Raw genomic sequence first — 56430 nt, forward strand, 5'->3', positions numbered from 1 at the left:
GTGAACATGTTTTCGAGGCACTCTGTGTGACAGTATTCATGAAAGATTCCTCCTTTTTCTTAATTTTCTGATAATATAACATATCTGTGTGTCAATGATAAAGTCAGATTTTATAACCGGATATTTGATGTAAGCGGAAACAACCTCTGTTTACTCTCGTTCTCTTTTTGTATTGCAGTTTTTCAAAAAAGAAGAAAATCCGCGGCTGCGGATTTCCTTAGAAGAATTTGAATTTGCCTTTTTTCAGTGTGAGTCCGATTCCGCCAACCATAAACAGCGAACGGTTGTCGATGACCTTTTTCATAATGGAGGCCGGTGTTCCTTTGAGCTTTCTGCCGTATACCACACCGACCGCATCATGCTCACCAAGCGAGGCCACGGTTCCTTTGATGTCCGGCTTGAATTCTTCAAGCTGGCCTCCGCCTTTGATCAGCCTGCCAATGTTTTTCGCAACAGTTTCTCCTTGCTGCATGGCAATTTGCGCTGTAGGCGGATACGGGCGGTCTGTTTCTTCGTTGATAAAAAGCGAGCTGTCACCGAGAATAAAAACGTTATCATGCCCCGGCGCACGAAGGTCGGTGTTCACTTTTACACGGCCGCGCATATTTTCAAAGCCGGCTTCCTCAACGATAGGATGCCCGCGGACACCGGCTGCCCAGACAACCGTCTGTGACTTGATTTGCTCCGGCTCTTCGTCTTTTTTGCCGACCGTCACCCCGTTGGGCGTACATTCTTGAACGGCTGTGCCGATTTTAAATTCGATGCCCTTCCCTTCGAGGTAATGAACCGCATAGTCAACAAGCTCGGGATCAAATCCAGGCAGCACAGTCGGAGCCGCTTCCACGCAGACAATCCGCACAAGACTGCGGTCAATATCATATTCCTTGCAAAGCTCCGGCACGCGGTTGGCCAGTTCGCCAAGAAATTCAATTCCGGTAAACCCGGCGCCGCCGACGACGATTGTTAAACGGTCGGGGCGTTTTTCCGCTTCCGTATTGTACGTCGCAAACTGCAGTTCAATGTGCTCTCTCAACTGGCGGGACGTATTGATATTCGCAATCGGAAACGCGTACTCTTTCAAGCCTTTAATGCCGAATGTTTCAGGCACAGCGCCGAGACCGATTACCAGATAATCATACGGAAGCTCTCCGCCTGCAAGCACAACCTTTCGTTCTTCTATATGAATCGCTTTTACTGTATCCTGAACAAAGTTCACACGAGACTGGTTAATAACATCCTTTATTTGATAACGGCAGCGGTCATGGTGAAGCGTTCCTGCGCTCGCTTCATGCATCCATGTTGTTTCATAGTGATAATTGTGCTTGTTCACAAGCGTAATGTCAGCATCGTTCGGGCCGACTTGCTTTGTCAGCCTTGTGACCGTCATTAATCCGCCATAACCTGCACCTAAAATTACGATTTTGGGTTTATTCAATGCCATCACATCCACCTTCTTTTTATTTTGCTGTTAAGACGCATAATAAAATATTCATTTGTGTTAGCTTCAGCTTTTTGGCGGGTTTTTATGAAATGTATTGAAATTTTTTGTGAAAGCCTGCACTTTATCGCAATGCAATGATGATTACTGGCCGCCCTCCCAAAAATTCAGAAAAAATTAACATTTGAGTTCTCCCCACTATATTAGCGGCTTACGTCCTTTTTATCAAGATCAAAAGTGCTCAGCCAAAACAGTGTCTGTTTCCTGATGAAGCCTTGAATATCCCTATTTTTCATCAAAACTTTCTTAGGCAGGACACATCATAAATCAAAGTAAATATGGTATAATTAATAACAATTTTCAATTAGGAGGCTTTATTTGTATGCAAGAGGATTCAAAGGTTTATGATATCACCATTATCGGCGGAGGACCGGTTGGCCTATTTACCGCTTTTTATGGCGGCATGAGACAGGCCAGCGTTAAAATAATTGAAAGTCTTCCTCAGCTCGGCGGACAGCTCAGCGCTTTATACCCTGAGAAATATATATATGATGTAGCCGGATTTCCTAAAATTCGCGCTCAAGAACTTGTGAACAATTTAAAAGAACAAATGGATAAATTTGATCAGACCATCTGTTTGGAACAAGCCGTTGAATCTGTTGAAAAACAAGCGGACGGTGTTTTTAAACTTGTGACGGACAAAGAAACCCATTATTCCAAAACAGTCATTATCACAGCAGGAAACGGCGCGTTCCAGCCGAGAAAACTTGAGCTTGAATCAGCAGCACAGTATGAAGGCAAGAACCTCCACTACTTTATTGATGATCTCAATCAGTTTGCCGGAAGACGCGTGGCAATTCTGGGCGGAGGCGATTCCGCGGTGGACTGGGCGCTTATGCTTGAGCCAATCGCAAAAGAAGTCAGCATTGTTCACCGCCGCGATAAATTCCGCGCGCATGAGCACAGTGTAGAAAACCTTCACAATTCAAAGGTCAATGTACTGACGCCGTTTGTTCCTTCAGAGCTTGTCGGCGAAGACCGCATTGAACAGCTTGTGCTTGAAGAAGTAAAGGGTGACCGGAAAGAGATCGTTGATATTGATGATTTGATCGTCAACTACGGCTTCGTGTCATCGCTCGGCCCCATTAAAAACTGGGGACTTGATATCGAGAAAAACTCCATTGTCGTCAAATCCACAATGGAAACCAACATTGAAGGTTTCTTCGCTGCCGGTGATATCTGCACCTACGAAGGTAAGGTCAAACTGATCGCAAGCGGATTTGGAGAAGCGCCGACAGCAGTAAATAACGCGAAGGCTTACATGGACCCGAAAGCGCGCGTCCAGCCTTTACACTCAACAAGTCTTTTTGAAAATAAAAAATAAAAAAAGGAGATGTGTCGCTGACACATCTCCTTTTTTATTTAAATATGGTGATGTAGTTCATCGCAGTCCCGACAACCAGCGCAATAACGAGTGCCGACACAACCCATATTGCCCCTAATATAATTCGGTCTTGAATCTTTTGCGACTTAGATGTTTTTTCTTGATCATGTTGATTCATTCCGTACTCTCCTTTTCATAAAGAAAGCTTGGTGCTAAAGACCAAGCTTTTTTTGAAATTATATGTTTAGCGTTCCTCATGATTCGTTTTATGCCCTTGTCCTATCAAGCCCAGACAATTCATTAAGACTATGATACCCAAACTCATCGTGTATGACAAGCATTGTCATCCGAAGCAGCTGCGATACCCATGTTAAAAATTTGACAACCTAAATAAAACAGAGTACATTATATAAGGCGAACATTTAATATAAAAATTTGAATAATATTCGTTTTTAGGAGCTGATACTATGGAAAACGTGTTTGATTACGAAGATATTCAATTAATTCCTGCAAAATGCATCGTGAATAGCCGATCTGAATGTGATACATCCGTACGTCTGGGCGGACGTACATTCAAATTGCCTGTGGTGCCTGCCAATATGCAGACGATAATAGATGAAAACCTCGCTATTTCATTAGCTGAAAATGGTTACTTTTATGTAATGCACCGTTTTGAACCTGAAAAACGTTTAGATTTTATAAAAGACATGAACTCACGCGGATTATTTTCTTCCATTAGTGTGGGAGTCAAGGATGAGGAGTATCAATTTGTCCAACAGTTAGCTGAGGAAAATCTTACACCTGAATACATGACAATCGACATCGCGCACGGACATTCAAAAGCAGTCATCGAGATGATCCAGCATATTAAGAAACATTTGCCGAACAGCTTTGTGATTGCGGGAAATGTCGGAACGCCGGAAGCTGTCAGAGAATTAGAGAATGCCGGAGCGGATGCAACAAAAGTCGGCATCGGACCCGGTAAGGTATGTATTACGAAGATCAAAACCGGATTCGGAACGGGCGGCTGGCAATTAGCGGCGCTGCGCTGGTGTGCAAAAGCCGCAAGCAAACCGATTATTGCCGACGGAGGCATCCGCACCCATGGAGACATCGCAAAATCAATCAGATTCGGCGCGTCTATGGTCATGATCGGATCACTATTTGCCGGACACGAAGAATCCCCGGGAGAAACCATTGAAAAAGACGGAAAGCTCTACAAAGAATACTTTGGATCAGCTTCTGAATTTCAAAAAGGTGAAAAGAAAAATGTAGAAGGCAAGAAAATGCATGTGGAACACAAAGGTTCTTTAAAGGATACGCTGATCGAAATGGAACAGGATCTTCAGTCCTCTATTTCATATGCTGGCGGGAACAAACTGGATGCAATCCGCAACGTGGATTATGTTGTTGTGAAGAATTCGATTTTTAATGGGGATAAGTACTAATGAATGGATAAACCGCTCTATGAAAAGAGCGGTTTAAGTTTCATATTGAGGCATTATCATATTTAAAACAGCAAAAAGCCTCCTCAATTAACTATCGAGAAGGCATTTCATTTAAATTGATATAATTCGTCAGCACTCCTCAGGCTTACCAGCATTTTGAGCAGTTCTGAAAGAAGAGCCGCAGCCGCATGATGCAATGGCGTTCGGGTTGTCGATGGTGAAGCCCCCGCCCATCATGGATTGTTTAAAATCAATAATCGTGCCGTTCATGATATCCATGCTTTCGTTGTCGACCAGAACGGTGATGCCGTGCTGTTCAAAGGCGCTGTCCTGCTCGCCTTTTTCATGTTCAAAACCCATTCCATAGGAAAGGCCGCTGCAGCCGCCTCCTTTTACTCCTACGCGTAAAAAAGCATTTTCTTCTTCATGCTCTTTCATCATATCTTTTATATGCAAAGCTGCTGCTTCAGTAATTGTTACCGGGTTGCTCATATTTGTGAACCTCCTTTTAGATACCGGATGTTGTTCTATCATTATAAACTTGATCGGCTTAATTCTCAAACAAGGCGTTTCAGAGGAAATATACACCTTCACAAACGGTCTCAGCCGGGCCTGTCATCATTACGTGGCCATTTTCTTTCCAGTTAATCACCAGATCGCCGCCCGCTAAATGAACCGTAATGTTATCATCACGTTTGGATACCCCGTTTAGCACAGATGCGACAGCCGCGGCGCATGCACCTGTTCCGCATGCCTGTGTAATCCCCGATCCCCGTTCCCATACGCGGAAATGCAGTTCTTTTTCATTGACGGTCTCTACAAATTCCACATTAATGCCTTCAGGAAATCTCGGGTCTTTTTCAATCACCGGTCCCAGTGTCGTAAGCGGGGCCTGTTCGATGTCTTCAATCGGAAAAACGATATGAGGATTTCCCATTGAGACCGCTGTTCCCTTTAGCTCAGCTTCGCCAAATGTCATCGTTTCATTGATCGCTTGCTCTTCACCGCTGCCGAGCATCGGAAGCTCTGCCTTTGTCAGGCGCGGTTCACCCATGTCAACGGTTACGACATTCACTTTGCCGTCCACTGTCTGAACTTCCGCTTTGACAAGGCCTGACAGTGTTTCGATCAAGAAAGAAGTTCCCTCTGTCAGCCTATGCTCATACGCATATTTTGCCACGCAGCGAAGGCCGTTTCCGCAGTTTTTTCCTTCTGATCCGTCATTGTTAAAAATGCGCATTTTCACCGGCGCTTTGTCAGAAGGGCAGATAAGGATCATTCCGTCTGAACCGATGCCTGTATATACGGAAGACACCTTGACAGCAATGTCCGCCAATTGTTCTTCCGGCAATTGTTCTTCAAATTGATTAACATAAATGTAGCTGTTTCCAAGACCGTGCATTTTGGTAAATCGAAATGAATTCATAGGTGCCTCCAACTTTTTCTCTTTTACTTAGTATAAAAGCTATTATAAGCGGACACAATACAATTATCCCCCGTTTTTCATACATAAAAGCTCCTTGCCAATATGCAAGGAGCTTTTATTTGTTATACGAACATGCCGGCGATTGCAGCGCTGAGAAGGTTGGCTAACGTTCCCGCAACAACAGCCTTTAATCCGAGGCGCGCGATATCCGAACGGCGGCTTGGCGCCAATCCGCCAAGGGTACCGAGCATAATCGCAATCGAAGAAAAGTTGGCAAAGCCGCAAAGCGCAAAGCTGATAATCGTAGCGGTTTTCTTAGAAAACTCGCCGATATGCGGGCCGAAGTTGGAATAAGCGACAAACTCATTCAACACAAGTTTCTGCCCGATATAGCTTCCCGCCTGCAAGGCTTCATGCCATGGCACGCCAATCACAAACGCGATTGGAGAAAACACATATCCGAGAATGTATTCTAATGTGAGGCCCTTTATTCCGAACCATCCGCCGATTCCGCCGAGAATTCCGTTCACTACAGCAATTAAGGCGACAAAAGCAAGCAGCATCGCACCGACATTCAGCGCGATTTGAAGTCCGGTAGACGCTCCTTTTGCGGCTGCATCTATTACATTCGCTGCGCCTTCTCCTTCGTCCATTTTGAAATCGCCTTTTACGGTTTGCGGAGTTTCCGTTTCCGGAATAAACATTTTGCCGATAATCAATCCGGCCGGTGCAGCCATGAAGCTTGCTGCAAGCAAGTACTCAACCGGGATACCGAGAAGAGCGTAGCCAAACAAAGTGGAGCCTGCCACGGCGGCAAGACCGCTTGTCATAACCGTAAACAGCTCTGACCGTGTGAGTCCGGCGATAAACGGTTTGATCACCAAGGGAGATTCTGATTGGCCGACAAAAATATTAGCAGCGGCAGCCAGTGATTCCGTTCTGCTTGTCCCTAGCAGTTTTGATAATCCTCCGCCGATCACGCGGAAAATAAGCTGCATGATTTTCAAGTGATACAATACGGCAATCAGCGCCGAGAAGAAAATAATAACCGGCAGCACACTTAAGGCAAACGCCGGGCTATCGCCGACTTTAAGCAGCGGGCCGAAAATAAAGCTGATGCCCTCATTCGCATAGTCAATGAGAAGCTGAACAAGACTTGAGAACCATAAAAACACGGCCCGCCCCTGCTCCCACTTTAAGACAATAAAACCGAACGCCACTTGTATACATAAACCGATTACGACTGTTCTTACATTAATTTTGCTTTTCTTTTCTGAAAACAAAAACGCAATGGCAAACACCGCCACTGCACCAAGCAGCCCCCACACTATATTCATCAATACACCTCTTACTTTTTATTTAAAAAAGACCTTTTTTAAGATAACAATATTTATTTTTGATGTCTACTGATTTTTTAGAAATCAGTTGAATTCGCCATCCTTCTTTCCTATATAAATAAACCAATAAAAAAAGGGCCCTGCTTTTAGGCCCTTTTTTTAAAACATTGGATTTTCTTCAAGAAAGGTATATATATTTTCGACAAGTTCAGCGGCATCGCTTCCCGTGACGACTTCTCCATTTACGAGTGCGAATAAGGATTCCATGCATTTTCCGCAATGGCTTAAGCATCCGTATTCAAGCACGTCCAAATTTGGATCTTTTTCCAAAATCGCCCGAGCCTCTTGAGAGCCGTGAGCCAAATTGCTGACGCAAAATTCAATCATTGGATTCATGCGGTTTCACCTCACATATGTACATTATCCTAACGAAATTGTTATAATTAGTCAAAGGAAAGACTTCCCTTCAAACATTATCGTAACATATTAATTACGTTTTAATGTTCTACTATTGATCTCTTTTTAGCTAATTCGTAGGTTATTTTGAAACTATTATTGTGATTTTAGATCAAATTCGATATAATTCTAGTTGTTATTTTACATAGTTCGTGTTTTTTTTTCGGTTTGTCTATCATACTCTTCGGGTAAAAAGGGGAATCCACATGAAAAAATTGGTCTTGATCGGCGGGGGTTACGGAAACATGCGAGTTCTTCATCGCTTGCTGCCAAATCAGCTGCCAAATGATGTTTCAATCACGTTAATTGACAGAAATCCTTATCACTGCTTAAAAACAGAATACTACGCTCTGGCTGCCGGAACAATCTCTGACCATCATATCAGAGTGTCTTTTCCTGAGCATCCGAATCTGGATGTCCAATACGGAGATATTTCATCCATCGATTTAGAGCAAAAACAAGTGCTGTTTCATGACCGTGAACCTATTTCCTACGATGACGCGGTTATCGGACTTGGCTGCGAGGATAAATATCATAATGTACCGGGGGCGCAGGAATACACATTCAGCATTCAGACGATTGATCAGTCGCGTGAAACGTATCAAAGGCTGAATAATCTAAGCGCCGGAGCGGCAGTCGCCATTGTCGGCGCAGGATTAAGCGGCGTCGAACTTGCCAGTGAGCTGCGTGAAAGCAGAGACGATTTAAAAATTATTCTGTTTGACCGCGGAGATCTTATTTTATCAAGCTTCCCGGAGCGCCTGAGCAAGTATGTGCAAAAATGGTTTGAAGAGCATGGCGTGACCATCATCAACCGGGCAAACATCACAAAAGTGGAGGACGGAATTGTATATAACCACGATGAAGCCATATCCGCCGATACGATTGTCTGGACAGCCGGCATACAGCCGAATAAGGTGGTTCGAGATTTGGACGTGGAAAAAGACGCCCAAGGGCGGGTTGTCTTAACGCCATATCATAACCTCCCTGACAATGAACATGTTTATGTTGTCGGAGATTGCGCCAGCCTTCCTCATGCTCCAAGTGCACAGCTCGCAGAAGCACAAGCCGAACAAATCGTTCAAATCATGCAAAAACGCTGGAGCGGAGAAACGCTCCCTGAATCATTACCGCAATTCAAATTAAAAGGTGTGCTTGGTTCACTCGGCAAAAAAGCAGGATTCGGCCTGGTGGCGGACCGTCCGCTGATCGGCAGGGTCCCGCGTCTGTTAAAATCCGGTTTGCTGTGGATGTATAAGCACCATAACGGATAGGCTTTCACTGCTTGAAGATACGCTGATTTTAAATCAGCGTATTTTTTTATGTCGAATGGCCCTCTCTCCGGCCTCAAGTCTCTTAATTGACATAGAGAATTTATAGATTTATAATTATATATGTAAATAACAACATGTTCATATTTACTTAATATTGCCGGCAATATGTTGACTCATGTGTGATCTGAAATGAAATCGTTAAAAAAGGAGCAGATTGAGATGACAAATCAACCTAGAGAAAATGTAAAAGACTTTGTAGGAAGCCATATGATTTATACGTATGAAAACGGCTGGGAATATGAAATCTATATTAAAAATGACAAAACAATTGATTACCGCATTCACAGCGGAATGGTTGCCGGCCGCTGGGTGCGCGACCAGGAAGTAGATCTTGTGAAGCTGACAGAAGGCGTTTATAAGGTTTCATGGACTGAGCCGACCGGAACCGACGTTTCTTTAAACTTTATGCCAAATGAAAAACGAATGCATGGTATCATCTTTTTCCCGAAATGGGTTCACGAGCATCCGGAGATTACAGTTTGCTATCAAAATGATTATATTGACGTAATGGAAGAATCACGGGAGAAATACGAAACGTATCCTAAATACGTTGTGCCGGAATTTGCCGATATCACATTTATAGAGAATGCCGGCATCGACAACCAAGAAACCATTTCCAAAGCGCCGTATGAGGGAATGACAGACGATATCCGCGCCGGGAAATTAAAATAATAGAAAAAAACCGCTGATTTCGTTTCAGCGGTTTTTTTTATTTGACTGCCGTATAGCCGTGCTTTTCCATTTCTTTATATATGTCTTGTAATCTTGGGTTTCCTTCTCCGACAATTTTATCTTCCACGAGCACAAGCGGATAAAAGTATTCATCATCACGTATTTTCTGTACAAGGTTTTTGATGTGTTCATCATTGGGCGGCTCTTCAATATCGATATAAGCCATCTTGAAGGGCTGTCCGGGATATTTCCTTTTCAGCGCAGCCTCCAGCCATTCATATGTATCTTTTGCGGCGGGCATATTGACACAGCTCGCACACATTGTTTCAGCTCCGTAAACACTGAGCATAACCGGTTTTGTCATGATAAGCGCTCCTTTTCCCTCTTGTCTTTTCGGAACTTCCCCTTGCCAATAGTATACAGAGACGGGCAGCTTTTTTGTATAAAAATCGGTTTTTGTGTTCAAGTGTAGATATGCTATAATAATGTAAGCAACTTTGCAAACTAAACAATAGATTTTTATTGTTACTGTGAATATAATGGTTTTATGACGACGAAAGGAGCGAATGTCATGACTGAGGTTGAAATGAAAGAACAGGTGCAGGAAGTACTGGACAAACTTCGTCCATTTTTACTTCGCGACGGCGGTGACTGTGAGCTTGTTGATGTGGATGAAGGTATTGTCAAACTTCGCCTTCTTGGCGCATGCGGAAGCTGCCCAAGTTCAACAATTACGCTGAAAGCCGGAATTGAACGCGCTCTTCTTGAAGAAGTGCCGGGTGTAGTTGAAGTAGAACAAGTATTTTAATAAGACAAAACAGGCTGATGTAACGTCAGCCTGTTTTTTTAGTTAGAGATGCTTATCAAACCATGAGCCGATATAACCCAGACGCTTGATCCGCTGCTTCGGATGGCCGCTGCGTGACAAATTATGCGACGCGCCCGGAAAACGGACGAAAACTGTTTCCTTGTTCATTTTTTTCAGTGCTGTAAACAGCTGCTCCGCCTGTTCTACAGGACAGCGGTCATCACGCTCTCCATGCAGAATGAGCAGCGGCGTTTCCACTTGTTTTGCATATTTTAATGGCGAGCGGTCCCAAAGCTTCTCCGCATCCTCAAACATATCATGTCCAAGCTGCCAATCAGTAAAGAAAAAACCGATATCGCTCACGCCGTGAAAACTGAGCCAATTTGAAATGGAACGCTGGGTCACAGCCGCCTTAAAGCGGTTTGTATGGCCGACAATCCAATTGGTCATAAAGCCGCCGTAGCTTCCGCCGGTTACGCCCAGCCGCTCTGTATCGACAAATGAATGAGCGCTGATCACTTCATCCACAGCCTGCATCACATCTTCATAGTCCTTGCCTCCATAATCTCCTCTTACCGCATTGACAAAGGTTTGCCCATAGCCATGGCTTCCTCTTGGATTCACATAGACGACAGCATACCCCTTCGCTGCCAGTACCTGAAATTCGTGAAAATACGTATTGCCGTACATCATATGTGGGCCACCGTGAATATTGAGAATCAGCGGATATTTCTTATCTTCTTCAAATCGGGCGGGCTTCAGCAGCCAGCCATTCACTGTCACTCCGTCTTCTGTTTCATATTGAAGCTCTTCCGGTTCTGATAAGATATGCTCTTCGATAAAGCGTGTATTGGCATTTGTCAGGCGCTTCTCTTCTCCTGCTACAAGCGGAATGCTGTAAAGCTCGCTCGGCCGCGTCGGCTTTGCAATACTGGCGATATAGCTTTGTTCATCTGGATGCAGCGTAAAACTGTTGATATGCTCTTTCTCAAGCCGGATCGGATAGGCGAGACCTTCAATTGAGATATAATAAATGCCCGTGCTGCCTTGCTCTGTTCCGATGACGTAGAACCCTTGGCTGTCTTTAGACCAGACCGGACGCTGCTGACTGCCTCCAATCAGTGAATCACCTATGAGAGCGTCGTCTAAATGTACGTCCAGCATGTCGGTCAGGCAAGTGAGACGGCCGCTCTCAAAGTGATACAGCCATGCTTTCGTTAACGTGGCATTTTGATATTCATGTTCTTCACCAAGAAGAGCGATGTATTTTCCGTCCGGAGAAAAAGAACAGGAGCCAAAGAAACCGCGGTGAGGAGTAATTTGCGTGACATCACTGCTGTCAAGCGACATCATGTATACATCATAAGGCTTACTGGCATCATCTTGATCAGTTAGATTAGCCGTAAACAGAATAGATTTGCCGTCCGGTGAGAAAACGGGATCCAAATGGTCCGCTTTGTGTGCGGTCAGCTGCTTGATATCACCCGTGACGGCGCTGACCAAAATAATCTGTGCATACGTCCCTTTGATCAAACCTTTTCCGTCTTTTTTATATGTTAAAGAATGAATTTCAACCGGTTCATTGTTATCATGCTCTGCTTTTTCTTTGTCGTTTACATGCTCGGAGGCTGCGAGGTTTACTGACAAAAGCAAGGAACAGCCGTCCGGTGACCATACAGGCTGTGATACTCCATAAGGAATATCTGTCAGTTTTCTGGCTTCTCCGCCGTCTGTACTCAAGATATAGAGCTGCGGGGCGTCGCCTTCCCGGTCGGATATAAATGCGAGCTGCCGGCCGTCCGGTGACCATCTCGGCTCGCTGTTTTTCTTTTCTCCATAAGTCCATGGCACGGAATGACCGCTTTCTGTGTCATACACCATGATGTGTGAGGTATATGAATCCTTTTCTTTATTCACTTGTGTTTGGACAAATGCCGCACGCTTGCCGTCGGGCGAATAATGCGGATCAGTCACCGAAACTAAGGCAGTGATATCCTCTGCGAGAACCAGCTTTTTCATATCATTCTCCTCCTTTATCTGCTTATATTTCGATTTTCTAAATAAAAAATCCTTTTAAAAAAGCGTTTCTCCAGAAGCTGAAGAAACGCTTTTTTTCGCTATACACTTTTTACTTGGTGTAACGGGTTTCTTTCTATGACACTGCCTTCTTTCGGAACTGACAGTGAGGCAATCTCACAGTGCGGGAAATTAAGGGAAAGCTGCTCTCTCAGCGCCTCTCCTTTGCCTTTTTCTGTAAATACGAGGATCGTCGGCCCCGCTCCGCTCAGCGCCGTTCCGTAAGCGCCTTTCAGCTCAGCCACATGCTCGACTTTAGACAATTCAGGGACTAGCATCGCCCGATATGGCTGGTGGAACATGTCTTTTTTCATCATTTTGCCGACAAGCGGCCAGTCCTTAGACATGAGTGCCGCGATGAGAATGTTGCTGACGGCGCTTGCTTTTACAGCGTCTTGATAAGGAAAATGTTTTGGAAGCACGTCCCTCGCATCTCTTGTCAGCACTTCATAAAAAGGGATGACAACGACAACATCAATGTCTACATTCTGTACACGGACTATTTGTGTATGTTCCTCTTCATGCAGCCCGATCACAAGGCCTCCGGCAAGAGAAGCCCCGGCATTGTCCGGATGCCCTTCCTCAAGGCTGGCAAGATGAAGCTTGTCAGCCTCTGAAAGACGTAAGCCGCACAGCTCGTCAGCGAGTTCGATCGCAGCGACAATCGCAGCCGCACTGCTTCCGAGCCCACGCGCTAACGGAATGTCGCTCCATACCTTGACGTGCACCGGAGGCATTTCTTTCCCATACGTATCAGCCGTCCGTTTTGCGACTTGATAAATGAGATTTTCTGTACCAGCAGGGATTCCGGCAACTGTTTCTGTTTCAGCTTCAAAAGTCCATTCCGCACTTTTATAGACTGTCAGCTTCAAATATCTGCTGAGCGCCATTCCCACTGAATCAAAGCCAGGCCCTAAATTGGCAGTACTGCCCGGGACGGTGACAGAAAACAGCATGTCGGCCTCATTCATACACGAGACGCTCCCTTTAAGTATTCAAGGATGCTGTCTTCATCCGTCGGCAGCGCAGCCGGTTTGATCTCTGAAATATCGACGGCAGTGTTCGGGTCTTTTAAGCCGTTTCCTGTTAAGACGGCGACGACTTTGCTGCCTTGCGGAATCTCTCCTGATTTGACTTGCTTCAGCACGCCGGCGATGGACGCGCAAGATCCTGGTTCTGCAAACACGCCTTCTTCGCTGGCAATCAGCTGATACGCGTGCAGGATTTCTTCATCAGTGACTTCGTCAATTTTCCCGGCAGATTCCTCGGCTGCTTGCACGGCTTTATCCCAGCTCGCAGGATTTCCGATACGGATGGCCGTCGCCACTGTTTCAGGATTTTCGATAACTTCATTGCGTACGATGGCCGCAGCCCCTTCCGCTTCAAAACCGCGCATTTTTGGAAGCCCCGTGCCGTTTTTCTCGTGGTATTCTTTGAAGCCCTTCCAGTATGCTGTAATGTTTCCGGCATTTCCGACCGGGATCGCCAAAATGTCAGGCGCTCCGCCAAGCTGTTCGCACACTTCAAAAGCGGCTGTTTTTTGGCCTTCGATCCGATAAGGGTTTACTGAGTTCACAAGGGCGATCGGCGATTTTTCACAGATAGATCGGACAATTTTCAGCGCATCGTCAAAGTTGCCGTCAATCGCGATGATTTCTGCTCCGTACATGACGGCTTGGGCAAGTTTTCCGAACGCGATTTTTCCGTTCGGGATAATGACGATACATTTCATATTGGCGCGGGCTGCGTAAGCGGCTGCCGCAGCGGACGTGTTTCCGGTAGACGCACACATAATCGTGTCGTTGCCTTCTTCTTTCGCCTTCGCGACTGCCATTACCATTCCCCGGTCCTTGAAGGAGCCCGTCGGATTCACGCCTTCTGTTTTCACATGAAGTTCAATGCCCAGTTTTTCAGACAGCTTTGACAGATGAATGAGCGGTGTGTTTCCTTCATGTAATGTCAGTGCCGGCGTTTGATCAGTTACCGGTAAAAGTTCTTTATATTGATGGATAAGTCCTTTCCACATTAGCTCCAACCGTTCCCTTCTACACGATACGTGCTTTTTACTTCTTCCACGACTTCCAGATCATTTAAGTTTTGCAGAATATCACTAAAATCAGACTCTGATGTATGGTGGGTGACGATAACAATTTCAGCCAGTTCATCATGTCCCTTAATCGGCAGCTGAAGAATTTTTTCAAAGCTGACACCGCGCTCAGAGAATACAGAAGTAATTTTTGAGAATGAGCCGACCTGGTCTTTGACGTGAATTCTTAAAAATTGCTGGGCGTAAATATCGGACGGCGACTTCATATTTTTTTCAAATTGCGGAGCAACAAAGCTGTTGCCGGTTACGCCGAGGCGCATGTTTTTCATGACAGCGACAAGGTCGGACACAACCGATGTGGCTGTCGGCATGCTTCCGGCACCAGGTCCGTAAAACATGGTCTCGCCGACCGCTTCGCCATACACATAAACCGCGTTATATTCATTATGGACGGCAGCGAGCGGATGGTGATCAGGGAGCAGTGTCGGCTGAACGCTGACTTCGGCTTTGCTTCCGTCACGCTGGGCAATGCCGATCAGTTTCATCGTGTAGCCGAGACGCTTGCTGAAGTTAATGTCCTCATCTGTAATCTGAGAGATCCCTTTCACTTTGACGTCCTCCAGATCGACATTCATGGAAAAGCCGAGACGTGCCAAGATCGCCATTTTCCGCGCCGCGTCAAGCCCTTCGACGTCAGCTGTCGGATCAGCTTCGGCAAATCCGAGGCTTTGCGCTTCTTTCAGTACTTCTTCATACGGACTCTTCTCTTTAATCATCTTCGTTAAAATAAAATTTGTTGTTCCGTTTACAATTCCCATCATTTTTGTGATCCGGTCAGATGCCAGTCCATCTTCAAGCGTACGCAGGATCGGGATACCGCCGGCGACGCTTGCTTCAAAGTACAGATCACAGCCGTTTTCTTTTGCTTCGGCAAGCAGTTCTGAACCGCAGACCGCCATTAGATCCTTATTTGCTGTGACGACATGCTTTTTCGATTTCAGGGCGTCAAGCAGGTATTCCTTCGTCTGCTCAACCCCGCCGATTACTTCAATAATGACATCGACATCGGGATCATCAATGACGTCATACACTTCCGTCGTCAATACTTCCCTCGGCAAATCCGCTTCCCTTTTTTTATCTATATCTTTTACAAGCACTTTTTTTATCGTAACCGGGCAGCCGACTTGATGCATCAGCTTATCCTGATGTTCTTGAATAATTCTGACAACACCGCTTCCTACAGTGCCTAATCCTAAAAGCCCCACTCGAATCGCTTTCAAAAAAACTCCACCTTTCATTCAACTGTCCTCTTATAAAAGACATTTGTTAACTCAACACAGACATTTAAGTTACAAATATTATATAAGTCCATCTTCAATTTGACAAGACAACAATCTTCAAGCCTCTCCTGTTGTAAGCGCTTAACACATTGATATGACAAGATTCTATATTTTCTAAATATTTTTACTGAACTTTTTCATTTAAAGGCCGGAGCTTTCTCCGCCTCCAGCCCCGGCTCCCGCTCTATTTCACGGTACCTTTTCCGAGCCAAGTGACAGACGGAACAAATACCTCCCCGGATCTCATATTCATCAATTCCTCACCTATATTTAAAAACTGTTCATAACGGCCCGAATCAGCAAGAATACTGTCAAGGTTCTCCTCATAATAGTGCTTTTCTGTCTCCGAAGAAATGTAGTAACCCTCTACGGTTTCGAAATAATGAAGGGGGAAAAGCAGCCTGCTGTACATCAAGCGTTTGGAAAAAGAGGACAACGGGGTGATTTGCTCGTACTCCTGCAGAAAGTGAAAGCCTTGATTCAGCAAATCCTCTCTATGATATAAAAAAGTATGTCTCATATATTCAGCCAAATCACGGGCCGCATGGTCAAAAACCCAATCTGCGGGTATTCTGATTAATGACTCGGGCGACCATGTATTCCGTTCCATCCGCTGATGGCAAATGGTTCCCGAATCGGTCACCTGAGGCTTATCATCCAGTTCCGTATCAACCAAGTATTGAACGGCATTTTCCGAAAGGCCTAAATAATATGGAAACGATTCGATCATTTTTTTATCAAACGGCTCATGCGGAGGCATTTGAATTTTTTGCTGCCAGAAGGCTTCAAGCTGGTCAATCCGTTTCCCCCATAAGTCCTTCCATTGGCCAATTCTTCCGGCATCCTTCACTTCATAAGGAAAGCCTCTGCCTTTTCTGTGGAACTCCGCAAGCTCTGCTCCGACAGAAAAAGAACGGTTCGTCACGGGCGGAACCGCCTTTAACAACGCGTAGGATTTACCTTCATGTTCAAACGTCAGCTCCCCATCTTTTGTAAAGATAAAAACGGAAACGTATGGGTCACTTTGTTCTTGTAAATACTGACTCATGTAATAAAGCTCCGTCAGTTCCGCCTCGGAAAATTGCGAAACCGGAATGATTAAAAAAAAGGAATTTGGCGTCTGAAAGCATTCGTACGTTTGATACACCGAAAGCTGTCTGATTTGAATGCCGAACTTTTCTTTGATGACACCCTTCAAAATGATCACCTGCCTGTTGAATTGGGTTTCTTCACATCGTAGTCATACGGAGCCGGAATTATGATTACATATTTTAAACCTCCCGGAGGCGCAAGAAAATAACGTACACATCTATCGCGTTTTGTATAAACTAGTAAAAAAAGATTGGGTGAAGCTGATGTCAGAAAAGGAACAAATAAGCCAGATGGAAAAAACGGCAAGGGAACGGATGAGGCAGCGCGGGGTAGAAATTGCGGATATTGCCGAGCTTGTGTTTTTTCTTCAGGAAAAATACCATCCTGATTTAACAATTGAAACCTGCACTTATAATGTAAATCGTGTGATTGCAAAGCGCGAAGTGCAAAATGCGATTTTAACCGGAATTGAATTGGATGTTCTCGCTGAGCAAAAAAAGCTTTCTGAACCGCTGCAAACGATTTTGGCCATTGATGAAAGCCTTTATGGAGTCGATGAGGTTCTTGCCTTTTCGATTGTGAATATATACGGGTCAATCGGGTTCACCAACTACGGTTACATTGATAAAGAAAAACCGGGGATTCTCGGCCGTTTAAATGATAAATCTACCGGTGAATGCCATACGTTCCTCGATGATATTGTCGGCGCGATCGCTGCCGCCGCATCCAGCAGGCTGGCCCATCGCGCCAGAAATACAGAATGAGGGCAGTCCATATGGACCGCCCTCTTTTTTCTTATATATGGGTAAGCCAGTCTGTTAAGGAATCAACGGCATGAGTCGGTTTATCAGGATAATCGGCCAAATGCTCTCTTTTGGTCACGCCTGTATGCACAAGAAGAGTGTCCATCCCTGCGTTCATACCCGCCATAATGTCTGTTGCGTAATTATCACCGACCATCAATGTCTCAGAGATATCTGTCCCGAGGACACGCATGGCCTGTTCCATAATAATGGATTCAGGCTTTCCGATAAATACGGGCTGAACGCCTGTGGATACGGTTAACACTGAAGTCAGTGAGCCATTGCCCGGCAAAAGCCCTCTTTCTGTCGGGATCGCCACGTCACCGTTTGTAGAAATGAAAGTGGCGCCGTTTCTGATCGCGAGGCAGCCTGTTGCCAGCTTTTCGTATGTAATGCCGCGGTCTATCCCTACCACTACAAAGTCTGCGTCTTCCTCAGCAAAGGTCAGGCCGTTTTCTTCAATCGCCTGGCGGATGCCTTCTTCGCCGATCACATAAACAGACGCATTCTGCTTCTGCTGCGCGATATGCTGAGCCGTCGCCATGCTTGTTGTGAAAACCTGCTCCTCTGTCGCCGGAATGTCAAAAGAAACCAGCTTGTCCGCCACCTGTTTCGGTGTGCGGGACGAGTTGTTTGTCACAAACAAATACGGAATGCCCCGTTCTTTCAGCTTTCTGACAAATTCGCAGGCTTCCTCAATTTTTTCGGTTCCGTTGTACATTGTACCGTCTAAATCAATTAAATATCCTTTATATGTTTTCATCAACTACACTCCCGTTGCTTTTCTTGATGGCTTATTTAAATGCAGAAACAGGGCCGAGTTCCGTCTCTAAGTAGCTCCTGATCCGTGACGGAAAGTCTTGCAGCACGGTGTGATGCGCTTGGATCAGTTTGAGAAGTTCTTCGGCGTCCGCCAGCTGATACTGCTGAACCAGTTTTTTACGGTAGGAAATAAACTGTTTTAAATGCGTCCCTTCCTCTTCCGTTACAACTTTTTCGTCAACAAGAATGTCCATGATGTCGTCGTAGCTGCCCGGGTCCCGCATAATAAAACCGTCGATCATATAATTTCCCGTGTCGATAATGCATTCGATGGCGACATGGCCGATCCGCTCAAGCGCTTTTTTTTCAATCTCCGTCTGCCAGTCTGTTTGTTTTTTAAAAAGAGCCAATTCTTTTTCAAGAAATCCGAGGGTTTCTTCAATCCTGTTCCTGTCTACAAAATACATGACAGTCTCCCCTTTGCTTCTTTATTTTCGTAGTCGTTTCAAGACGAAATACGCACAGCCGAAATTGCAGTATTCGTAAATATACTCGTCTAACGTGCTGATTTTCGTTTCAAAGGTTGCCTTTTGATTCTGGTCGTCAAAAAAGCCTTTGAGCCGAAGCTGACTGTATCCCCAGTCTCCCACAATGTAGTCATATTTATTTAAGATGTCGGAATAGCGGGCTTTGAAGGCTTCTTCGTTGAACCCCTCTTTGAAGTTGCGGACTAACTCGAACTCAGCGTTTTGAATGAGAATCATGATTTCACCTCTTTTATCACTCATTTATATCATAATTCATTGCTTCGTCCCCATCAATTGCTAAAGAGTAAATCATCTGATTTGGCTACCCTAAGCTGTAAGGAGGGATTTACTAAAATGAAACATACCGCTTATATCGTCTGCCTTTTAGCTGGCCTTTTGACAGGCTGTACGGGAGCCGAAACAAACGATGCGCAACGGGATATCAAGACCGACAAGGAGATCGGCGGCAAGACCATCAGTGTGTCTGATCGAAAGGAGTCTTTCAATCAGGATAACAAAAATGGCCAGTTTGGATATGTCCGCTACCAAGCAAACAGCATGCCGGATGACACTCAAACGAAAGTGCCGACAATTGACCGTGAAAAAACCGCACATGTTATTTCCAGTTTAACGGTTCAGCTCCCGCATGTTCAAGATGCCGCGACACTCGTGACAGACAAAGAAGCGCTCATTGTTTACCAAACGAATTCAAAAAGACAGGAGCAGACGGCCGACCAGGTCAAAAAAACAGCAGCTTCTGTTATCCCGCGGTACTATCATGTGTATATTTCCGATAATCCAAACCTTGTGCAATCCATTGAGAACTACAGCAGGCTTCGTTCTGATTCAAGAGATATCAGTGACATCATGGCGGATACCATTCAAGAAATGAAAAAATCTCCGCAGGGAGGGCCTGTCTCTGAAGACGAAAATGCTAATGGAGAAACAGATCAGGATCAAGCTCAAGGACCGCTGCAAACGAATCATAAATGACAAAAACGCCAGATATTCTGGCGTTTTGGCATTATGCTTGCGCTTGGCGCTTTTTAGAAGCTTCGTTAACCTGTTCATCCGCATGGTAGGATGAGCGGACAAGCGGACCTGCTTCACAGTGGCTGAAGCCTTTTTGCATAGCGATTTCTTTTAATTCGGCAAATTCGTCGGGGTGGTAATATTTTTGGACTTTCAAGTGTTTTTTGGACGGCTGCAGATATTGGCCGATTGCCATGATATCAACGTTGTTTGCCAACAGATCGTCCATTACTTCGATGATTTCTTCCTTTGTTTCACCCAGACCGATCATAATGCTTGATTTCGTCGGAATGTCCGGCTGCATTTCTTTTGCACGGCGCAAAAATTCCAATGACCGATCATATTTCGCTCGTGCGCGGACTCTTGGAGTGAGGCGGCGGACCGTTTCAATATTGTGGTTTAAAATGTCGGGACGCGCGTCCATTAATGTTTTTAGATTATCGTAATTGCCGCCCATATCAGACGGAAGCACTTCAATGGTTGTAAACGGGCTTTTTCTGCGGATCGCTCGTACAGTTTCTGCGAAAACACCGGCTCCGCCGTCTTTCTGGTCATCACGCGCAACAGCTGTGATAACGGCATGCTTCAGATTCATAATGCTGACTGAATCAGCTACGCGTTCCGGTTCTTGCAAATCAAGTTCTGTCGGAAGGCCTGTCTTAACCGCGCAAAAGCGGCACGCTCTTGTACAGACAGAGCCCAAAATCATAAATGTAGCTGTACGTCTGACCGCCCAGCATTCATGTATATTGGGGCATTTCGCTTCCTCACACACCGTGTGCAGATTGTTTTCCCGCATTAATTTTTTGAGGCCCGTGTAATTTTCATTGGTATTTAACTTTATTTTAAGCCAATCGGGCTTTCTGAGGTGTTCGTCTTTCTTTGCCAATCCCATCATCTCCAATATCCAATATGTTTTCCTGAGCGCGAAAAATTCTGAAATCTCGATGGATGCAGACACCTTGGTTTCTGCAAAAAATATTATTTTTCTAACTAAAGAAAGTCTTTTCTCTAGACACTTTAACATAGGAAAAATTTCTCGACAAGGGAAGAGAATTACTGACATTTTCTTATCGAGTTGCCGCAAACTATACGTATTCAATATGAAAGGAGATCATTTTGTGAAAATTGTGTTATCCGCTCTTCTTCTCCTTTTGTTTGCATTCGAGCCTAGCATTTCGGGCAAAGAAAAGCCGGATTCCGTACTCTCTGCACGCATGGAATTATACCGCAAGGCGGAAGCGGTAACGCAAATCCCTTGGTACGCGCTTGCCGCCGTTGATCAATATGAAGAAAATGTGCGCAGCAACCGAAACGATTTGCCCGAAAAATCAGGAATCATCAGTATCTATATTCCGGATGACATATGGAGCGGACCTGAAAATCCTAACCCTAAGGATGATGCTCCGCTAAGTATAAAAGTGTTTGACGGGATCGGCATGGATGGGGATGGCGACGGTAAAGCCGAGGTCAGCAATGACGAGGATATCTTGTATACATTCGCCCAATACTTGCTGTCATACGGAACGGACGTGGACAATATCCGCATCGGACTATGGAATTTTTATCATCGTGATCAGACTGTCGGAATTATTACAGAGTTTATGAAACTGTTTAAGGCTTACGGTCACATTGATCTCGGTGAGCATGCCTTTCCGCTGCCCGTCAGAACAGATTATAGCTATCGGAGCACATGGGGAGATGCCCGTGGTTTTGGAGGCAGGCGCATCCATGAAGGAACGGATCTGTTCGCCCATTACGGGATGCCGGTCCGGTCTACCTGCTACGGGGTGATTGAAATGAAAGGCTGGAACCGCTTCGGAGGATGGAGAATTGGAATCAGAGATGTGAATAATACGTATCATTACTTTGCCCACCTTAACGGCTTTGCCAAAGGAATCAAAGCGGGTCAGATTGTCGAACCGGGGCAAGTGATCGGTTCTGTCGGCAGCTCAGGCTACGGCCCGCCCGGAACAGCCGGGAAATTCCCTCCGCATCTGCATTACGGTATGTACAAGGATAACGGCAGAACCGAATGGTCGTTTGATCCGTACCCGCATTTAAGAGCATGGGAACGTTTTGAAATACGAAAAAAGAAGTAGCGAAAACAGCCGCCCTCTAAAGGAAGGCGGCTGATTTTACTCGCTGCTTTTTTTACTGTTTTTTGATGATCCGCTGTCTTCCTCTTTGCCGCTTGGCAGCTGAACAGACGGGGTGACACCGGTTCCGCCGCTTCCATTGTAGAATTGCGGAACTTCTCCCTGCACCGCTTTGATAGAGACCGGAATGGTGTTTGTGACGACGGATGTTTTGGTTGCGAACGGAATAATGACTTTCACTTTAATTTCAACAGAGATACTGATATCAATTAACGCGTTATTAATGCCGTACGGCTCAATTTTTGTCTTCACATCAGTGAGCGCGTCACCGATTAAACTAAACCTTACCGGTATTTTCGGCCCCAAATTGCCGAGAATGGTATTGCCGGTCACCTGTCCCAGCGGAATATTGATCATAATATTCTCGTTAGCGCCGCTATTTTTTCCTGATCCGTGTTTCTTGCTATGCGTGAATTCGCCTGTTTCCACTTCTTTCAGATGCGATTGCAGCTGTTTTGTTATCTTCGTTTTCATACTGTTGACGATTTGTGTATTAAAATCGATTGTCGTTAATTTGCCGTTTTCATCGGAGTTCATCTCAAACATGTCTTTCATGTTATCACGATTTGACATATAGTCTTCAATTGAGGCTTGAATGACTTCTATCGCCACGCGTTTCGTTTCCATTTCTCCGATATCCATCAAAATCGGTTTGATGGAGGCATTAATGATCCACAGGCTTACCGTTGTGGAAATGAGGAAAAATACAAGTGTAAGCAGCATAACGTACCGAAATGGCAAAGGTCCTCTTTTACGAAGAGGGCCGCGAAATCTTGGCAAGCAAAATCCCCCCTTACATATCACAATGTATGCTTGTAAAGGGGGACATAGTAATAGCCGGGACAATTTATTTTGCCATTTTTAAAAGAGCCTCTCGTCCGCTCATTCCCACATGAATGCCGAGATCTTCCGCGGCGTACGTAATGGATTCCAAAGGAGCGTCCAACAGCTGGTCAATGGTGCGGACGCCGACAGCCCGGCCCGCGATGATTCCGCGTTCCTTTAATTTGTCATTCAGCAGCGCAACATCCAGCGCGCCGCACATAATGTATCCGTGATCATTGGCCACCGCCATAAAATTTGTTTTGGGAAGCTTAACAGTGACCGCTGTAAAAGGTTCACCTTCAATGAGAATCGGTGTAAGGTTTACCACATCAAATCACTCCCTTCATCTATACTTTATGATGAAGAGCACAGCTTGTTGTGGGCAGAAAGCTTACTGTGTAAGTTTCCAGGCCAGAAGGTCCCGTAAAAACTCCGGCATGAAAAATTCTTTTTCTTCCGCGTCCCGTATAAGAGGAAACAGCCTTCCCAATGTAAACATGTCCAGCGTTCCGACTGTGTACACGCGGTCTTTTTCTATGTGTTCTCCATTTATCGTGATATGGATGACATCAGTAATGCCGTCATCAAGCCGTTCCGTTTGAACCTCGGCCCCCGCATATACCATTTTCCCCATCACTTCTCCGCGGAAGCCCAATCCTTTTATACGAAGCTGCTCTATTTTCTCTGTGGCGGCCTGAAGGATTGTTTCTTTGAGGTCTTCTCCTGTGAGACGTACGGTAACAGGGTTTATGGGATGCGGGCAGATGCGGTGCAGGTCAAGCTTGGTCACAGGCCCGGATTTCAGCGGCCCCAAGATGATGCCCGAATTCACCATGCTGATTTCACTGCCGCACCACTCTTGCAGCGCCTCGGCCAAAAGTTTCGGCAATGCGGATTCCTCGAACCACTTGACTTCCGCATCCTTGTCCAAAACGCCGATCTCATCAGCCAGCAATTCCTCGGCTTCACGTTCTTTTTCCTCAAGAAACGCCTTCGTCTCTTCTGATTCTTCCGGCCATTCAGACATGTTTTGAACGGATGCTTTCTTTTCAACAATTTGCCTCCGTGTGCTGTCAATGACCAGCTCGACACAGCCGACATAGTTGCCGTACTTTTCGGCGCAAGCGAGCAAAACGCCATTTACCATTTGGCCGTTTTCAAGTAAATGGTGGGTGTGCGATTCTAAAATCACATCAAGTTCAGGAAATGCTTCAGCCGCCGCCTGGTCATCAATAATGCCTAAATGGGAAAGCAAAATAATAATATCGGCTCTGTCTTTCACTTCTGCGATCATTTCTTTTATCTTCTCGAAAGCGTCGGTTACAGTCCAATCCAGTTTGTCATAAACAGGATAATACGGTACGGTCACACCCAAAATTGCCATCGTCATTCCATTTTCGAGTGTTTTCATCACATAAGGCACCGCCCACTTTGGACGTTTTCCGTGTTTGTCAAACAGGTTGGAGACGATAACGGGGAATTCGGCATGATCGTATAAGGCCGCCAGCTCTTCATGAGGAAGGGTAATTCCTTCGTTATTCCCGATGGCAGCCGCATCTATATGAAGACGGTTCAGCAGATCTACATTTGTCTTTCCATATGTCGCTTCTGTCACGAATTGAAAACGATCGACATGATCGCCGATATCAAATACGAGCGCCTCTTCGCTGTTTAACAAATGCTCTTTTCTTTTCTGCTCAATATAGTGGACGATTTTCGGCCAGTTTTCAAAATGGCTGTGTAAATCATTGGTGTGATATAAGCGGAGTTTCTCTAACATACAATCTCTCCCTAATCCTTCATCTGAATATGCCTTCATAAATTAATTGGCAGCCGATTAAAATTAACACAATCCGCATGGTGGCAACGATCGTTTTGGTCTGCATTCTTTTATTAATAGCCGCGCCAAGTTTCCCTCCGAACCAAGCACCCGGAATGAGAGCAAGAGCGTACAGCCAATCAACATGGCCAGAGAGAACGTGAGAAACAGATCCTGTAACAGAAGACAGGAAGATAATAAACATTGATGTTGCGACCGCGACCTTTGGCGGGAATAAAAATAAAAGCATCATGGCGGGCACCATCAGCGAACCGCCGCCAATGCCGAAAAGCCCGCCTAAAAAACCGACGGCAAAGGCGATGGCAATTCCGGCAGCCGCATTGTAGGAATAGGTATACGGCTCGCCCGAATCATCCCGAAAAGTCCGAATTATCCCTTGATGCTCTTTGTTCAGCGGCCTTGCTTTCTTTTTCAGCATTAAAGATACTGAAATCAGAATCATAAAAATCCCAAACCAGACAGAAAACGAATCAGAATTAAACAGCTTTGATACGTAAGCTCCGATTATACTTCCGGGGCCTGAACCGATAAAGAAAATCAGTCCGCTTTTATAATCAACCGTTTTGTATTTAATATAAGCAAGCGTGGAAGATAAGCCTGTAAAAATAATGACCAAAAGCGAGGTCCCGATGGCGACCTGGGGTGTTACATCTTGAAAGAAAGGGGTCGCGGTGCTTAAAAACAGCAAGGCGGGAACAATGACAATCCCTCCTCCAAGGCCAATCAGGCTTCCTACTGTACCCGCAATCAAACCCAATACAATTAAAATCATATAAGACACTTACATTCTCCTCTTTCCCTAGTTGAATAAATCGAGCTGCCTTGGAGAGAGGTCGGTATATTCGATTCCGAGCATACTCAGCATCTCTTTTCCATTGTCAGCCGCGTCTCCGCCGGAATTGTTGTTAAACAGCACGTAAACATCACGGCATTGCTGCTGGAGAATGGCAAGGTTCTTTTTCCAATCTTCTAGCTCTTGTTTATTATAACGGTATAAATATCTGACTTCGCGCCAGTTTTGTCCCCCATCAGGTTTGATCCAGCCTTGTTTATTCCGGCCATGAAACCTGACGAGCGTTTTGTTCTTATCTGTCGCCTTTAAAACGGTCGGTACGCTGCCCTCACCGATTTGCGGCTCGTCGCACACACTGTGAATCCAGCCTTCAGCCTTCATAAAGGAAAGCGTCTGTTCATAAAAATGGGGCGAAAACCACGAACGGTGCCGGAATTCAAGGGCGCACGGAATGCTCCCCATTTGTTGTTTGCACCACCTTAAGTAGGCGACGTTTTCTTTTTTACAATCAAACCATGGCGGAAATTGGAACAGCACCATGGCCAGCTTATTGGTATGTAGATAAGGCGTTAATGACACCTTAAAAGCGTCAAACATCTCTTCTTTTGTCTCAAACGGTATCTCGCCGCGCTGGTGGCCGGTCATTCCTTGAAAAGCCTTTATGATAAATTGAAAGGTTTCGGGTGTTTCTTTCACCCACTTTTCATTGTTGCGCTGCGGCTGAACCGCGTAAAAACTCGCATCTACTTCTACGATGGGAAAATGGGAAGAATAGGCCTGTAATTTTTGCTGATTGCCTGTTTTCGGCGGATAGATGCTGTCATGATCCCCCCAGCCCGTCAGTCCGATATAAATCACAATCATTCACCTCTCTTCCAGTTTATCACACGTGTTTTCAGGTTTCCTTGTAAAAGCTGTTGATGTTTTGAGAAAAAGCTGATTGCAGATAAAGATATTGTTCCTCATTAGTGTCTAAAAACGCTTCTTCTCTAGAGGAAGGTATATTTTGGTATACGATCCGCTGCGGAAACTGATCACTCGTGAAATCATACACGCCCCCGTTTATGCTGTTATAGAAATGCCAGCTGCCGCCGACATTTGTTTTTAATATGGAGCCGCCGTAACGGTCTTGGATAACCAAAGCCGTCACACTGCACTGGCCGCACGACGGGCATTCTTTCGTCCATTTCGAACTGGTCTTCTGCGACCATGATTTCGTTAAAATGTCTTTTAATTCTTGCTCATCCTGGATCATCGTTTTCCTCCTTCTTCATGTAAAAGATACCACTATTAGCATGTTTTAAAAACAAAGGCATGGTAAAGGATTAGTTATAATTGAAGGTGTTTAGTAATGCCAATAACGGATTCTCAGATGGATTTGCTTTTTTTATCAACATATATTAAAGTAGATAAAACTATTTACTAATATTAAGAAAGGAGGCAAAAAGTCATGGAAGCTGTTTTCAGAAGAATTGCAACAGAAGTAAAGTCATATTTACATCTAGGAGTTTTACTTTCAATGGGACCAGTCTGTCCTTTTTTAAGCAAACTTCATATAGAGACCAGCGACCGGAAGCTTTTTGTCTTTTTATTTTAGAATCTGCAAAAAACCCTTAAATGGTTTGTGCATTTTGATTAAATACTAAGCAATAACCAGACGCCGGTTTTATATGGCGTCTTTTTTGCGTTATACAGGTGAAGAATTGAGATGAATATGTGTATACAGCCTCTTGTTGGATGAAATTCATGAAAAAGTGAACAAAGATCAGGTAAGGAACCACTAAATATCGAAAACCAAGTTGCAATAATTCCCAGGAGTTTCAGAAAGGGTGAGACAATTGTTTAAAAAACTTAGGCAATATAGAAATGTTTCAGTGTTCCAAACGCTTCTAATTTAGAAAAATAATTAGAAGCGAGGAGTAATAATATGAAAAAACAAAAAATCTTTAATAAATCATTTCTATTTTTATTTATTAGTAACTTTTTAGTATTTATAGGGTTTGAAATGCTGCTGCCTATTTTACCAGCGTATTTGTTAAGCATGAATGCATCTTCCATTCAAGTAGGTCTAATGACAACATTATTTACACTAGGGGCTGTTCTAATCAGACCTTTTGTGGGGTACTATTTAATTGATAACCAACGGAAAAGTCTTGCCATTATTGCCAGTGCAGCTTTAATGATTATTACAATGCTATATCCTTTTCTTCATATTATTTGGCTTTTGCTATTGTTACGGCTTTTCCATGGCGCAGCGTGGGGGGTATCAACCACAGCCAATAGTACAATTGTAGTCGATTTAATTCCTAAGACACGGTTAGGAGAAGGTATAGGGTATTTTTCTATTTCAACAACGGTCGGGGCTATCATTGCGCCGAGTGTAGGTATCCTTATCTATGGCACTTTTTCCTTCAATATTTTAATTTGGTCATCCGTCGTACTCAGTCTATTGGCAGTAATTGCGCTTCAATTTGTATATTCACCTGCTCCTGTTAAACACGAGAGGCAGCCATTTCAATTTTTTGAAGCGATTTTTGAAAAAGACGCATGGTTCCCAGCATTACTGACGGTTATTACAACACTTGGTTTTGGAGCGATCATTACTTTTTTAGTTCTTTTTGGAAAACAAAAGGGATTAGATCATATTTTTCTATTCTTCCTTATCAATGCGACTGTCTCTACTTTACTACGTCCGTTTACAGGAAAATGGTATGACAAAAAAGGACCTTGGTCTATCATCGTTGTGGCAGCAGTTCTAGGATTTTTGTCACTTGTCATGCTGTCTTATACGACAAATAATCTTTATCTTATTATTGCAGCGATTTTATTTGGCGCTGGTTATGGAACTGTTATGCCATGTTTACAAACATGGACGGTTCAAAAGGTAAGTGAAGAAAAAAGCGGCGCTGCCAACGCAACCTTTCTTTCCAGTTTTGACGTTGGTGTTGGAGTCAGCGCATTTGTATTAGGGATTTTAGCTGAATGGATGAGTTTAGAGATGATCTTCCGGATTGTTAGTCTAAGTTTTATTTTTGTTGCTGTTTTAGTCTATAAGGATTTTTTAAATGAAAAGAAAAAGTATAAAAATATATAAAATCGATATAAAAACAAATCCACTTCTGTGTTAATAGAGGTGGATTTGTTTTGTTGATATTTGCTTAGCGTTCAAAATTTTCGAATGTTGGCGGTATCCATTATAGGAATAAGTATTTTTAATCGTAATATGTGAAATATCTTAATTAAAGTAACGGGGGCAATCGCCACATTAAGGCTTTTCCCATCCCCAATGGAACTGAGTTCCATGAAGCCTGAAAAGATTGTGATCGGATGAAGTCACTCATGCGATCTCCGCTCGGGACCGGCTTTATGAAGGAACAACCAGCTCTCCCTCATACAGGGCGGGCTTTTGCCCATCATATTTATACACACATCGCCCCCTGCTGTATGTCGCTGTGATTCGGCAGGGAAATGTATGTCCTTCGTAAATGCTTTGTTTATGCTTGGAAAACATTGTTTCTTTTGTCACGGTGTGCGGCTTCATTTCGATGAATACGAAATCGGCATCTCGCCCCGCTTCAATCCGTCCTTTTTTCAACAGGCCGAAACGTTCTGCCGGGGCAGCAGCCGTCCATTCGGCGACGGCTTCAAAAGGAATATTCCGGCTTGCGGCAAGCTCAATCATGCCCAGCAATGTGAATTGCCCGCCGCTGATGCCGCCCCAGGAAAGAAAGAGATCGTCCTCCCGTTTCAGCGCCGGCGGACAAGGAGAATGATCAGAGGAGACGATGTCAATCTTTCCGGCAAGCAGCATGTTGATTAATTCTTCCTTGGACGCTTCCGCCCTAAGCGGCGGAGCGCATTTAGCCACAGAGCCTTTTTCCCGAAGGTCTTCATGGCTGAACAGCAGATAATGCGGACAGGTTTCAACTGTGACATCCATTCCGTCTTCTTTTGCCTGCTGAATCAGCAAAACAGCTTTTCTCGTGCTGATATGTACAAAATGAAGCGGGCAGCCGGTCACTTTCGCATACTGAATCGCCCGATATACCGCTTCAGCCTCCGCTTCCTCCGGACGGGATGCGGCGTACGCATCGGCGTCCATTTTCCCTTGATCCATCAGCTCAGCTTGCAGAAAGCTTGTGATCGGATCGCTCTCCGCGTGAAGAGCAAGTATTTTACCGCAAGCCGCAATCTCTTTCATTCCGTTAAAAAGTGTCCGCTCATCGGCTGAATGAAATTCCTCTGTGCCGCACTTAGATAAAAATGCTTTAAAGCCAACCGCTCCCGCTTCCGCCATCGGACGAATGTCGGCTATATGCCCTGGAACCAATCCGCCCCACAAGGCAAAATCCACCGCGGATTTTTGCTTGCCGAGTTCCGCTTTTGCACGTAAGTTTTCAGCAGTCACCGTGGATGGAATGCAATTAAGCGGCATGTCAAAGTAGGTCGTACAGCCGCCTGCCGCCATCATTTGTGAGCCGGTCCGGATACCTTCCCACTCTTCTCTGCCCGGTTCATTAAAGTGGACGTGGCAGTCTACAGCCCCCGGAAACAAATATTGCCCGTCTGCTTGCACCACCTCGTCCGCCTCTTCTTCAATAGCCGGACTGACCGCCGCGATGATTCCGTCTTTGACTGCGATATCAACTTCTTTGACGCCTTCTCTTCCCACTGCCTTTGCGCCCTTTATGATCAGATCATAAGCCATTTGCTTCCCCCCTTTTTAATGTCATATAATGTAACAATTTCAATCTATTTATATTAGTTTACTGCTATTATAATCGTATTACATCAGCAAAAACGCTATAATTTCTGATTATTTTTATTCATCTTAACCAATAGTTAGTTTTCACAGAAAAGGAGAATGATCTATGAATATTTTCGATGTCATGAAAATCCCGGCGTATCAGTCTGCAAAAATCATTGCGGGGCAGTCCGGGGCAACCAGAGAGGTTCAGCATGTAAATATGATGGATGCGCCTGATATTGCGGATTTCCTCCATAAAAATGAATTGCTCGTGACGACCGCTTATCACCTTAAAGATAACCCCTATCAATTATCTGAGCTGATTAAGCAAATGGCCAAGCGGGGCTGCGCCGGTCTCGGCATTAAAACAAAGCGCTACCTCGATGATATTCCTAAAGACGTTATTGAGCTTGCGGACCACTATGAATTCCCCGTCATTGAGCTTGCTGAGGATATTCGGCTGGGCGACATTGTGAACGCTACACTGAGCCATATTCTTGATATGCGTTCGAAGGAGCTTCAGCAGGCCATATATGCCCACAAAAAATTCACCAGCCACATTATGAGCGGCAAAGGCCTTCAATCCCTGCTCAAAAAGGTGTCAGCCATTCTCCAGCTTCCTGTCATTTTGCTCGACCAGCATACAAAGCTGATTTCGGCATCCCATCAGATTCCAATCGACACCGCAAAGCTGAAAGGCATGTTGCGCGCTTTATCCGGCCCCTTCTTCACTTGTTTTTCTATGCTGTCTGACCGGAAAACGTATTCTGTCCTTCCTATATATACCCATGAAAAAAACTGTGGCTTTCTGTTAATTCCAGAAATGGTGCCCGCCGCAGATAAAGGCATTGTCCTCACGATTGAGCAGGCGGCCAATGTCATTTCATTCGAGCTGCTGAAGGAAAACGCGCTGAAACAGTTCAGCCGCCGGGCGCGCAATGAGTTTTTCAGCAATTTTATCGAGCATTCCTTTTCAACCCATGAAGAAATCAAAAACCGCGCCAAAGAATTCCGGCTTCGCTGGGATCAAAAATATATGTGCATCGCGGGCAAGCTTGATCGTAACGACAAAGCGATCAGCTTTACAGAAAATCAGCTGGCTTCTGACAGTGTATTTGAATTCCTCGAGGGAGAGCTGTCTTCGTTTCCATTCCCTCCCCACCTTTTTATCAAAGGGAACGTCGGTATTCTTTTAATTGAAGCGACGGACAGCTGGGGTGAAATGCATACAGCAGTCATCCGTTTTTTGGAACAGTTTCAAATACAGGTGCGGGCCCAATTTAAGCGAACGCTCTCCTTTGGCATCAGCAACATCTGCCAAAAATTGATCGAGGTTCCCGACGCGTTTACAGAAGCTTCAGACGCTCTCCATTCCGGACATTTGTCAAGGAGTACTGAATTCATTCAAGTGTACCACGTCAAAGATGTTCCCGAACTGCTCCGGCTCCTTCCGGCGGAAGACTTGAAGAAATTTTACAGCGCCACCCTTCAAAGCCTCGCTGACCGGCAGCAGGAGGATCAAAGCCTGCTCCATACTTTATCCGTTTATTTGGAAACACACTGCCAGATTTCCGAAACAGCCAAACGATTATATGTACATCGCAATACGGTCATCTACCGTTTGGAAAAATGTGAGGAGCTGCTTGGCAAAAGTTTAAAAGATCCGGAGACGACCATGCGATTACGCCTCGCGCTAAGAATACAGCGGCTGATCGGCTGATTGTTATTTTCTTACTAATATTCAGTATTTTGGTTATTCTAGCAGCTATGCACTGACACTCCCGAACAATATCATGTTCTAAAATGAACATAATGAAGGAGGGGCAGTGAAACAAAAATCTGTTATGGTCCTGACGCTTAGTTTCGAGCGTGTATCAGCCATGGATGCTGGGGTGATATTAGTGCCTCTGCTTGTGGGCAGATCGTTACATCTGACATATCTATTAGCGATCGACATTCTGACGTGAGGGATTGCAACTTACTCGGAGTCATTTATGAGCATTCTCCTTGGATTGCGCGTTAAGCCGCATCATCTGAGCAGCCCTTCCGATCAGAAAACAGACTATCAAATCCCGCTGCTTTTTCGCCTTTTGGATATCAGGTGTATAGGGGGAGTTAATTGTAAAGTCCGGCCTTTACGGTCAGGCTTTTTTATTTAATGTTCACCGCGATTTTCACCCTGTTATAATAAAAAGGCAGAGATCCTCTTAAAACCGCAGCTCCTCTACACCCATAGACCCCGGATCATCTCCATCTGCTTCTTTTCATTTTCTTTGAACTCTTTACAGCCGGCATTCGTATATAGTAACGAAACCAAGTTTCGAGGTGGGGTATGGACATTCTTTCAGATGAAGAATTGATGGAAAAAGTAAAACAAAAGGATATGGAGGCTTACAACAGCCTATATACCCGTCACGCTCAAAAAACATATCAATTTATTTTTCTATACATCCGCCAAAAACAGGCGGCTGAAGATCTCCTGCAAGAAACCTTTATCCGCGTTTATGTAAAAAGCCGCACTTACAAAAGTGAAAAAGCAAGCTTTCGCACTTGGCTTCATCAAATCGCGCACAGATTGTGCATTGACCACTATCGGAAGCACTCTAAGTTTAAATGGCAGCAGATCGAGCCAAATGAACATGAAGACGCGGAGTCCGGATCTGTGGAATATCGTGTTCAGAATAAAATGCTGATTCAGCAGTATGTGGGACAGCTGCCTGACAAAGAGCGTTCCATTCTGATTCTTGCTTATTACCAAGGATTTTCCGGCAGAGAAATCTCCCATATTCTTAACATCCCGGAAGGAACCGTCAAATCAAAGCTTCATTATTCACTTAAAAAATTGAACAAACAGCTGAAAAAGGAGATGAATGACGAATGAAGGAACACGATGAAGTCAAACGCATGATTGAAGGCTTGCACGAGCAAATGCCTGAACTTAATAATCTGTTGCGCCTGAACAGCGTCCCCCTTCCAGAAGATGCAGCCCAATCGCCTCTTCCGCCGAAAACTTGGTTTGACCGCCTGAGCCATTGGCTGACATATCCAAGCTGGCAGCTGCCTGATCTATTATCGCTGCGTTCTTTCTCTCATACGTTTGCGATTTTCCCGATTTTATCCGGAAGCTTTGCGGCACAAATACTCTTTTTCTTATTCTTAGGAAGGTGATGAAATGACAATCGGTACAATGATCGGAATCATAAGCGGTGCGGCGGCGCTTGCCGTAGGGTCAATCGGGGCTTTAGTGGGGTCGGCGTTTAACCGGCAAATTTTGAATACAATCGGTGTCGACTCGCTTCCGCAGGATCCAAAAAGAAAATATACGCTAATTGCGAAGCATTGCAGATTTTTGGGAGAATGGAACCGATTTGACAGTTATAATGTGTTCGTTTTCTTATTAGGGATTCTTTTCCTTGCCGGCGCCGGCGCTTTAGTGATAATTCGGTTTGAAGCGGGCGGCACCCCGTTTCAAGATACGCTCCAGCTTGCTTTTTTAGTTAATTCCCTCAGCTGGATTACCGTGTCATCCGTCTTGATGCTTGGCAGATTCGTCCAATTGGTGCATGTGTATAAGTATGGTGTTCAGCCTATCAGTGAGGACGACACGACCGCAGCTCCGCCAAAAGAAACACAGACGAAAAGAAAGCATACAGTCTATTGGACTGTCGTAACAGCAGCGACCATTCTTTTTATAGCAGGAGGTCTTTTGCTTCTCAAATTCCCTGTCGTTTTCATTATTTTAGCGGCATGCTACTTATTGTTTATGTTGATATTTAATTCCCTTTATCATAGAAGCAAGCGCCAATAAGAAAACTTCAGCTGCTATAAAGCTGAAGTTCTTTTTTTATGATTTTGCCTCTGGAACGTATCCTGACGTATGCGCCAGCAAAGCGCCAAGATATGCCTCTTCTATCGGCCAGACTCCTAAACGATTATTCATCATATGAATATAGTGGAAAGCCAAGTGGGAAACCGGGGTTCTGATTTTCTCAGACTCTTTTATCTCAGAAAAGGCATGTTCAAGCACTTGTTCATAACCGTCCGTTAATTCCTTGACACGCGGATCGGCGGCCATCCTTTCCATCACTTGATTGATGACATCGACCCTTTTTTTCGCAGCCTCTTCCAGTTTTATTTTATAGGAAATCCCCTCCGTGTAATCAGCTCCGCTCCAATAATGCAGCATGCTTTCCCAAAGCTGCCGCGTTTCCGCTTCTGACAGAGAGGCTTTTTCAGCAGTTATTTTCATTAATAACAGCGCCAGATCAAAGCGGTCTTTATCGGAAAAATAATCATGATTCACAAATAAAAGAGCAAGTTCACTCGACGACTGAAAGATATTTTCAGCAACATCCACTCCTTGAAGGCCGCCGTATTTTTCGTACTCCTGTTCATATTCTTCCTGCTGAAATCCAGATTCAAAATCCGCTGTCTCTGCTTTGACAGGCAGCAAACGGCTTAAGTCTGGAACCGGTTCGGCTATGACCGCCGAAAGGCATTGGCTGAAACGCTCTTCAAGGAGCTCTTCAGCGGCTTCCATCTCAGCCTCATCCACCAGAAATCGCAAACGGATATGAGGGCCTTGCATATCAATATAACGGATAAAAAACCACTTATGTACTTGAACACTGTTTTTGATTTGCTGAACAGCAGGTGTCACAATGTTGACGATAATCTTTTCTAAATACTCGGCCCTTGGCACATAAATGCTGTAAAACACCCATTCTTTCATATAAAAACCCCTTTCTGATTGGCTATAACTGATTCTTCATGCTTCACAACAGGCCATTGGAACAAGGACATATATTCAGACGCAATCACATGCCCTTCCTCACTCTTGAGCCAATGCTGATTCCGGTCAGGCAGCGCTTCAGTAAACGTAATCGACAAAAGATCGTCTTCTGCTGCAATCGTGTTCACAGCCGCTTCTATTGAATGATAGCTATTAAAATTCATGTACATCGGTTTTCTTTGCTTCGGATTCAGCATGACGCTTGTCCTCTCCCCGGAAAGAAAGCCCTCATCGGGAAGTCCGTAATTCTTTTGAAATGCTTTCATCCTTGTAAAATAGGCATACTCACTTTCACGATGTTCTTTTAGCGGGAATAAGAAAGCCGGAATCCGCCATCTGGAACGTCTTTGAACGATTCTTCCCTCTTGCACGCGGGGATGAAATTCCACTTTCTCCGGCGGAGGCGCTTTTGAAAATAACGGAGAAGACACCCAATCCGCCTGATAAGCATTGATCCACGGCATCATAATGGTAAACAGATAGGATACAGGCCCGTGCATCATATGCTGAGGGACGGCACCGAAATACATGGGGGCGACAGGACGTCCTTCTTTATTTACAAGAGCCAGCGTGCCGGAATCCTCATGAACCAAAAGCAGATCTTTTAATAGAATATCATTCTGGTCTGATGTAGGATTTTCGCCAAGCCATCTTAAGGATTGTGATGTAATACCGGGATCAGTCTGTAAATTGCTGAAATCTGAAATCATCGGAAAATGAACGATATCTGAGCGGGGGTTCATAGCATTCACCCATTGCTTCATGAGTGTGCTTAAATTCCGCCCGTCCTCTTGAAACATAGATTGGAACCGAAGCAGCAGCCCCAGCCCGGAGCTGATTTGATTGATAACCAACTGGTAGTCTCCCGCCGCAATGCTGTCTCTGCCGTTATTTGCGGCCAACTGATAAAAAACGGTTGCGCTTGGCGGCGCAGAACTGGCGCCATAAGGGGCAAAGACTCTTGACTCCTCCAGTTTCAAAGCGGTCTTCTTATCTTTCCGCAAGGCGTTTTTGATTAATCGCGGCCGGTCTTTTCTCTTTTCAAACTGATACAAAAATGCTTGAATGTCGCTGCACACGCCTCCCCTCCCATACGTTTCTACGAAATGCTCACATAGTAAATCGTACAGGTGTGTGCGGAATTGATAGTTTCTGAGCTGATGAGACAGCTTTTCCATATCACGTTTTACATACTCTCCTAATGGCGGATGATCCCCGGCAAATTTCACATTTTCATAAACGAGTTTTTCATTCAATAAGCTTTTTGGAGCCTTATGTGTCAGCTCACTGAATGCGCGTTTGGCGAGTCTGTGAATCAGCTGGTGATACTTAAGTCTTCGCTTTGCTTCACTGGCCGCAAGCGCCTCTATGCAGCCATCCATCCATTTCACAATGCGCGCCAGCCGCCTTGCTTTTCGGGAAGGTATCGGCTGAAGGAAATCGTATAAACTTAGCAAAGGCTGCTCGGATTTTCTTGAAAAGGGGAGAACCGGTTTGATCCATTGTTCAGCTGACAAACAAGGTATGGTTAAAGACGTGTTTTTCAGCAGTTCCGTTACTTCCTCGAAACTTCCTGAACAGAGTGACTCAATCACACCCATCTGTTCATCTGATACGTTTTCTGAAACCATTTTATCCTCCCGCCATGCAAATCCGTTCAAAATCGTATAAGAGCTTTTCATCAGCTGTATAGTGTTGTTTTCTGCTGGTTGAAGAGATTGGTTTTTTTCATATTGCAAGTACCGGGAAAACTCAGGATGCTGTGCCATTTCAAAAATGAGTTCGCTGCAAATCGATTTGGATATGCTGCAAAAGTTTGTTTTCTGAGTGCTGGGGGCCGGCGCATCATCAGCTGAAAAAGAGGTCAATCCGATTTTTGTAAAGGTGCTGAACGGGCTGGTTTTTGCAGTGATTCTTCCTAAATAAGCCATACTGGAGCGTGCGTATTGTTTATGAGGCTGCCACAATTTCGGCTTGCTTTTTTTATAGGCGGTCAAATATTTTGGATTGGCCAGCGCCATTCCTTTTTGCCATTCTTCATTTTCCATTTCATATGCTAACCGTTTACCAGCCTGCTTAATTTCTTCCTCAAAAAGCTGCTTTGTGTCTTCCATATATGTCTGTCTGTCGTGAATCGCCGTATACCATTGATCAAATAAACCAAAATCGGCTTCAGACATTCGTTTTTTTAATTCCGTTCTATTTTCTTCTGAAATCTTGACAGCACGGTTATTAAAAATATCCCGTTTGATTTTTAGCAGAAAACGGAGGATCGTCGTTTCCTCATCCTGCAGTCGGGAAATCAGTTCATAAAAAATGTCGCTTAAAGGTTCTTTCAAGTTTTCAAGGGCTTGTTCAAGATAAAGAATCTTGTCAACATTTTTTGCCGATTCTGCTATATCCATACTTTTCAAACTGTCGATGCTGCCGCCTGCAGCCCGCAGCATAACAAACGGCGCCACATTTTCCGCCATTACAAATCACCCCATATTTCCGAATACATTTCTTATGAGAAAGAGAAAAGCTGACAATAGACAAAAGAAATAAGTGAGTGAAACTAAGGAGTACGTTACATAAACTGCTTTCCGTTTTTTCGCCATATTATTTAAATAAGCCGGAAGCTTTTTAAACGTCAACACATGCAGTAAATAAGTTAAGGCTCTTTTTCTTAGTGATAATTCGCCGGCTGCGGCTTCTACAGCATGATACCCATCTGTCGGCAGCAGCAAATTCAGGTTGCTGAGGACAAAGCATATTTGCATAAATGAAATGAGTTGGGCTGTTTCGCTCACTGTTCCCTGAGGTGCCAACATGGCAATCCCCGCCCACAAACCGCTGGCCAATAGGTCTGAATACGGACCGGCCAGTGCGATATGAATACGGCTTTTCTTGCTTTTTAAACGGTATGTGTCTGTCCGATCCACATAAGCAACAGGGATAAAATAATATAACAGCGCGACGCCCGCTTCACGAATGTTGACGCCGTACGCCTTCGTTACGAGGGCATGAGCCATTTCATGCACAATTAAATGAAAAATAATGACACACGCCAGCAATATCCAATTAACAGACGTCCACACGATTTGCCAACCGGCTGTCACGTTAAGCAGAATAAAAGAGGATAGCGCACAAAAAAACAGGACATATAAAGTTATTTTTTGAAGCATAGCGGGAATAGAATGGTATATATGCAATAAAGCGTCAGTTGTCTTATTTAACGATTTAGCCAAAGGTAAGCGAAGCATCGGTTTGTCAGCAGCCCGGCGCATCACCCGCTTCACCTGATGTTCAGGCAAAGGTTTAATATTCAGCACATCAGCTTTTCTTAAAGATGAAAAAAACACATGCACAATTTCCGGGAAGTTAGAGTATTTCGCATAATCACGTTCTAATTTTTTAATAATATCGTGACCGGTATTAGCACCGTCCATCAAGTTGAAAATTTCCAGACCGACTTTGGAAAGCCTGATATATTTTCCATTATGTTGGTCAAACAACATGGGTTCTTCATTCGCGCCTATTAACAACTCTACCCCTTCTTCCAAGTAAAGGGGATTCACCAAAAGCTCTTCATCGCAGTGAGACTGAACCTGAGCGTTGTTTATGAGCATACATTAAACTCCTTTAAATGACATTCAAATACGATATAATAGTAAGGAAAGTAAGACATGCGCCTGCTCCCAACAGGCACTTGTCTTACTTCAATTGATCACCCGTAGCTGCTTGCACTTCCGGCTGTAGATGCTGTAGTTGCCGGACATGAAGCTGTTGTAAAGGAGGAAGCAGTGCTCGCTGTTCCCGCAACAGTCGCCAAATCCACTTGAGCCGGCAGCTCTTCGGCGTATAATTCCAATGTTTTAATGGATGTATCTTTTTCTGACATATTGTCACCGCCTAATCATGATTTTGTGTTTCAAAACAGACCTATACATCTACTGTAGAAATGGTTGCTATCGTTGACACGAAAGTTGTCCAGCATGCATATGATGCCCCTGTCGACATCGTTGAGATGACAGATGACAGGTCTACTTGCGCAGGCAGCTCTTCCGCATATAGTTCAAGGTTTTGCAAATGATTGTTATCGTTCTTCAACATGTCCCCCACCTATCAAATTATCCGTAGCAGCTGACAGTTCCGGCGGATGCCGCTGTCGTTCCCGGACATGATGCCGTGCTGACTGATGATGTAGAGCTGAAAGAAGCCGCAATGGTTGCTAAATCAACTTGCTCCGGCAGTTCTTCAGCAAAAAGTTCTAATTCATGCATTTTATCTTTTTCCATTTTTAATCCCCCTTATTAACCGCCATAAGACGAAATTGTGCCGGCAGTAGATGCCGACGATCCTGCTGATGCAACTGTTCCGAAGGACGCTGCCGTCGTGAATCCTGACAGCGATTGAATTTCTGTCATTTCCTCAGCATAAAGCTCCAACTCAAATTCTTTTTTCTCTTCCATATGATAAGCCTCCTAAAATAAAATTGTAGAAATGCACTTTCTTTACCCAGAAAATGAAGATGCCGTGCCTGCTGTGCCGGCTGTGCTTCCCGGACATGAAGCAGATCCAAGAGTCGTGGCAGAAGCCCACGTTGCTAACGGACCAACGGTAAAGTCCATCTGGTTTTCAAGCTCTTCTGCGAATAATTCCAATTCAGCTTTTTTCTCTTCCATATTTATCACCTCCTTTCAAGTTACACGTTGTAAAAGAAGGTTTTTAGCTTTCGGCAAAGGTTATTGGTTTCCCAAATGAGAATGCGCACAATTGGGTGCGGTGCCGTCCGTCAATATGAGTGCATTCCCTGAGAGGCCTTGGAAGAGCGCCGGCAAAAACAGTCCCTGTAAGCCCAAGCGTTAAAGCCGAAAGCCAGGCATTATGAGCCGCTGCTCCGCCGCGCACCATCAAATGCCGGTATCCATGGCCTCCATAATGCTGTACGGCTTGGTTCATCGTCCCGTGTACAATGATAATGGCGGGAGCAAACATGAATTCCTTCTGTAAGAACCAATTTTCCGCTTCTGCTTGTTCGGGAATTTCGCCTGCAGGCACTAAGGAATGGGTTTCTGGACAATAATCGTAAAAGAAAGGACATTGGAGATTTTCAATACGCCACGCGATAACGGATAACGTAATGTCAATTCCCTTGCTGATTTGCCGCGGCCAATGTCTCGCATCCTCTTCTTTTGCTGCTGATAAAATCGTTCCTACATCGCTTAAATCAACGGGAGCCCGATCATAAAAACGAGTGGCCGTACGCTCCTTAAATACCTGAAAAAGCTCTTCTCCTTCAATGCGCTGATCGGGAAGGAGCACAGACCGGCTGCCGTTTTTGTGATGCTCGGTCTCATGCAGTTGCTGTGACGTGCCGCTATCAAAATGAAAATCTTTTGTTTCCTCGATTAATTGGTCTATCAGCTGAAATGGTTCAAAAGAAGCCACTGCCATCACCGCCCGTCATCTATTCCGGCTACCGCGGTAACCGGTTCTTTTTTAGGATCTAATCCCAAGCAGGTTATAAGCTCTTGCTCGTTCCACTGATCAACTGCACTTAACGTGATTCCAAGTCCGGTTGATACAGCATGCATTTGCGATAAAGCGACACCGGCATCCAAATGGATCACTTTATATGCGAATCCGTTATATTTGCTGGCCACCCTTTCATAAGCGCCGGTAAAGACCACAAGAGCCTTTGGAAGCTGATCCTCTGTCAGACCGGTTATATCAGTCATTTGTTTCTTTATCTCTTCCTCAGTTAAAGAAGGGCCGATTTTCGCCAAGGAGTGGTCTAAATGCTGATAATAGTAACAATTAGGGACCAGTCCTTTTACAGACAGCGCAAGAATATAAATCTGGCATGATCCTAAATTACCGCCTGTCGGCGCCCATCTTTGCACTTTGTCGGAGACCTGGCCGCTGCCGGCATCTCTTAAGCCTCCGCTTGTGAGAAACAGACGGGTCAATGATTCAAGATTCAATTCTTCCTTCATAGGAATTGGTTCATATCTATTTTTCAAAAAACTGCCCTTTGGATGCGGAAGGGATTCTTCTTTCGGCAGCCCAGTTAAAGCCGCGCTCGGATAGTTTTTTGCTTCATTTGTTAATAAGAGATTCTTCGGATTGTAATGGACTTGATGACTTTTAGGGTTAATTAAATGTTTCGATGGAAAGGCGATGGCATTCTCAAATTGCAATGCCGGGTGAAGTTCATTCTCGGAGCTGCCGGAAGCGCATATGCCATCCGGTCTTGGATGTACTTTTTTGCTGGTGCTTGTCCAATCATTAAATTGAAAGGTTAAATATTCCGACCCCGTTGCCGAAGGCGCGAGTCTTGTAATGAAATAAGCAATTTCAATCGCAGAATAGTATTCCCACATTTCAATATGATCCAAGTCGGGCGCACCATTGTTTTCTTCTGATTCAACCGTTATTTTATAATCATGATAGGCCGCTGTTTCATTTTTTTCAAAATAAGGACCGACCACACCGCATTCCTCTGTAACCCGTGTGAGGAGCCAGGGAATATTTTTCTCACGGCAAAGATGGTCTAACGAAAGCAAACGCTCGTGATTCAAAGGGTTCGTGCAAAAGACAATGACGTTTGTTGCTTGATCAAGCTTCACTTCATCTGAAAGCAGTTCTGCTCTGACATGGTCTGCCCCCATAAACAGAAGTTCATCTTGAAGGATTTTTCCGTGATCTGAATCTGTCAGCAGCAGGATCTTGGCGGTTTTTAATCTATTCAGGCCTTCAGCCGCACTTCTGTTTACTCTGGTGGAGTCCGTGCTCCGCTGGAAAAAATGCAGCACGTCAGCATCGAAATGGCTGATATCGACCCCCTCATCTCCCTCCGCGTCATCAAGCAGACCGCGCATGAACAATAGTGAGAGAATGTTACTGACATCCCTCGGAGAATATTGGTCAAATTCTTTTATGATTTCCTCTAGAGAATATGCACCATTTAGAAAAGGTATCAGTTTCGGTAAAAACCGTGTCACGGCATTTCCCTTCAGCACCTGTAAATTTTCCGTTCCATGGAACAACAGAGAATCTTGGTCAGGAATCATTTGAAGGCTTGCCATTAAACGCGGTTTTTTCGGCAAATTAAAATTCGGATCAAAATATGCCGCATGACCGACTTGTTCCGCAGACATGACTGAAGTGTTTTTCATTTTGTGAGCGCCTCCCCTCTTCTTTCGCCTAACAGCGATTGAAGGCTTTCAGATAACTGCGCCACACTCCGATTTTCCTCAGGCCGTTTTAACCCGCATCTGGGACAGCCGTGGATGCCTACCGTTTTGGAGCGGAAAGACTCTCTTGTCAGCATATTCATCTGCCAGATTGAACCGGCTAATGACGGCGCATCTTTATCGATTGATTTTATAATTGTCGAGGCAAAGACGGCTGACCAGCCTGCAAAGCTTCGTAAATACCCTTTCGGCCCCGCATCTGGATGCCTGTGATAATAATCATCCATCTTTCTGACATACTGAGGAACCGGCGAGTGCTGTAAAGACCTCGATTCAAAGCAGTGAAAGCACGGTCCTTCACCCGGAATGACAAGAGGGCCTATTCTGGCATAAGGATGGTCCATGGTAATCGGCAGCCACGGTTCTCTCCATTTAAAGAAAAGCTGATCTAATTGTTTCGAAATGTATGAAGATGATTTCCAAGAAGCAAAAATATGTAAACGTGCAGATGGGAAGCGATCTGACGGCAGTAGATACATAGGCTCGGGTAATGCCGTAACAGCAGTGTTTTGATACCTCTTGGAGAATTGCTCTGCCACTTCTTCCCCAAAAGCTCCTGACGACATAATATGAATGGGTTTCATTTTAAAATCTCCTTCCTTATTAAGCAAAAGGCTGAGGCCAAGAATTGATTTCACTCTCAGGTTTTACTGGATAACCCATCGCTTTTGTTCCTTCATATAATCGGGGATGCCCCAGAAAACGGCAGCGATAGCTGAAAGACAATGGCTGAAGCCCCGGAATAACCACCCGGACCACACGCATATCGGCACGAATGGCTTCATCGGTTGTGAGATCAACCGCAAATGCCTCCAGCCCTTTTTCTTCGAGCCGGTCTAAAAGAAATGCCAAATTCTCTCCTGCATTTTCTTGTTCAAGATTTTTAAATTCTGAAAGATTTGAGCGGTTTGGTGATTGTACTAAGAAATCGTATGCATGCAGCCGTTCAGGTTTCCCCATGTAGGTCGCACCGTGGAACACGTTAAAGAAATCGTCTATATCATTTGGGGCGGGACGCTCTGCCATCATGGCGATACGTGAAGAGGCGGCCTCCCTCATGACTTTGTTTATTGCTTTTTGGGGGTTCAAATCTGTCGCGCACATAATCAAGGCTGCCAGTTTTTTGTTGTAAGGCGTCAGCTGCAAAGAATAAATGGTCGGAATGCCGAGATCTGTCGTTCCGTTAAATAAATACTGCTTGATATTCCCGTTTTTATATGTTCTGTTTAAAAATTCAGTCATTTCTTGATCTGGTGTTTCATCAAATACGATGTGAGGCAGAGGAAGTTCCTGATACCATGTTAAAGAGATCGCATCTCTTTCAATCACTTCACAAATGGCGTTGATAAGCGCTTGTTCATAAGAGGTATGTGCAGCGCAGCCGGTTGATATAGGAAGCCAGAAGCGCTCACCTTGGCTCATGGCCGGCAGATGCAAATAGGTCATAATCGCCGGGATCCATGTCTCTTCTTGCGTATGGAGGGACATACCCTTTACCCACCTAAGCGGAGAATTGAATAAAGGTTTATTGACAGGACAGCGCGGATGCGAGAGTTCAGCTTCCGAGCATACGGGAATCTTTGTCAAATCAAGAGCTTTTGATCCCAGTTCTTCAGCCGTTGCCCAAATAAACTGGTCTTCGCTGTACACGCAGCTTGAATAACGTTCTAATGCTTCAGCAATCGCTTTTATTCGACTATCTTTTTCATGAAGTGAGCCTCCAGCCCCATCCATATCGCCCGACATTGATCTTCCCGGATTCAAATAAGCAATATGGGGAAGTGATTGAGAAATATCTCCTGTTGAAGCAACTTGAATTGGGAAATCAGGTTCACCCGGATAGGTCGGGAGGGAGGATACCCGGTTAATAAATCCTCCTAAAGGCTGTACTAATTTTTCCAACGAATGAGCCATGAACACACCTCCATTTTTTCAAAAAAACGTAAATATTGGGTTATGAGTTCATTATATTAAATAAATCGTCCATGATCTATGTCGAAAAACTTAATATACGTTAAGATTACTGAAACTATTTTCCTATTTTTATCTTAGTTGTCATTTTCATCTGAACTGAACGGCAAATCCTGTCGTATATGGTAATGAAATCATACGTCTCAGTTATCGTAACTAAAGGGGGAGATTCAGATTATTCAACGGCAAAAAGATATGCTTCTTATTGGCGATTGGTTTTTAGACTCTGAACGGGAAATGTTGGTAAATGAAACATCTACTATTCCGCTTTCCAGAATTCAGTTTCGTTTACTGCATTGTTTAGCCGTCCATAACGGCAGGCCTGTATCCAAAGCCAACCTCATTAAATATGCGTGGGGAGAGGAAGGTTTCGCTACAAAAAACGCATTATATGTATATATCAACCGGCTGAGACAGTTAGTAGAAAAGGACGTGAAGCGGCCTAAACATATCTTATGCCTGCGAAAAGAAGGCTACATTCTTTATCCAAAACATTAAAGGAGCGTGAAAGAAGCATATGAAAAACAGCGTGCCGATCACTGTCCAACATTTGTTTAAGTCTTACGACGATCATCAGGTTATAAAGGGCATTTCTTTTGATTTGAAAAAAGGGGAGGTTTTTGGGCTTCTTGGTCCCAATGGAGCGGGGAAGACAACGATCTTGGAATCTATTATCGGTTTACGAAAGCCGAGCAGCGGCGAGATTTCGGTTATGGGCTGCAACCCCTTGAAGCAGCCGGAAAAAATCAGATCTTTTATCGGAGTCCAGCCTCAAGAAACAAATCTTTTCCCTTATTTAAAAGTAGGGGAAACGCTGAAATTATTTTCTTCTTTATATAAGAAATCACGGCCGCCTGAGGAAATATTAAGGCTGGTCGGGCTTGAAGAGATGATGAATAAACCCACCCGCAAACTATCAGGCGGACAAAGAAAAAGGCTTCTGATCAGCATTTCTCTCATATCCGATCCTGATATATTATTTTTGGATGAACCGACGGCGTCTTTAGACCCCCATTCCCGACGGCAAATTTGGGACATTATCCAATCTCTCAAAGAAAAGGGGAAAAGCGTATTTTTAACGACGCATTCAATGGAAGAAGCTTATACTCAATGCGACCGCACCGCCATTTTATATAATGGAAAATTTGCTGCACTCGGAACCCCTGCAGATTTAATCCAAACCTATTGCCCTCAGCAGCGCTTGTTCCTAAAATATGCCGGCCAAAAAAGAGTCGAACAAATAAAAAGCATTCCCGAAATAAAGGAATCTTCTATCAAAACGCTCCCGGCCGGCTATGAACTTGAAATTGTAGCTGAGCCTATTACGAAAAATGTTATCTCCTCCGTCATGAAACAGATTGATGCCGATTGGTCCAGTATTCGGATTGAACAAGGAACGCTTGAGGATGTATTTCTGAAATTAACCGGCAAAAAAATACGAGAGGGTGTCTTGGTGTGATCAATAAACGCGCTTTTTCTGCACTTTTAGGGATGAATATAAAAGAATTGATACGAAATCCCCTGACCTTTTTTATGGTTTTAGCGTTTCCTTTTCTGTTTTTGATCATGTTCGGCGTTTTATCGAGTTCAACCGGCGTCGGTACAGATTTATTCGAGTTTATCGTACCCGGTATTATCGTCATGGCGTTCTTTACACTCGCTATAAACGGCACTTCCACTCCTATTATTCAGATGAGGGATCAAGGAACACTGCGCTTAATCGGATTGACTGAAGCTTCTAAGCTGACATTTGTCCTTTCACAAATATGCGCACGTTTTGTATTAGCCGCTTTTCAGCTGCTTGTGCTGCTGAGTGTCGCTTATTTCAACGGCATGTTACAAGCGCAGAACATTCCCCAAATTATGCTGGTCTCTCTCATCGGGCTTCTCATGTTGTTTGCACTTGGTTATACCGTTGGAAGTATGCGTCTATCTATGGAAGCTGTAAACGGTCTTTCAGGCGGAATGCTCGCCCCTCTGCTAATCGTGTGCGGCTTAATCATGCCGATGAACCTGCTTCCTTCTTGGCTTGAAACTGTATCAAAGTTTATTCCGCTTACCTACTTTGGAGAATTGCTGCGTTATTATTTGAACGGAGATGCTCCCTCTCTCGGTGTCCTATTCAGTTATCTCATTTTAATCATTTCTACTATACTGCTCGCTTTTGCAGCCATCCGTTTATTTCGATGGGATCATATTCGCGCTTAAAAGGCAAAAAGGCTGGAATGGAGATTCCGGCCTTTTGCTATACTTCTTCTGTGTTACAGCGATTCATCTCTTTTCTGATTCTGTGTGCCGCTCTCATGATCCCGCCATATCCTGTGCAGCGGCATATGTTTCCCGACAGCCCTTCTGCGATTTCTTCATCTGCGGGATTAGAAATTTCCCGAAACAGCGTCTTGAGGGCGATCGTCATCCCCGGAGTGCAGCAGCCGCATTGGAAGCCGCCCTACTAAAAAAGCGGTTTGGCAGATATCAAGTTCATCCTGTTGCAGAGCCTCACTGGTCGTGACGGACTGTCCGTCAGCCTTATATGACCATAGTCATACACGCATTGGACAGCTTGCCGTTGAGCAAAACGGTACAAGATCCGCAGCGGCCGTAGTATGAAAAGCCAAACAGAGAAATACAGATTGAAGAAAAAAGAAAAAAGCCCCGGCGTTAACCGGGACTTCCCTTTATCCTTCTTGCGATAATTGTCTCGGCTGTTCTTTCCTGCCCCCATTCAAAGCAGCGAAAAAGCTGATCAGAAGGATGACGGTTCCGAGTATATAAGGAAATTCAATATTTACATCAAATAAAAAACCGGCAGCCGACGGACCGGCAATATTGGCTAAGCTGATAAATGCCGTATTCATACCGCCCGCAAATCCTTGCTGATCGCCGGCCAGTTTTGACAGCTGTGTGTTCACCGCCGGCCGGAGCAATGATGTTAGCATCATAAAAAAGATGGCCGCGGCGAAAACAGTCCAATAGGATTGGGCCAGGCTGCAAAAAACAAGGCCGGCCGCCGCGCCGATAAGTGTCCCATTGATCACTTTTTTCTCGCCGAACTTGCCGACTAAGAAACTTACCGCAACCGCCTGCACAAAAACGCCGACAAGGCCTGCGGCTGTTATGATTAAAGCAATGTCCGAAGCGGTAAAACCATGCTTACGGTCAACATACAGTCCAAAGATAGATTCAAAATTCATAATACCGAAATTGAGCACGAATACTAAAATCAACATAAATGCGTAAGGTGATTTGAGGGCGCGTGACATTTGCTGAAACAAATTTTCACGTTTTTCCTTCTTCGCCCGCGCTTCAAGTTGTTTTTCCTTCTCAAGCGTTTCCGGCAAAAAGAAAAACGACAGTATTGCTGAAAAGCAGGCAAGGCTTGCGGATACAATAAATGGAACCGCGATGCCGTAATGAATCAAGTATCCTCCGACTCCCGGCCCAATGACGACGCCGAGCGTCATCGCCGCGCTAAACAGCCCCATGCCTTTGCCGCGTTCTTTTTCCGTTGTAATATCCGCAATATAAGCGAACATGGACGGCATTAAGAAAGCAGCGCCAATTCCGCCTAACAGGCGTGACGCAAACAGCTGCCACAGACTGCCGGCAAAGGCAAAAATGATTTGAGAAACCGCAAACGAGGCAATTCCAAAAATAATCAGCTTCCGCCGTCCGTATTTATCGGTTATTTCCCCGGCAATCGGCGCGAACAAAAGCTGAGTAAACCCCGCGGCTGCGACAAGAAGTCCCATTGTGCTTCCTGTAGCGCCGAATTCAGTTATATATGTAGGCATAATCGGGATGATCAGCCCGATCCCCAGCATGGCAATAAACATATTCAGCATCAAAATAGATAGTCGTCCCATATAAGTCATGGCTCGTTATACCTTCTCCCCTTGGAAAAAACATGTGTTTATTCCAAAATTGTCATCAATTTTCTATCAACAGTATAACGGTGAAAAGGGAATAAAGTCCAGATTTTTTCAATTCTTTACTTCTTTTTAACTTTCTATAGGACAGGCAGGGCTAAACTTTTTAAACCAGTCTTCTGCTTCTGTGCATGAGCACAAGAAAGACTTTTGTTCCGATAGAAACTTTTGATTAGCGGGTAAATCGTTCGGGAAAATGTCGGTATTTCAATCTTCACCAGCACGGCACATTCAGAACCGCTTAAAGGCACGAAGGTCATCCCAATTAATAACTTAACAATCTCACCGCCTATAGGGATTCTGACAAACCAAAGAGAAGAGTATTTTGACAGTGCCACAAAAGATTTGATCAATCGGATTATCAATCTTTTTCATAAGCGCCAAGAATCTTTTTGATTTCCCCCTCCCTTTGCGTCTAAGAAATACGGAAAAAGAGACGGGCAGTCGCCATGTGCTCATACAAATACCCAAAACGGGTTAAAGTTTTGGGTATTTGTCATCCATTTGATTTATTTTCAGGCTGATGGGTTGCTTCATTACTAAAAAGTCTTCTCCACTCTGACTGTCATGTGATTCATTTACTTCAGACGCACAAAGCGTGCGGTCCTTTCTCCGCACGCTTCCTTTCCTATAAAACAGCCTTAGTTTCAGTTTCTTCATAAAAATGAAGCGCCTCCTGAAGAGCCTTCCCCGCTTCAATGGCTGCCCCATGCCTCAGCAATACAGCTTCCAAACCTGCAAGCACAAACAGCACATTTTCCTTCCTGCAGCTGTATCCCATTGTTCCAATTCGCCAAATCTTCCCGGCAAGTGGGCCAAAGGAGCTGGCGATTTCAATCCCAAATTGGGTCAGCAGCATATTTCGGACAGACTCACCGTCAATGCCTTCCGGGATTTGAACACATGTGACGACAGGCATTTTGCAGCTTTCGTCTCCGAATAATTCAAGCCCCATGCCTTTAATCCCGGTCTGCAATGCCTGCTCATGCACACGGTGCCGCTCGAAGCGTTCTTCCAGTCCTTCTTCAAGCACCAGGCGCACGCCTTCTCTTAATGCATACAGCATCGACGTCGCCTCTGTATGATGATTCAGCCTTCTCTCGCTCCAATAGTCCTCAAGCTGGCTCAAGTCAAAGTAATTGCTGATAATCGGGCGATTTCCCGAAAGCCGAGTGCTGTCAGCCTGAGTAGCGATTCCGCGCTCTACCTTCTTTCGCTTTGCAATGATATCCGCTACACGATCATTATATGTGATCGGGGCCATGCCCGATGGAACGGATAAACACTTTTGCGTGCCTCCGATCGCGGCATCAATTTTCCAATCGTCCACCTTTATTTCACAGCCTCCGACAGTTGCGACTGCATCAACGATAAAGAGCGCATCATAAGCCCGGCACGCTTTCCCGATTTCACGCAGCGGATGGATTCTGCCTGTTGAGGTTTCTCCATGCACCATTGCGACAATCTTCGGTCTGGCCTGCTGTATCTCCTGAATAATGTCTTCCGGGTCAAAAACCTTTCCCCACTCACATTCCATTGTGTGGACTTTTGCGCCGTAACGTTCCGCGATTTCAGTCAGTAATAAACCGAAACGTCCGTAAATCGGGATGAGCACACTGTCGCCCGGTTCAATCACACTGGCCAAAACAGCTTCAATTCCCGCTCTTGATGTGCCGTCAATCGGATAAGCCCAGCGGTTTTCCGTTTGAAACAATTCACGAAGCATTGCCATTGTTTCGTTCATGATGTTTGTAAAAGCCGGATCAAATTGGCCGACGACTGGAGTGCCCATCACTCTTAGCACTCGCGGATCGACCTCAACCGGACCCGGCGTCATAATGGTTCTCGATGGTGTATGTAATTCCCTTCTGACTGACACAGCCATTCCTCCTTTTTTTCAGTAAGCCAGTTTATACAATAAATCGGTTAAGACGCGGACTCCGATGTCAAGCTGCCTGGCGGATGTAAACTCTCGCGGTGAATGGCTGATGCCGCCTTGGCTTGGCACAAACAGCATACAAGCAGGGAATCGCCTGCCGATCATTTGCGCATCATGTCCCGCTCCGCTGACGATTTCTTCACAGCTGATCCGGTTCTCCGCTGCCGTTTGCAAAGCGGCTGCCTTCAGTGTCTGATCCATCGGCACCGGCTCAATGCTCATGTATTCATCAATAACGGTGCGGATTCCTTTTTCATCGCTTATTCTGCGGATAACAGAAACAAGCTCGTCATGGAATTCCTTCAGCACTTCTTGCTCTTGATGCCTAATGTCAATAGAAAACTGAACCCGGCTTGGTATAACATTCGGCATATTAGGCTCTACATTCATTTTCCCGCAAGTCAATCGAAGTTCTTCCGGCTGCCTGCCAGCCCGCATGACCAGCTCATGAATAATGCGGCTGCTTGTGACAAGAGGATCTTTGCGCCATTTCATAGAAGTCGTTCCGGCATGGTTGCATTCACCTTCAAGAGTCACCAGGTAACGCTTTTGTCCGGCTATACTCGTGACCACCCCAATATCAGCCTCTGACCTTTCAAGCGTCAGCCCCTGTTCAATATGAATCTCAATAAATGCGCTGATATCAGTGCGGCGCGCCGGCCTGTAAGCTCCTTTTCCGAATCCGTTTTCCAGCATCGCAGCTTGCAAGGAAACACCGGCCCCATCGCTTGGCTCTGCTGCATCACCGAGGGCAAAAGTACCCGTCACATTGCCTGATCCCCAATACGTCAGGGGAAAACGGCTTCCCTCCTCCTCGCATAATGAAACAACTTCAAGTGTTTTTTTCGGTGTTCCGTATGTGTCCTTGAGCTGTTTCAAAGCAAGCATTCCAGCGAGCACGCCGTATGCGCCGTCATATTTCCCTCCATTCACCACTGTGTCAATGTGGGAGCCTGTCATAATAATATCAGCGGGAGATTGCGAGCCCGATAGCTTCCCATATACATTACCGACATCGTCGAAACTTGTTTCAAAGCCTAATGAAGACATTTCACTTTTTACTGCCAGCTGTGCGTCCATCCAAGCCTTTGTGTACAAAAGCCTCGTTACGCCTCCTTCTGCGGAGGCGCCGTATTGAGACAGCCATTCTATATAATCGGCAATGCCGTTTTTGACTGAAAGCTGCGGCCGATGATCCATAAAATCCCCCCTCTTGTTTGAAAAAACGCGTATCGTGCCTTCATTATAGAAGGAGAACGGCCGGTGTTCATTGACAAATAAACCAAAAAATCTTTTATTTTTTAGTCAAAATAGCTGACTCTTGCAAAAAATCAAAATCCTTCTCTACCGATGTCCGCCATTTTCATGTACAGTCAAGATAATCGTTTTAATAAGGGAGAGAATTATACATGCAGCAATGGATAAAAGAAGTGGCAAGAGGAAAAAGAGGAGCAAAAAATTTATCATACGAACAGGCTAAGCTTGCGGCAGAAACATTGTTTTCAAAAGAAGCGACTGATGTGCAAATTGCCGCATTTCTCATTGCCGAACGGATCAAAACGGAAACGCCTGACGAACTGCTCGCCATTACGGAAGCAATGAGAGCCGGCGCAGCCGTACTTCAACTGCCATCTGATGTTCAAAACAGTGTCATAGACTTTGCAGGCCCTTATACCGGGAGACAGTCCTTTTTGGCAACCATCCCCGTATCTATTTTACTTGCGGAAAGCGGAATCCCAGCATTTCTCCACAGCAGCGACGCCCTTCCGCCAAAATACGCAATCAGTATTAAAGCTGTCTTAGATAAACTTGGCGTGAAGACAGATTCTTCACCGGACCAAACAGCAAAAACGGTCAGGGAACTGAACATCGGCTTTGCTTCCGCCGAAATATTTTGGCAGCCGTTCAGCCGTTTCAGAACCATCCGGGATGACATCGGCGTCCGCACTGTATTAAACACTGCGGAAAAATTACTGAATTACGCCGGAGCGGCCAATATCATGATGGGCGCGTTCCATCGGACAGCCATCCAAAATATATATCCCGTTTTTGAAAAGCTCCGCTATGAACAGGCGTTTATCGTCCAAGGAGCGGAAGGCTCAGAGGATGTTCCGGTTCATCGCAACAGCTTTGTTTTCACCATCAGCGGAAGCGACATGTCATCCTTTATTCTGAAGCCGGAAGATTACGGACTGAAAGCAGATGAATCAGCTTTTGATAAAACACTGACTGCCGAGAGCCAGGCTAAAAAAATAATAGCGCTTTTAAGCGGAAACGAGGATCCTTCATTGGACTATGAAAGAAAGCAAGTCTTAATGAATGCCGCCCTTCGTTATTATTTATTTGGCCATACCGCTTCGATTGAAGAAGGAGCGGAGCTGGCAAAATCCCAGCTCCGCCAAAAACGAGGACTAAGGACACTGGAAAGATGGATTTCCGGTTCATACTAAGGAACCAATTTACATTTTTATATAAAAATACACAAAACTTAACTTTCTTCCTCCCAGCATCTTTTAGATAATAGAGAAAAGGAGGGCAAGTGATGACTAAAAAATTATGGTTTTTGCCGTTCGTCTGTACATTGCTTATTTTCGGAGGATTTGCGCCGTCAGCATCAGCAAGCGTTCAAGCTGACAACAGCCTGAACAGCCGATTGGTCTCTGCTTCGGCCGGTTTTAAAAACATCTTTTTATCAGCTGCTCCAGCCCCCGCTGCTCCGTCTGCTGATACGGACGCTTATTATGAAACGGCTGAGGGGAAAAGCGGTGAAGCATTAAAAAGTGCCCTGCACCGCATCATCAGCGGGCATACGATGCTGTCATACAGCGAAGTGTGGACAGCATTGAAAGAAACGGATGAAGATCCCGCAAATCCGAACAATGTCATCTTGCTCTATACAAATGAATCTCGTGCGAAAAGCCTGAACGGCGGCAGTGTCGGCGACTGGAACCGGGAGCATGTATGGGCCAAATCCCATGGCGGGTTCGGTACAAGCAAAGGCCCTGGCACAGACATCCATCATTTGCGTCCTGCTGACGTGCAAGTCAACAGCGCCAGAGGAAATATGGATTTCGACAACGGAGGAAGCGAACACCCAAAAGCACCGGGAAATTATTATGACGGAGACTCATGGGAGCCTCGCGATGAGGTGAAAGGCGATGTGGCGCGCATGCTTTTTTACATGGCTGTCCGCTATGAGGGAGATGACGGGTACCCGGACCTTGAACTGAATGATAAAACAGGAAACGGTTCTTCACCCTATCATGGCAAACAATCCGTTCTTCTCGAATGGAACAAGCAAGACCCTGTTGACGACTCTGAACGAAGAAGAAATGATATCATTTACGATGAATTTCAGCATAATCGCAATCCTTTCATCGACCACCCGGAATGGGCGGACGAGATTTGGCCGTAAAACAAAAGGGTGCCCGCTCAAAATTCAAGCCAACTAATCCCTTTTATCAATTTGAAATCGTTATAAGTTTAATTGAATGAGGGGTTTTATGGGGACATTATTTCTTTCTGGAGGCGGAGATGCTGGCCAAACTCAAACAATAGATAAACGTTTTGTAAAAGAATTAGATAAAGATAAGCCTTTATTGTATATTCCTATCGCAATGGATACTTCCCAATTTGATGATTGTTTTGAGTGGATAAACAGCCTTTTTAATCCGTTAGGTATAAGAGACATCACCATGTGGACTAACGTTAAAGACAAGAGCATTCAAGATCTGGATGATTTTTCGGCAGTATACATCGGAGGAGGAAATACTTTTAGTTTACTAAAAAAATTCATTGATACTGCTTTCATCGAAGTTTTAAAAGGCTATACAGAAAATGATGGCATAGTCTATGGCGGAAGTGCCGGCGCCATCATTCTTGGTAAACATATAACGACATGTTCACATATGGATCCTAACCATGTTAGATTAAACAAGTTTAATGGCTTAGAACTTGTAAAAGAATACTCTATTTGGTGTCACTACAAACATGAAAATGACCCATTGATAAAAAAGTATGTTAAAGAATATAAAGCTCCTGTTATCTCTTTACCTGAAGAAACAGGTATTTTAGTCAGTCATACGGGTATACAAGTCATTGGAACCAAGCCTGCCTATGTATATCAGGGAGAACGTAAGACCGTTATCTATCACGATCATTTTATAAAGTAAGGGAAAACGCTTGGACCAATCATCCAAGCGTTTTTATGTGCGAATTTATTTTCTCCACATTATCGAACTGCTTAGCTCAAAAGCGGCACCCTTTTTTTAATAAACAGCCTGTTCTGTATCAGCGTCAAAGAAGACCGCTTTGTCCATTTTCACCGCAAGCTGAATCGAATCGCCCGCTGCAAGGCTGGTACTGCCGTCAAGCCGCACTGTCAGCCGCTCGTCCCCTGCGGAAACATGCACAATCAGCTCTGAACCCAGATTTTCATTTACTTCAACCCTTGCTTTAAAAGATGAGGCAAACGGCTTTTTCTGCTCCGTCATATGGGTTATATGCTCCGGCCGCACTCCGGCTATCATTTCTTCTCCGACATATCCCTTTTCCTTCAACAGCTTGCCTTTCATTTTGGGAATGAGCAGGCGGACGGCTGGATTTGAAAAAAACAGCTCTCCATGCTGCTCTTCAATGACACCTTTCAGAAAATTCATGCCGGGTGAGCCGATAAATCCCGCTACAAATAAGTTTGCCGGATAATGATAAATATCATGAGGGCTCGCCACCTGCTGAATGTCGCCTTCATTCATGACAACGATCCGGTCGCCCATCGTCATCGCTTCCGTCTGGTCGTGTGTCACATATATAATAGTCGCTTCCAAGCGCTGATGAAGCTTGCTGATCTCCGTCCGCATCGTCACCCGAAGCTTTGCGTCCAAATTGGACAGCGGCTCGTCCATTAAAAACACCTTCGGCTCGCGTACGATTGACCTGCCGAGCGCCACTCGCTGCCGCTGTCCCCCTGAAAGAGCCTTCGGTTTTCGTTTCAGCAGATGCTCAATCTCCAAAATGTTTGCTGCGGCGTGCACCCGCTCCGCGATTTCTTTTTTCCGCATTTTTCTAAGCTTTAAACCAAACGCCATATTATCAAATACCGTCATATGCGGATAAAGCGCATAGTTTTGAAAAACCATTGCGATATCTCTTTCTTTCGGCGGCATATCATTGACCAATTGTCCGCCGATATAGAGGCTTCCTTCAGAAATGCTTTCTAAACCGGCCACCATCCTTAGTGTCGTTGATTTTCCGCAGCCCGACGGTCCGACCAGCACCAACAGTTCCTTATCCCTTACTTCCAGATCAAAATCCTTCACCGTTAAATTGCTCTGGGAACCGTACGTCTTTTTTATATGTTCAAATGTTAATGAAGCCATCTGAAAACACTCCCCCGTCTTTTTCAAATGATGCCGACACTATTTCGCCACTGGAAACACTTTGCTCTTTCTGTTATTTTTATAGTGTTCCATTTCCATATTTCTAGATGAAACGCAAATTTGTATTATAACATCATAATACATTATAATGATGATAATCGCTTAAAGGAGGTTCACCCCTTGTTAAATAACGGAAGTTCTAAACCTTTATACATCCAGTTAAAACAAATCATCACAGATGACATTAAGAAAGGCATATATTCCCCTTCCATTAAGCTGCCGACTGAAAGTGAACTTTGCAGCAAATACAATGTCAGCCGCATCACCGTCAGAAAAGCCATTCTCGATCTTGTCGATGAAGGCTATCTTGTCAGGCAGCAGGGAAAAGGAACGTTTGTCAAAAGCCCTAAATTAAAAAGAGAGCTGATCGCTGTCAACGGCTATTCCGAATTTATGGAGTCAACTGGAAAAAAACCAAAACATCAAGTCCTTTCCCATGAGGTCATATCAGCGCCTAAACCCATTGCCGCAAAGCTTCAAATTGAACCGGAAAGCCCGGTCGTCGAGTTAAAACGTATTTTATACAATGAAGATCAGCCGCTATCCTTTGAAATCACCCATTATCCGCTTGCTTTGTTTCCCGATATCGGCCGATTCATCAGTGACGGTGTCTCCATGCATGATATTTTAAAGCAGCAGTACCAAGTCGTCCCCACTCATAATACAAAGCTCTTAAACGTGGTATATGCCAAACAAGAGGAAAGCCGGTATCTGGCCTGCGATATCGGAGACGCACTGTTTGAAATCGACAAAACGGCTTTTATGTCAAAAGAT

At 44.8% G+C, this 56430-nt stretch carries 61 protein-coding genes and 2 pseudogenes (2 of these 63 cut by a window edge); 21 read left to right on the forward strand and 42 right to left on the reverse strand.

The annotated features are described in order from the left end of the window. Positions 1-40: the 5' end (the start) of a YuiA family protein gene (locus AAHT65_RS01855; RefSeq protein WP_199679695.1), read on the reverse strand. It extends 104 nt beyond the left edge of the window; the window shows 40 of its 144 coding nt (coding positions 1-40); its start codon is at positions 38-40; its stop codon lies off the left edge, out of view. A 177-nt stretch (positions 41-217) separates the two neighbouring features. After that, a complete protein-coding gene (locus AAHT65_RS01860; protein ID WP_010789818.1) occupies positions 218-1441 on the reverse strand; it encodes an NAD(P)/FAD-dependent oxidoreductase in 1224 nt (407 codons plus the stop codon). 379 nt (positions 1442-1820) lie between these two features. Between AAHT65_RS01860 and yumC the strand changes: the two genes are divergently transcribed. Then, entirely contained in the window at positions 1821-2822 is a 1002-nt protein-coding gene (gene yumC, locus AAHT65_RS01865; RefSeq protein WP_343310891.1) for a ferredoxin--NADP reductase 2, read from the forward strand. Positions 2823-2856: 34 nt separating this feature from the next. On the opposite strand, the gene AAHT65_RS01870 is transcribed toward yumC, so the two are convergent. After that, positions 2857-3000 carry a hypothetical protein gene (locus tag AAHT65_RS01870; RefSeq protein ID WP_010789820.1) on the reverse strand — a complete coding sequence of 48 codons (144 nt, stop codon included), beginning with the start codon at positions 2998-3000 and terminating at the stop codon, positions 2857-2859. Positions 3001-3289: 289 nt separating this feature from the next. Between AAHT65_RS01870 and guaC the strand changes: the two genes are divergently transcribed. Continuing rightward, the gene (gene guaC / locus AAHT65_RS01875; protein ID WP_088117895.1) at positions 3290-4270 is read left to right on the forward strand and encodes a GMP reductase; all 981 of its coding nucleotides are present in this window, start codon (positions 3290-3292) and stop codon (positions 4268-4270) included. 129 nt (positions 4271-4399) lie between these two features. Here the strand turns inward: guaC and AAHT65_RS01880 are convergent, their stop codons facing one another. The 4 genes from AAHT65_RS01880 to AAHT65_RS01895 all read right to left on the reverse strand — a co-directional run bounded on the left by AAHT65_RS01880 (position 4400) and on the right by AAHT65_RS01895 (position 7429). Then, positions 4400-4762 carry a HesB/IscA family protein gene (locus AAHT65_RS01880; protein ID WP_003327108.1) on the reverse strand — a complete coding sequence of 121 codons (363 nt, stop codon included), beginning with the start codon at positions 4760-4762 and terminating at the stop codon, positions 4400-4402. A 79-nt stretch (positions 4763-4841) separates the two neighbouring features. Then, entirely contained in the window at positions 4842-5696 is an 855-nt protein-coding gene (gene dapF, locus AAHT65_RS01885; protein WP_343310892.1) for a diaminopimelate epimerase, read from the reverse strand. Between the two features lie 122 nt (positions 5697-5818). Beyond that, a complete protein-coding gene (locus tag AAHT65_RS01890; RefSeq protein WP_010789823.1) occupies positions 5819-7033 on the reverse strand; it encodes a NupC/NupG family nucleoside CNT transporter in 1215 nt (404 codons plus the stop codon). Positions 7034-7192: 159 nt separating this feature from the next. Beyond that, on the reverse strand, positions 7193-7429 hold the full coding sequence (locus tag AAHT65_RS01895) for a YuzB family protein (RefSeq protein WP_003327102.1): 237 nt from the start codon (positions 7427-7429) through the stop codon (positions 7193-7195). 266 nt (positions 7430-7695) lie between these two features. Between AAHT65_RS01895 and AAHT65_RS01900 the strand changes: the two genes are divergently transcribed. Both AAHT65_RS01900 and AAHT65_RS01905 read left to right on the forward strand, forming a co-directional pair. Continuing rightward, a complete protein-coding gene (locus AAHT65_RS01900; RefSeq protein WP_088117901.1) occupies positions 7696-8763 on the forward strand; it encodes an NAD(P)/FAD-dependent oxidoreductase in 1068 nt (355 codons plus the stop codon). 219 nt (positions 8764-8982) lie between these two features. After that, positions 8983-9495 carry a phenolic acid decarboxylase gene (locus tag AAHT65_RS01905; RefSeq protein WP_343310894.1) on the forward strand — a complete coding sequence of 171 codons (513 nt, stop codon included), beginning with the start codon at positions 8983-8985 and terminating at the stop codon, positions 9493-9495. Positions 9496-9532: 37 nt separating this feature from the next. On the opposite strand, the gene AAHT65_RS01910 is transcribed toward AAHT65_RS01905, so the two are convergent. Next, a complete protein-coding gene (locus tag AAHT65_RS01910) occupies positions 9533-9859 on the reverse strand; it encodes a YuzD family protein (protein WP_343310895.1) in 327 nt (108 codons plus the stop codon). Between the two features lie 147 nt (positions 9860-10006). On the opposite strand from AAHT65_RS01910, the gene AAHT65_RS01915 reads away from it, so the two are divergent. Further along, positions 10007-10303 carry a NifU family protein gene (locus AAHT65_RS01915; RefSeq protein WP_223251887.1) on the forward strand — a complete coding sequence of 99 codons (297 nt, stop codon included), beginning with the start codon at positions 10007-10009 and terminating at the stop codon, positions 10301-10303. Positions 10304-10345: 42 nt separating this feature from the next. Here AAHT65_RS01915 and AAHT65_RS01920 read toward each other — a convergent pair whose 3' ends face one another. The 5 genes from AAHT65_RS01920 to yutH form a co-directional block, all read right to left on the reverse strand. Then, a complete protein-coding gene (locus tag AAHT65_RS01920; protein WP_343310896.1) occupies positions 10346-12322 on the reverse strand; it encodes a S9 family peptidase in 1977 nt (658 codons plus the stop codon). 98 nt (positions 12323-12420) lie between these two features. Beyond that, on the reverse strand, positions 12421-13350 hold the full coding sequence (gene thrB / locus AAHT65_RS01925) for a homoserine kinase (RefSeq protein ID WP_216412424.1): 930 nt from the start codon (positions 13348-13350) through the stop codon (positions 12421-12423). Then, complete coding sequence (gene thrC, locus AAHT65_RS01930; RefSeq protein WP_003327095.1) at positions 13347-14405, reverse strand: threonine synthase; 1059 nt, start codon at positions 14403-14405, stop codon at positions 13347-13349. Before thrC ends, thrB begins: the two co-directional genes overlap by 4 nt. Then, on the reverse strand, positions 14405-15706 hold the full coding sequence (locus AAHT65_RS01935) for a homoserine dehydrogenase (protein WP_003327094.1): 1302 nt from the start codon (positions 15704-15706) through the stop codon (positions 14405-14407). Before AAHT65_RS01935 ends, thrC begins: the two co-directional genes overlap by 1 nt. 244 nt (positions 15707-15950) lie before the next feature. After that, entirely contained in the window at positions 15951-16967 is a 1017-nt protein-coding gene (yutH, locus tag AAHT65_RS01940; protein ID WP_199680103.1) for a spore coat putative kinase YutH, read from the reverse strand. 154 nt (positions 16968-17121) lie between these two features. Between yutH and AAHT65_RS01945 the strand changes: the two genes are divergently transcribed. After that, positions 17122-17622, forward strand: coding sequence for a phosphatidylglycerophosphatase A family protein (locus tag AAHT65_RS01945; protein ID WP_003327092.1), 501 nt, complete (start codon positions 17122-17124; stop codon positions 17620-17622). 31 nt (positions 17623-17653) lie between these two features. Here AAHT65_RS01945 and AAHT65_RS01950 read toward each other — a convergent pair whose 3' ends face one another. The 3 genes from AAHT65_RS01950 to AAHT65_RS01960 are packed head-to-tail and all read right to left on the reverse strand — an operon-like array spanning position 17654 to position 19187. Beyond that, positions 17654-18424 (reverse strand): TIGR01457 family HAD-type hydrolase, encoded by a 771-nt coding sequence (locus AAHT65_RS01950; protein WP_010789830.1) that lies wholly within the window; start codon positions 18422-18424, stop codon positions 17654-17656. A 31-nt stretch (positions 18425-18455) separates the two neighbouring features. Then, a complete protein-coding gene (locus AAHT65_RS01955; protein WP_061669333.1) occupies positions 18456-18890 on the reverse strand; it encodes a DUF86 domain-containing protein in 435 nt (144 codons plus the stop codon). Positions 18891-18911: 21 nt separating this feature from the next. Continuing rightward, entirely contained in the window at positions 18912-19187 is a 276-nt protein-coding gene (locus tag AAHT65_RS01960; protein ID WP_003327089.1) for a YutD family protein, read from the reverse strand. Positions 19188-19304: 117 nt separating this feature from the next. Here AAHT65_RS01960 and AAHT65_RS01965 point away from each other — a divergent pair, with 117 nt between their 5' ends. Beyond that, positions 19305-19943: a YhcN/YlaJ family sporulation lipoprotein gene (locus AAHT65_RS01965; RefSeq protein WP_343310897.1), complete on the forward strand. Its 639-nt coding sequence runs from the start codon at positions 19305-19307 to the stop codon at positions 19941-19943. Positions 19944-19974: 31 nt separating this feature from the next. Here AAHT65_RS01965 and lipA read toward each other — a convergent pair whose 3' ends face one another. Next, positions 19975-20871, reverse strand: a complete 897-nt coding sequence (gene lipA / locus AAHT65_RS01970) for a lipoyl synthase (RefSeq protein WP_003327086.1) — start codon at positions 20869-20871, stop codon at positions 19975-19977. 232 nt (positions 20872-21103) lie between these two features. Here lipA and lytH point away from each other — a divergent pair, with 232 nt between their 5' ends. Then, a complete protein-coding gene (lytH, locus tag AAHT65_RS01975) occupies positions 21104-22084 on the forward strand; it encodes an L-Ala--D-Glu endopeptidase (protein WP_106272750.1) in 981 nt (326 codons plus the stop codon). A 36-nt stretch (positions 22085-22120) separates the two neighbouring features. Here the strand turns inward: lytH and yunB are convergent, their stop codons facing one another. From yunB to AAHT65_RS02005, 6 genes are all read right to left on the reverse strand, one after another. Further along, positions 22121-22921 (reverse strand): sporulation protein YunB, encoded by an 801-nt coding sequence (gene yunB, locus AAHT65_RS01980; RefSeq protein WP_035175273.1) that lies wholly within the window; start codon positions 22919-22921, stop codon positions 22121-22123. 67 nt (positions 22922-22988) lie between these two features. Next, complete coding sequence (locus AAHT65_RS01985; protein ID WP_003327083.1) at positions 22989-23294, reverse strand: YunC family protein; 306 nt, start codon at positions 23292-23294, stop codon at positions 22989-22991. 63 nt (positions 23295-23357) lie between these two features. Continuing rightward, positions 23358-24746 (reverse strand): bifunctional metallophosphatase/5'-nucleotidase, encoded by a 1389-nt coding sequence (locus AAHT65_RS01990; protein ID WP_088117905.1) that lies wholly within the window; start codon positions 24744-24746, stop codon positions 23358-23360. Positions 24747-24765: 19 nt separating this feature from the next. Beyond that, positions 24766-25587: a sulfite exporter TauE/SafE family protein gene (locus AAHT65_RS01995; RefSeq protein WP_151290239.1), complete on the reverse strand. Its 822-nt coding sequence runs from the start codon at positions 25585-25587 to the stop codon at positions 24766-24768. Between the two features lie 18 nt (positions 25588-25605). Then, a complete protein-coding gene (locus AAHT65_RS02000) occupies positions 25606-26457 on the reverse strand; it encodes a DUF72 domain-containing protein (RefSeq protein ID WP_343311494.1) in 852 nt (283 codons plus the stop codon). 37 nt (positions 26458-26494) lie between these two features. Beyond that, a complete protein-coding gene (locus AAHT65_RS02005) occupies positions 26495-26854 on the reverse strand; it encodes a YunG family protein (RefSeq protein WP_199679705.1) in 360 nt (119 codons plus the stop codon). 672 nt (positions 26855-27526) lie between these two features. On the opposite strand from AAHT65_RS02005, the gene AAHT65_RS02010 reads away from it, so the two are divergent. Then, positions 27527-28693 carry an MFS transporter gene (locus tag AAHT65_RS02010; RefSeq protein ID WP_150225045.1) on the forward strand — a complete coding sequence of 389 codons (1167 nt, stop codon included), beginning with the start codon at positions 27527-27529 and terminating at the stop codon, positions 28691-28693. A 270-nt stretch (positions 28694-28963) separates the two neighbouring features. Here the strand turns inward: AAHT65_RS02010 and AAHT65_RS02015 are convergent, their stop codons facing one another. Further along, entirely contained in the window at positions 28964-30307 is a 1344-nt protein-coding gene (locus AAHT65_RS02015) for an allantoinase (protein ID WP_343310898.1), read from the reverse strand. A 163-nt stretch (positions 30308-30470) separates the two neighbouring features. On the opposite strand from AAHT65_RS02015, the gene AAHT65_RS02020 reads away from it, so the two are divergent. From AAHT65_RS02020 to AAHT65_RS02035, 4 genes are all read left to right on the forward strand, one after another. Beyond that, the gene (locus tag AAHT65_RS02020) at positions 30471-32066 is read left to right on the forward strand and encodes a PucR family transcriptional regulator (RefSeq protein ID WP_199679709.1); all 1596 of its coding nucleotides are present in this window, start codon (positions 30471-30473) and stop codon (positions 32064-32066) included. Positions 32067-32678: 612 nt separating this feature from the next. Further along, positions 32679-33227, forward strand: a complete 549-nt coding sequence (locus AAHT65_RS02025) for an RNA polymerase sigma factor (RefSeq protein ID WP_343310899.1) — start codon at positions 32679-32681, stop codon at positions 33225-33227. After that, positions 33224-33514 (forward strand): hypothetical protein, encoded by a 291-nt coding sequence (locus AAHT65_RS02030; RefSeq protein ID WP_013390649.1) that lies wholly within the window; start codon positions 33224-33226, stop codon positions 33512-33514. The genes AAHT65_RS02025 and AAHT65_RS02030 overlap by 4 nt, the downstream gene beginning before the upstream one ends. A 4-nt stretch (positions 33515-33518) precedes the next feature. Continuing rightward, positions 33519-34154, forward strand: coding sequence for a hypothetical protein (locus AAHT65_RS02035; RefSeq protein ID WP_343310900.1), 636 nt, complete (start codon positions 33519-33521; stop codon positions 34152-34154). A gap of 36 nt (positions 34155-34190) precedes the next feature. Here the strand turns inward: AAHT65_RS02035 and AAHT65_RS02040 are convergent, their stop codons facing one another. From AAHT65_RS02040 to AAHT65_RS02095, 12 genes are all read right to left on the reverse strand, one after another. Continuing rightward, positions 34191-35078: a thiopeptide-type bacteriocin biosynthesis protein gene (locus AAHT65_RS02040; protein WP_343310901.1), complete on the reverse strand. Its 888-nt coding sequence runs from the start codon at positions 35076-35078 to the stop codon at positions 34191-34193. Continuing rightward, a complete protein-coding gene (locus tag AAHT65_RS02045; RefSeq protein WP_343310902.1) occupies positions 35075-37612 on the reverse strand; it encodes a lantibiotic dehydratase in 2538 nt (845 codons plus the stop codon). Before AAHT65_RS02045 ends, AAHT65_RS02040 begins: the two co-directional genes overlap by 4 nt. A 6-nt stretch (positions 37613-37618) precedes the next feature. Beyond that, a complete protein-coding gene (locus AAHT65_RS02050; protein WP_343310903.1) occupies positions 37619-38749 on the reverse strand; it encodes a PqqD family peptide modification chaperone in 1131 nt (376 codons plus the stop codon). 98 nt (positions 38750-38847) lie between these two features. Beyond that, positions 38848-39021, reverse strand: coding sequence for a thiocillin family RiPP (locus tag AAHT65_RS02055; protein WP_003327066.1), 174 nt, complete (start codon positions 39019-39021; stop codon positions 38848-38850). 41 nt (positions 39022-39062) lie between these two features. Then, positions 39063-39233 carry a thiocillin family RiPP gene (locus AAHT65_RS02060; protein WP_003327065.1) on the reverse strand — a complete coding sequence of 57 codons (171 nt, stop codon included), beginning with the start codon at positions 39231-39233 and terminating at the stop codon, positions 39063-39065. Between the two features lie 17 nt (positions 39234-39250). Then, a complete protein-coding gene (locus AAHT65_RS02065; protein ID WP_003327063.1) occupies positions 39251-39418 on the reverse strand; it encodes a thiocillin family RiPP in 168 nt (55 codons plus the stop codon). A gap of 15 nt (positions 39419-39433) precedes the next feature. Next, on the reverse strand, positions 39434-39592 hold the full coding sequence (locus AAHT65_RS02070) for a thiocillin family RiPP (RefSeq protein ID WP_003327061.1): 159 nt from the start codon (positions 39590-39592) through the stop codon (positions 39434-39436). A gap of 42 nt (positions 39593-39634) precedes the next feature. Continuing rightward, positions 39635-39805, reverse strand: a complete 171-nt coding sequence (locus AAHT65_RS02075; RefSeq protein ID WP_003327060.1) for a thiocillin family RiPP — start codon at positions 39803-39805, stop codon at positions 39635-39637. A 43-nt stretch (positions 39806-39848) separates the two neighbouring features. Beyond that, entirely contained in the window at positions 39849-40577 is a 729-nt protein-coding gene (locus tag AAHT65_RS02080; RefSeq protein ID WP_343310904.1) for a nitroreductase family protein, read from the reverse strand. Then, positions 40577-42301 carry a SagB family peptide dehydrogenase gene (locus tag AAHT65_RS02085; protein ID WP_343310905.1) on the reverse strand — a complete coding sequence of 575 codons (1725 nt, stop codon included), beginning with the start codon at positions 42299-42301 and terminating at the stop codon, positions 40577-40579. Before AAHT65_RS02085 ends, AAHT65_RS02080 begins: the two co-directional genes overlap by 1 nt. Further along, positions 42298-42963: a TOMM precursor leader peptide-binding protein gene (locus AAHT65_RS02090; RefSeq protein ID WP_343310906.1), complete on the reverse strand. Its 666-nt coding sequence runs from the start codon at positions 42961-42963 to the stop codon at positions 42298-42300. The genes AAHT65_RS02085 and AAHT65_RS02090 overlap by 4 nt, the downstream gene beginning before the upstream one ends. Before the next feature lie 19 nt (positions 42964-42982). Beyond that, entirely contained in the window at positions 42983-44293 is a 1311-nt protein-coding gene (locus AAHT65_RS02095) for a YcaO-like family protein (RefSeq protein WP_003327055.1), read from the reverse strand. A gap of 294 nt (positions 44294-44587) precedes the next feature. On the opposite strand from AAHT65_RS02095, the gene AAHT65_RS02100 reads away from it, so the two are divergent. Genes AAHT65_RS02100 through AAHT65_RS02110 form a run of 3 tightly spaced genes read left to right on the forward strand, consistent with a single transcriptional unit; the run spans position 44588 to position 46558 of the window. Further along, positions 44588-44848, forward strand: a complete 261-nt coding sequence (locus AAHT65_RS02100; RefSeq protein ID WP_010789853.1) for a winged helix-turn-helix domain-containing protein — start codon at positions 44588-44590, stop codon at positions 44846-44848. Between the two features lie 19 nt (positions 44849-44867). Next, positions 44868-45809 carry an ABC transporter ATP-binding protein gene (locus tag AAHT65_RS02105; protein WP_010789854.1) on the forward strand — a complete coding sequence of 314 codons (942 nt, stop codon included), beginning with the start codon at positions 44868-44870 and terminating at the stop codon, positions 45807-45809. Then, complete coding sequence (locus AAHT65_RS02110; RefSeq protein ID WP_003327052.1) at positions 45806-46558, forward strand: ABC transporter permease; 753 nt, start codon at positions 45806-45808, stop codon at positions 46556-46558. Before AAHT65_RS02105 ends, AAHT65_RS02110 begins: the two co-directional genes overlap by 4 nt. Before the next feature lie 37 nt (positions 46559-46595). Here AAHT65_RS02110 and AAHT65_RS02115 read toward each other — a convergent pair. Together AAHT65_RS02115 and AAHT65_RS02120 are read right to left on the reverse strand one after the other, a co-directional pair. Next, a pseudogene (locus tag AAHT65_RS02115) lies at positions 46596-46951 on the reverse strand (2Fe-2S iron-sulfur cluster-binding protein); the annotation flags it as partial. Positions 46952-47028: 77 nt separating this feature from the next. Continuing rightward, positions 47029-48225: an MFS transporter gene (locus AAHT65_RS02120; protein WP_268500188.1), complete on the reverse strand. Its 1197-nt coding sequence runs from the start codon at positions 48223-48225 to the stop codon at positions 47029-47031. 240 nt (positions 48226-48465) lie between these two features. On the opposite strand from AAHT65_RS02120, the pseudogene AAHT65_RS02125 reads away from it, so the two are divergent. Beyond that, positions 48466-48675, forward strand: a pseudogene (locus tag AAHT65_RS02125) (LysR family transcriptional regulator); the annotation flags it as partial. Positions 48676-48756: 81 nt separating this feature from the next. On the opposite strand, the gene AAHT65_RS02130 reads toward AAHT65_RS02125, so the two are convergent. The 3 genes from AAHT65_RS02130 to allC are packed head-to-tail and all read right to left on the reverse strand — an operon-like array spanning position 48757 to position 51418. After that, complete coding sequence (locus AAHT65_RS02130; RefSeq protein ID WP_106359982.1) at positions 48757-48939, reverse strand: hypothetical protein; 183 nt, start codon at positions 48937-48939, stop codon at positions 48757-48759. Beyond that, the gene (locus AAHT65_RS02135) at positions 48908-50158 is read right to left on the reverse strand and encodes a pyridoxal-phosphate-dependent aminotransferase family protein (protein ID WP_285977998.1); all 1251 of its coding nucleotides are present in this window, start codon (positions 50156-50158) and stop codon (positions 48908-48910) included. Before AAHT65_RS02135 ends, AAHT65_RS02130 begins: the two co-directional genes overlap by 32 nt. An 18-nt stretch (positions 50159-50176) precedes the next feature. Then, positions 50177-51418 carry an allantoate deiminase gene (gene allC / locus AAHT65_RS02140; RefSeq protein ID WP_343310907.1) on the reverse strand — a complete coding sequence of 414 codons (1242 nt, stop codon included), beginning with the start codon at positions 51416-51418 and terminating at the stop codon, positions 50177-50179. Between the two features lie 209 nt (positions 51419-51627). On the opposite strand from allC, the gene AAHT65_RS02145 reads away from it, so the two are divergent. From AAHT65_RS02145 to AAHT65_RS02155, 3 genes are all read left to right on the forward strand, one after another. Next, on the forward strand, positions 51628-52668 hold the full coding sequence (locus AAHT65_RS02145; protein ID WP_343310908.1) for an anthranilate phosphoribosyltransferase: 1041 nt from the start codon (positions 51628-51630) through the stop codon (positions 52666-52668). A gap of 92 nt (positions 52669-52760) precedes the next feature. Further along, a complete protein-coding gene (locus tag AAHT65_RS02150) occupies positions 52761-53633 on the forward strand; it encodes an endonuclease I family protein (protein ID WP_343310909.1) in 873 nt (290 codons plus the stop codon). Between the two features lie 88 nt (positions 53634-53721). Further along, positions 53722-54390 (forward strand): Type 1 glutamine amidotransferase-like domain-containing protein, encoded by a 669-nt coding sequence (locus AAHT65_RS02155; RefSeq protein ID WP_343310910.1) that lies wholly within the window; start codon positions 53722-53724, stop codon positions 54388-54390. Between the two features lie 96 nt (positions 54391-54486). On the opposite strand, the gene AAHT65_RS02160 is transcribed toward AAHT65_RS02155, so the two are convergent. Further along, positions 54487-55596 carry a sn-glycerol-3-phosphate ABC transporter ATP-binding protein UgpC gene (locus tag AAHT65_RS02160; protein ID WP_343310911.1) on the reverse strand — a complete coding sequence of 370 codons (1110 nt, stop codon included), beginning with the start codon at positions 55594-55596 and terminating at the stop codon, positions 54487-54489. A gap of 180 nt (positions 55597-55776) precedes the next feature. Between AAHT65_RS02160 and AAHT65_RS02165 the strand changes: the two genes are divergently transcribed. Then, positions 55777-56430, forward strand: partial view of a GntR family transcriptional regulator gene (locus tag AAHT65_RS02165; protein ID WP_010789864.1) — the 5' portion only. It continues 75 nt past the right edge of the window; 654 of the gene's 729 nt are visible here — the first part of the coding sequence; the start codon lies at positions 55777-55779; the stop codon falls past the right edge of the window.

The sequence above is a fragment of the Bacillus atrophaeus genome, assembly GCF_039519175.1.
Lineage (GTDB): Bacteria > Bacillota > Bacilli > Bacillales > Bacillaceae > Bacillus > Bacillus atrophaeus.

Bases quoted from the DNA above. Each gene is read 5' to 3' on its own strand.
- AAHT65_RS01860 (WP_010789818.1), bottom strand. From the start codon at position 1,441: ATGGCATTGAATAAACCCAAAATCGTAATTTTAGGTGCAGGTTATGGC.
- yumC (WP_343310891.1), top strand. From the start codon at position 1,821: ATGCAAGAGGATTCAAAGGTTTATGATATCACCATTATCGGCGGAGGA.
- AAHT65_RS01870 (WP_010789820.1), bottom strand. From the start codon at position 3,000: ATGAATCAACATGATCAAGAAAAAACATCTAAGTCGCAAAAGATTCAA.
- guaC (WP_088117895.1), top strand. From the start codon at position 3,290: ATGGAAAACGTGTTTGATTACGAAGATATTCAATTAATTCCTGCAAAA.
- AAHT65_RS01880 (WP_003327108.1), bottom strand. From the start codon at position 4,762: ATGAGCAACCCGGTAACAATTACTGAAGCAGCAGCTTTGCATATAAAA.
- dapF (WP_343310892.1), bottom strand. From the start codon at position 5,696: ATGAATTCATTTCGATTTACCAAAATGCACGGTCTTGGAAACAGCTAC.
- AAHT65_RS01890 (WP_010789823.1), bottom strand. From the start codon at position 7,033: ATGAATATAGTGTGGGGGCTGCTTGGTGCAGTGGCGGTGTTTGCCATT.
- AAHT65_RS01895 (WP_003327102.1), bottom strand. From the start codon at position 7,429: ATGAATCCAATGATTGAATTTTGCGTCAGCAATTTGGCTCACGGCTCT.
- AAHT65_RS01900 (WP_088117901.1), top strand. From the start codon at position 7,696: ATGAAAAAATTGGTCTTGATCGGCGGGGGTTACGGAAACATGCGAGTT.
- AAHT65_RS01905 (WP_343310894.1), top strand. From the start codon at position 8,983: ATGACAAATCAACCTAGAGAAAATGTAAAAGACTTTGTAGGAAGCCAT.
- AAHT65_RS01910 (WP_343310895.1), bottom strand. From the start codon at position 9,859: ATGACAAAACCGGTTATGCTCAGTGTTTACGGAGCTGAAACAATGTGT.
- AAHT65_RS01920 (WP_343310896.1), bottom strand. From the start codon at position 12,322: ATGAAAAAGCTGGTTCTCGCAGAGGATATCACTGCCTTAGTTTCGGTG.
- thrB (WP_216412424.1), bottom strand. From the start codon at position 13,350: ATGAATGAGGCCGACATGCTGTTTTCTGTCACCGTCCCGGGCAGTACT.
- thrC (WP_003327095.1), bottom strand. From the start codon at position 14,405: ATGTGGAAAGGACTTATCCATCAATATAAAGAACTTTTACCGGTAACT.
- AAHT65_RS01945 (WP_003327092.1), top strand. From the start codon at position 17,122: ATGTCAGAAAAGGAACAAATAAGCCAGATGGAAAAAACGGCAAGGGAA.
- AAHT65_RS01950 (WP_010789830.1), bottom strand. From the start codon at position 18,424: ATGAAAACATATAAAGGATATTTAATTGATTTAGACGGTACAATGTAC.
- AAHT65_RS01955 (WP_061669333.1), bottom strand. From the start codon at position 18,890: ATGTATTTTGTAGACAGGAACAGGATTGAAGAAACCCTCGGATTTCTT.
- AAHT65_RS01960 (WP_003327089.1), bottom strand. From the start codon at position 19,187: ATGATTCTCATTCAAAACGCTGAGTTCGAGTTAGTCCGCAACTTCAAA.
- AAHT65_RS01965 (WP_343310897.1), top strand. From the start codon at position 19,305: ATGAAACATACCGCTTATATCGTCTGCCTTTTAGCTGGCCTTTTGACA.
- AAHT65_RS01990 (WP_088117905.1), bottom strand. From the start codon at position 24,746: ATGTTAGAGAAACTCCGCTTATATCACACCAATGATTTACACAGCCAT.
- AAHT65_RS02005 (WP_199679705.1), bottom strand. From the start codon at position 26,854: ATGATCCAGGATGAGCAAGAATTAAAAGACATTTTAACGAAATCATGG.
- AAHT65_RS02010 (WP_150225045.1), top strand. From the start codon at position 27,527: ATGAAAAAACAAAAAATCTTTAATAAATCATTTCTATTTTTATTTATT.
- AAHT65_RS02015 (WP_343310898.1), bottom strand. From the start codon at position 30,307: ATGGCTTATGATCTGATCATAAAGGGCGCAAAGGCAGTGGGAAGAGAA.
- AAHT65_RS02020 (WP_199679709.1), top strand. From the start codon at position 30,471: ATGAATATTTTCGATGTCATGAAAATCCCGGCGTATCAGTCTGCAAAA.
- AAHT65_RS02025 (WP_343310899.1), top strand. From the start codon at position 32,679: ATGGACATTCTTTCAGATGAAGAATTGATGGAAAAAGTAAAACAAAAG.
- AAHT65_RS02030 (WP_013390649.1), top strand. From the start codon at position 33,224: ATGAAGGAACACGATGAAGTCAAACGCATGATTGAAGGCTTGCACGAG.
- AAHT65_RS02035 (WP_343310900.1), top strand. From the start codon at position 33,519: ATGACAATCGGTACAATGATCGGAATCATAAGCGGTGCGGCGGCGCTT.
- AAHT65_RS02040 (WP_343310901.1), bottom strand. From the start codon at position 35,078: ATGAAAGAATGGGTGTTTTACAGCATTTATGTGCCAAGGGCCGAGTAT.
- AAHT65_RS02045 (WP_343310902.1), bottom strand. From the start codon at position 37,612: ATGGCGGAAAATGTGGCGCCGTTTGTTATGCTGCGGGCTGCAGGCGGC.
- AAHT65_RS02050 (WP_343310903.1), bottom strand. From the start codon at position 38,749: ATGCTCATAAACAACGCTCAGGTTCAGTCTCACTGCGATGAAGAGCTT.
- AAHT65_RS02055 (WP_003327066.1), bottom strand. From the start codon at position 39,021: ATGTCAGAAAAAGATACATCCATTAAAACATTGGAATTATACGCCGAA.
- AAHT65_RS02060 (WP_003327065.1), bottom strand. From the start codon at position 39,233: ATGTTGAAGAACGATAACAATCATTTGCAAAACCTTGAACTATATGCG.
- AAHT65_RS02065 (WP_003327063.1), bottom strand. From the start codon at position 39,418: ATGGAAAAAGATAAAATGCATGAATTAGAACTTTTTGCTGAAGAACTG.
- AAHT65_RS02070 (WP_003327061.1), bottom strand. From the start codon at position 39,592: ATGGAAGAGAAAAAAGAATTTGAGTTGGAGCTTTATGCTGAGGAAATG.
- AAHT65_RS02075 (WP_003327060.1), bottom strand. From the start codon at position 39,805: ATGGAAGAGAAAAAAGCTGAATTGGAATTATTCGCAGAAGAGCTTGAA.
- AAHT65_RS02080 (WP_343310904.1), bottom strand. From the start codon at position 40,577: ATGGCAGTGGCTTCTTTTGAACCATTTCAGCTGATAGACCAATTAATC.
- AAHT65_RS02085 (WP_343310905.1), bottom strand. From the start codon at position 42,301: ATGAAAAACACTTCAGTCATGTCTGCGGAACAAGTCGGTCATGCGGCA.
- AAHT65_RS02090 (WP_343310906.1), bottom strand. From the start codon at position 42,963: ATGAAACCCATTCATATTATGTCGTCAGGAGCTTTTGGGGAAGAAGTG.
- AAHT65_RS02095 (WP_003327055.1), bottom strand. From the start codon at position 44,293: ATGGCTCATTCGTTGGAAAAATTAGTACAGCCTTTAGGAGGATTTATT.
- AAHT65_RS02100 (WP_010789853.1), top strand. From the start codon at position 44,588: ATGTTGGTAAATGAAACATCTACTATTCCGCTTTCCAGAATTCAGTTT.
- AAHT65_RS02105 (WP_010789854.1), top strand. From the start codon at position 44,868: ATGAAAAACAGCGTGCCGATCACTGTCCAACATTTGTTTAAGTCTTAC.
- AAHT65_RS02120 (WP_268500188.1), bottom strand. From the start codon at position 48,225: ATGACTTATATGGGACGACTATCTATTTTGATGCTGAATATGTTTATT.
- AAHT65_RS02130 (WP_106359982.1), bottom strand. From the start codon at position 48,939: ATGAAGAAACTGAAACTAAGGCTGTTTTATAGGAAAGGAAGCGTGCGG.
- allC (WP_343310907.1), bottom strand. From the start codon at position 51,418: ATGGATCATCGGCCGCAGCTTTCAGTCAAAAACGGCATTGCCGATTAT.
- AAHT65_RS02145 (WP_343310908.1), top strand. From the start codon at position 51,628: ATGCAGCAATGGATAAAAGAAGTGGCAAGAGGAAAAAGAGGAGCAAAA.
- AAHT65_RS02150 (WP_343310909.1), top strand. From the start codon at position 52,761: ATGACTAAAAAATTATGGTTTTTGCCGTTCGTCTGTACATTGCTTATT.
- AAHT65_RS02155 (WP_343310910.1), top strand. From the start codon at position 53,722: ATGGGGACATTATTTCTTTCTGGAGGCGGAGATGCTGGCCAAACTCAA.
- AAHT65_RS02160 (WP_343310911.1), bottom strand. From the start codon at position 55,596: ATGGCTTCATTAACATTTGAACATATAAAAAAGACGTACGGTTCCCAG.